56 protein-coding genes and 2 pseudogenes (2 of these 58 running past the window's edge) are annotated in these 57,671 nt (G+C 47.5%); 30 read left to right on the forward strand and 28 right to left on the reverse strand.

Annotated elements, in window-relative coordinates:
* From LN341_RS21140 to LN341_RS21160, 5 genes are all read right to left on the reverse strand, one after another.
* A protein-coding gene (locus LN341_RS21140) for a FlgD immunoglobulin-like domain containing protein (protein WP_234205715.1) crosses the window boundary here: on the reverse strand, window positions 1-1,481 show its 5' portion. It extends 937 nt beyond the left edge of the window; the window shows 1,481 of its 2,418 coding nt (coding positions 1-1,481); the start codon lies at window positions 1,479-1,481; its stop codon lies off the left edge, out of view.
* A gap of 227 nt (window positions 1,482-1,708) precedes the next feature.
* Complete coding sequence (locus LN341_RS21145) at window positions 1,709-2,791, reverse strand: hypothetical protein (protein ID WP_234205718.1); 1,083 nt, start codon at window positions 2,789-2,791, stop codon at window positions 1,709-1,711.
* The gene (locus tag LN341_RS21150) at window positions 2,788-3,642 is read right to left on the reverse strand and encodes a hypothetical protein (RefSeq protein WP_234205720.1); all 855 of its coding nucleotides are present in this window, start codon (window positions 3,640-3,642) and stop codon (window positions 2,788-2,790) included. Before LN341_RS21150 ends, LN341_RS21145 begins: the two co-directional genes overlap by 4 nt.
* The gene (locus LN341_RS21155; RefSeq protein WP_046221419.1) at window positions 3,639-4,286 is read right to left on the reverse strand and encodes a hypothetical protein; all 648 of its coding nucleotides are present in this window, start codon (window positions 4,284-4,286) and stop codon (window positions 3,639-3,641) included. The genes LN341_RS21150 and LN341_RS21155 overlap by 4 nt, the downstream gene beginning before the upstream one ends.
* A gap of 20 nt (window positions 4,287-4,306) precedes the next feature.
* Window positions 4,307-4,774 (reverse strand): rhodanese-like domain-containing protein, encoded by a 468-nt coding sequence (locus LN341_RS21160; protein WP_144409078.1) that lies wholly within the window; start codon window positions 4,772-4,774, stop codon window positions 4,307-4,309.
* A 534-nt stretch (window positions 4,775-5,308) separates the two neighbouring features.
* Here LN341_RS21160 and LN341_RS21165 point away from each other — a divergent pair.
* The 4 genes from LN341_RS21165 (at window position 5,309) to LN341_RS21180 (ending at window position 10,438) form a co-directional block, all read left to right on the forward strand.
* Complete coding sequence (locus tag LN341_RS21165) at window positions 5,309-6,511, forward strand: maltoporin (RefSeq protein WP_046221468.1); 1,203 nt, start codon at window positions 5,309-5,311, stop codon at window positions 6,509-6,511.
* A gap of 82 nt (window positions 6,512-6,593) precedes the next feature.
* On the forward strand, window positions 6,594-8,543 hold the full coding sequence (glgX, locus tag LN341_RS21170) for a glycogen debranching protein GlgX (protein ID WP_234205721.1): 1,950 nt from the start codon (window positions 6,594-6,596) through the stop codon (window positions 8,541-8,543).
* Window positions 8,544-8,662: 119 nt separating this feature from the next.
* On the forward strand, window positions 8,663-9,040 hold the full coding sequence (locus tag LN341_RS21175; RefSeq protein WP_234205723.1) for a hypothetical protein: 378 nt from the start codon (window positions 8,663-8,665) through the stop codon (window positions 9,038-9,040).
* 12 nt (window positions 9,041-9,052) lie between these two features.
* Window positions 9,053-10,438, forward strand: coding sequence for an aspartate ammonia-lyase (locus tag LN341_RS21180; RefSeq protein WP_234205725.1), 1,386 nt, complete (start codon window positions 9,053-9,055; stop codon window positions 10,436-10,438).
* A gap of 65 nt (window positions 10,439-10,503) precedes the next feature.
* Here the strand turns inward: LN341_RS21180 and LN341_RS21185 are convergent, their stop codons facing one another.
* Window positions 10,504-11,298 (reverse strand): EAL domain-containing protein, encoded by a 795-nt coding sequence (locus LN341_RS21185; RefSeq protein ID WP_234205727.1) that lies wholly within the window; start codon window positions 11,296-11,298, stop codon window positions 10,504-10,506.
* Window positions 11,299-11,587: 289 nt separating this feature from the next.
* On the opposite strand from LN341_RS21185, the gene LN341_RS21190 reads away from it, so the two are divergent.
* The 3 genes from LN341_RS21190 to LN341_RS21200 all read left to right on the forward strand — a co-directional run bounded on the left by LN341_RS21190 (window position 11,588) and on the right by LN341_RS21200 (window position 13,579).
* The gene (locus LN341_RS21190; RefSeq protein WP_082095804.1) at window positions 11,588-12,292 is read left to right on the forward strand and encodes an HAD family phosphatase; all 705 of its coding nucleotides are present in this window, start codon (window positions 11,588-11,590) and stop codon (window positions 12,290-12,292) included.
* A gap of 178 nt (window positions 12,293-12,470) precedes the next feature.
* The gene (locus LN341_RS21195; protein WP_046221470.1) at window positions 12,471-13,013 is read left to right on the forward strand and encodes a cytochrome b; all 543 of its coding nucleotides are present in this window, start codon (window positions 12,471-12,473) and stop codon (window positions 13,011-13,013) included.
* Window positions 13,010-13,579, forward strand: coding sequence for a YceI family protein (locus tag LN341_RS21200; protein ID WP_046221425.1), 570 nt, complete (start codon window positions 13,010-13,012; stop codon window positions 13,577-13,579). The genes LN341_RS21195 and LN341_RS21200 overlap by 4 nt, the downstream gene beginning before the upstream one ends.
* Before the next feature lie 70 nt (window positions 13,580-13,649).
* On the opposite strand, the gene trpS is transcribed toward LN341_RS21200, so the two are convergent.
* Both trpS and LN341_RS21210 read right to left on the reverse strand, forming a co-directional pair.
* Window positions 13,650-14,648 carry a tryptophan--tRNA ligase gene (gene trpS / locus LN341_RS21205; protein WP_234205730.1) on the reverse strand — a complete coding sequence of 333 codons (999 nt, stop codon included), beginning with the start codon at window positions 14,646-14,648 and terminating at the stop codon, window positions 13,650-13,652.
* A 352-nt stretch (window positions 14,649-15,000) separates the two neighbouring features.
* Window positions 15,001-15,177, reverse strand: coding sequence for a hypothetical protein (locus LN341_RS21210; protein ID WP_162836568.1), 177 nt, complete (start codon window positions 15,175-15,177; stop codon window positions 15,001-15,003).
* Window positions 15,178-15,480: 303 nt separating this feature from the next.
* On the opposite strand from LN341_RS21210, the gene LN341_RS21215 reads away from it, so the two are divergent.
* The 3 genes from LN341_RS21215 (at window position 15,481) to yjjG (ending at window position 17,588) form a co-directional block, all read left to right on the forward strand.
* Window positions 15,481-16,386: a chemotaxis protein gene (locus LN341_RS21215; RefSeq protein WP_046221427.1), complete on the forward strand. Its 906-nt coding sequence runs from the start codon at window positions 15,481-15,483 to the stop codon at window positions 16,384-16,386.
* A gap of 117 nt (window positions 16,387-16,503) precedes the next feature.
* Entirely contained in the window at window positions 16,504-16,809 is a 306-nt protein-coding gene (locus tag LN341_RS21220) for a hypothetical protein (protein ID WP_046221428.1), read from the forward strand.
* Window positions 16,810-16,913: 104 nt separating this feature from the next.
* A complete protein-coding gene (gene yjjG, locus LN341_RS21225; protein ID WP_046221429.1) occupies window positions 16,914-17,588 on the forward strand; it encodes a pyrimidine 5'-nucleotidase in 675 nt (224 codons plus the stop codon).
* A gap of 138 nt (window positions 17,589-17,726) precedes the next feature.
* Here the strand turns inward: yjjG and LN341_RS21230 are convergent, their stop codons facing one another.
* Both LN341_RS21230 and hdfR read right to left on the reverse strand, forming a co-directional pair.
* Complete coding sequence (locus LN341_RS21230; protein WP_162836569.1) at window positions 17,727-17,891, reverse strand: hypothetical protein; 165 nt, start codon at window positions 17,889-17,891, stop codon at window positions 17,727-17,729.
* A gap of 275 nt (window positions 17,892-18,166) precedes the next feature.
* Window positions 18,167-19,027 (reverse strand): HTH-type transcriptional regulator HdfR, encoded by an 861-nt coding sequence (gene hdfR, locus LN341_RS21235; protein ID WP_046221430.1) that lies wholly within the window; start codon window positions 19,025-19,027, stop codon window positions 18,167-18,169.
* 161 nt (window positions 19,028-19,188) lie between these two features.
* On the opposite strand from hdfR, the gene maoP reads away from it, so the two are divergent.
* From maoP to LN341_RS21250, 3 genes are all read left to right on the forward strand, one after another.
* Entirely contained in the window at window positions 19,189-19,557 is a 369-nt protein-coding gene (gene maoP / locus LN341_RS21240) for a DUF413 domain-containing protein (RefSeq protein ID WP_370643768.1), read from the forward strand.
* Window positions 19,558-19,668: 111 nt separating this feature from the next.
* The gene (gshB, locus tag LN341_RS21245; RefSeq protein ID WP_046221431.1) at window positions 19,669-20,697 is read left to right on the forward strand and encodes a glutathione synthase; all 1,029 of its coding nucleotides are present in this window, start codon (window positions 19,669-19,671) and stop codon (window positions 20,695-20,697) included.
* A complete protein-coding gene (locus LN341_RS21250; protein ID WP_234205732.1) occupies window positions 20,681-22,669 on the forward strand; it encodes a flavohemoglobin expression-modulating QEGLA motif protein in 1,989 nt (662 codons plus the stop codon). The genes gshB and LN341_RS21250 overlap by 17 nt, the downstream gene beginning before the upstream one ends.
* A 70-nt stretch (window positions 22,670-22,739) precedes the next feature.
* On the opposite strand, the gene LN341_RS21255 is transcribed toward LN341_RS21250, so the two are convergent.
* Together LN341_RS21255 and LN341_RS21260 are read right to left on the reverse strand one after the other, a co-directional pair.
* Window positions 22,740-23,258, reverse strand: a complete 519-nt coding sequence (locus LN341_RS21255) for an aminoacyl-tRNA deacylase (protein WP_027251597.1) — start codon at window positions 23,256-23,258, stop codon at window positions 22,740-22,742.
* Window positions 23,259-23,386: 128 nt separating this feature from the next.
* The gene (locus LN341_RS21260) at window positions 23,387-23,935 is read right to left on the reverse strand and encodes an NlpC/P60 family protein (protein ID WP_370643769.1); all 549 of its coding nucleotides are present in this window, start codon (window positions 23,933-23,935) and stop codon (window positions 23,387-23,389) included.
* Window positions 23,936-24,264: 329 nt separating this feature from the next.
* Between LN341_RS21260 and LN341_RS21265 the strand changes: the two genes are divergently transcribed.
* Window positions 24,265-25,020 carry a 1-acylglycerol-3-phosphate O-acyltransferase gene (locus tag LN341_RS21265; RefSeq protein ID WP_046221433.1) on the forward strand — a complete coding sequence of 252 codons (756 nt, stop codon included), beginning with the start codon at window positions 24,265-24,267 and terminating at the stop codon, window positions 25,018-25,020.
* Here the strand turns inward: LN341_RS21265 and LN341_RS21270 are convergent.
* The 3 genes from LN341_RS21270 to LN341_RS21280 all read right to left on the reverse strand — a co-directional run bounded on the left by LN341_RS21270 (window position 25,017) and on the right by LN341_RS21280 (window position 26,993).
* The gene (locus tag LN341_RS21270; RefSeq protein ID WP_370643770.1) at window positions 25,017-25,673 is read right to left on the reverse strand and encodes an alpha/beta hydrolase; all 657 of its coding nucleotides are present in this window, start codon (window positions 25,671-25,673) and stop codon (window positions 25,017-25,019) included. The genes LN341_RS21265 and LN341_RS21270 overlap by 4 nt on opposite strands.
* A gap of 263 nt (window positions 25,674-25,936) precedes the next feature.
* Window positions 25,937-26,542, reverse strand: coding sequence for a TetR/AcrR family transcriptional regulator (locus LN341_RS21275; RefSeq protein ID WP_234205734.1), 606 nt, complete (start codon window positions 26,540-26,542; stop codon window positions 25,937-25,939).
* 202 nt (window positions 26,543-26,744) lie between these two features.
* Complete coding sequence (locus tag LN341_RS21280; RefSeq protein ID WP_046221436.1) at window positions 26,745-26,993, reverse strand: hypothetical protein; 249 nt, start codon at window positions 26,991-26,993, stop codon at window positions 26,745-26,747.
* A gap of 369 nt (window positions 26,994-27,362) precedes the next feature.
* Between LN341_RS21280 and LN341_RS21285 the strand changes: the two genes are divergently transcribed.
* From LN341_RS21285 to LN341_RS21335, 11 genes are all read left to right on the forward strand, one after another.
* The gene (locus LN341_RS21285; RefSeq protein ID WP_234206617.1) at window positions 27,363-28,904 is read left to right on the forward strand and encodes a PAS domain-containing methyl-accepting chemotaxis protein; all 1,542 of its coding nucleotides are present in this window, start codon (window positions 27,363-27,365) and stop codon (window positions 28,902-28,904) included.
* 210 nt (window positions 28,905-29,114) lie between these two features.
* Window positions 29,115-29,414 carry a DUF406 family protein gene (locus tag LN341_RS21290; RefSeq protein WP_234205735.1) on the forward strand — a complete coding sequence of 100 codons (300 nt, stop codon included), beginning with the start codon at window positions 29,115-29,117 and terminating at the stop codon, window positions 29,412-29,414.
* Window positions 29,415-29,548: 134 nt separating this feature from the next.
* Window positions 29,549-30,421, forward strand: coding sequence for an NAD(P)-dependent oxidoreductase (locus tag LN341_RS21295; RefSeq protein WP_046221439.1), 873 nt, complete (start codon window positions 29,549-29,551; stop codon window positions 30,419-30,421).
* Window positions 30,422-30,598: 177 nt separating this feature from the next.
* Window positions 30,599-31,162, forward strand: a complete 564-nt coding sequence (locus LN341_RS21300; RefSeq protein WP_046221440.1) for a hypothetical protein — start codon at window positions 30,599-30,601, stop codon at window positions 31,160-31,162.
* Window positions 31,163-32,065: 903 nt separating this feature from the next.
* Window positions 32,066-32,509 (forward strand): SRPBCC family protein, encoded by a 444-nt coding sequence (locus tag LN341_RS21305; RefSeq protein WP_046221441.1) that lies wholly within the window; start codon window positions 32,066-32,068, stop codon window positions 32,507-32,509.
* Window positions 32,497-33,321, forward strand: a complete 825-nt coding sequence (locus tag LN341_RS21310) for a sterol desaturase family protein (protein WP_234205737.1) — start codon at window positions 32,497-32,499, stop codon at window positions 33,319-33,321. Before LN341_RS21305 ends, LN341_RS21310 begins: the two co-directional genes overlap by 13 nt.
* A gap of 97 nt (window positions 33,322-33,418) precedes the next feature.
* Window positions 33,419-33,961, forward strand: coding sequence for a GNAT family N-acetyltransferase (locus LN341_RS21315; RefSeq protein ID WP_046221443.1), 543 nt, complete (start codon window positions 33,419-33,421; stop codon window positions 33,959-33,961).
* A 363-nt stretch (window positions 33,962-34,324) separates the two neighbouring features.
* A complete protein-coding gene (locus LN341_RS21320) occupies window positions 34,325-34,636 on the forward strand; it encodes a hypothetical protein (protein WP_027251610.1) in 312 nt (103 codons plus the stop codon).
* A 168-nt stretch (window positions 34,637-34,804) separates the two neighbouring features.
* Window positions 34,805-36,919, forward strand: a complete 2,115-nt coding sequence (gene ovoA, locus LN341_RS21325) for a 5-histidylcysteine sulfoxide synthase (protein WP_234205739.1) — start codon at window positions 34,805-34,807, stop codon at window positions 36,917-36,919.
* 89 nt (window positions 36,920-37,008) lie between these two features.
* The gene (locus tag LN341_RS21330) at window positions 37,009-37,314 is read left to right on the forward strand and encodes a cysteine-rich CWC family protein (RefSeq protein ID WP_234205741.1); all 306 of its coding nucleotides are present in this window, start codon (window positions 37,009-37,011) and stop codon (window positions 37,312-37,314) included.
* 57 nt (window positions 37,315-37,371) lie between these two features.
* On the forward strand, window positions 37,372-37,821 hold the full coding sequence (locus LN341_RS21335; protein ID WP_234205743.1) for an META domain-containing protein: 450 nt from the start codon (window positions 37,372-37,374) through the stop codon (window positions 37,819-37,821).
* Between the two features lie 9 nt (window positions 37,822-37,830).
* Here LN341_RS21335 and LN341_RS21340 read toward each other — a convergent pair whose 3' ends face one another.
* Window positions 37,831-39,621, reverse strand: coding sequence for a lysophospholipid acyltransferase family protein (locus LN341_RS21340; protein WP_234205745.1), 1,791 nt, complete (start codon window positions 39,619-39,621; stop codon window positions 37,831-37,833).
* Window positions 39,622-39,669: 48 nt separating this feature from the next.
* Here LN341_RS21340 and LN341_RS21835 point away from each other — a divergent pair, with 48 nt between their 5' ends.
* The 3 genes from LN341_RS21835 to prsR all read left to right on the forward strand — a co-directional run bounded on the left by LN341_RS21835 (window position 39,670) and on the right by prsR (window position 43,653).
* Complete coding sequence (locus LN341_RS21835; protein ID WP_255783141.1) at window positions 39,670-39,792, forward strand: hypothetical protein; 123 nt, start codon at window positions 39,670-39,672, stop codon at window positions 39,790-39,792.
* A 436-nt stretch (window positions 39,793-40,228) separates the two neighbouring features.
* Window positions 40,229-42,268: an XrtA/PEP-CTERM system histidine kinase PrsK gene (gene prsK / locus LN341_RS21345; RefSeq protein WP_046221449.1), complete on the forward strand. Its 2,040-nt coding sequence runs from the start codon at window positions 40,229-40,231 to the stop codon at window positions 42,266-42,268.
* A gap of 38 nt (window positions 42,269-42,306) precedes the next feature.
* The gene (prsR, locus tag LN341_RS21350; RefSeq protein WP_046221450.1) at window positions 42,307-43,653 is read left to right on the forward strand and encodes a PEP-CTERM-box response regulator transcription factor; all 1,347 of its coding nucleotides are present in this window, start codon (window positions 42,307-42,309) and stop codon (window positions 43,651-43,653) included.
* An 881-nt stretch (window positions 43,654-44,534) separates the two neighbouring features.
* Here prsR and LN341_RS21355 read toward each other — a convergent pair.
* The 5 genes from LN341_RS21355 to LN341_RS21375 form a co-directional block, all read right to left on the reverse strand.
* On the reverse strand, window positions 44,535-45,632 hold the full coding sequence (locus LN341_RS21355; RefSeq protein WP_234205747.1) for a Fic family protein: 1,098 nt from the start codon (window positions 45,630-45,632) through the stop codon (window positions 44,535-44,537).
* Between the two features lie 321 nt (window positions 45,633-45,953).
* Window positions 45,954-46,742, reverse strand: coding sequence for a DUF2071 domain-containing protein (locus LN341_RS21360; protein WP_234205749.1), 789 nt, complete (start codon window positions 46,740-46,742; stop codon window positions 45,954-45,956).
* A gap of 718 nt (window positions 46,743-47,460) precedes the next feature.
* Window positions 47,461-47,958: a lipocalin family protein gene (locus LN341_RS21365; RefSeq protein ID WP_370643794.1), complete on the reverse strand. Its 498-nt coding sequence runs from the start codon at window positions 47,956-47,958 to the stop codon at window positions 47,461-47,463.
* Window positions 47,959-48,318: 360 nt separating this feature from the next.
* On the reverse strand, window positions 48,319-48,720 hold the full coding sequence (locus tag LN341_RS21370; protein ID WP_052730038.1) for a hypothetical protein: 402 nt from the start codon (window positions 48,718-48,720) through the stop codon (window positions 48,319-48,321).
* Window positions 48,721-48,945: 225 nt separating this feature from the next.
* A complete protein-coding gene (locus LN341_RS21375) occupies window positions 48,946-49,416 on the reverse strand; it encodes a Dps family protein (RefSeq protein ID WP_234205751.1) in 471 nt (156 codons plus the stop codon).
* Between the two features lie 396 nt (window positions 49,417-49,812).
* On the opposite strand from LN341_RS21375, the pseudogene LN341_RS21380 reads away from it, so the two are divergent.
* Window positions 49,813-50,097, forward strand: a pseudogene (locus tag LN341_RS21380) (transposase); the annotation flags it as partial.
* A 34-nt stretch (window positions 50,098-50,131) separates the two neighbouring features.
* On the opposite strand, the gene LN341_RS21385 reads toward LN341_RS21380, so the two are convergent.
* Window positions 50,132-50,569, reverse strand: coding sequence for a hypothetical protein (locus LN341_RS21385; RefSeq protein WP_234205753.1), 438 nt, complete (start codon window positions 50,567-50,569; stop codon window positions 50,132-50,134).
* Window positions 50,570-50,916: 347 nt separating this feature from the next.
* On the opposite strand from LN341_RS21385, the pseudogene LN341_RS21390 reads away from it, so the two are divergent.
* Window positions 50,917-51,866: pseudogene (locus LN341_RS21390) on the forward strand (IS110 family transposase).
* Window positions 51,867-51,902: 36 nt separating this feature from the next.
* Here LN341_RS21390 and LN341_RS21395 read toward each other — a convergent pair.
* The 6 genes from LN341_RS21395 to LN341_RS21425 all read right to left on the reverse strand — a co-directional run.
* On the reverse strand, window positions 51,903-52,694 hold the full coding sequence (locus tag LN341_RS21395) for a hypothetical protein (protein WP_234205755.1): 792 nt from the start codon (window positions 52,692-52,694) through the stop codon (window positions 51,903-51,905).
* A 159-nt stretch (window positions 52,695-52,853) separates the two neighbouring features.
* Entirely contained in the window at window positions 52,854-53,480 is a 627-nt protein-coding gene (locus tag LN341_RS21400; RefSeq protein WP_234205757.1) for a hypothetical protein, read from the reverse strand.
* A 145-nt stretch (window positions 53,481-53,625) separates the two neighbouring features.
* A complete protein-coding gene (locus LN341_RS21410) occupies window positions 53,626-54,723 on the reverse strand; it encodes a hypothetical protein (protein ID WP_234205759.1) in 1,098 nt (365 codons plus the stop codon).
* A 145-nt stretch (window positions 54,724-54,868) separates the two neighbouring features.
* On the reverse strand, window positions 54,869-55,783 hold the full coding sequence (locus tag LN341_RS21420; RefSeq protein ID WP_234205762.1) for a hypothetical protein: 915 nt from the start codon (window positions 55,781-55,783) through the stop codon (window positions 54,869-54,871).
* A 557-nt stretch (window positions 55,784-56,340) separates the two neighbouring features.
* Complete coding sequence (locus LN341_RS21840; protein WP_255783142.1) at window positions 56,341-56,466, reverse strand: hypothetical protein; 126 nt, start codon at window positions 56,464-56,466, stop codon at window positions 56,341-56,343.
* Window positions 56,467-56,975: 509 nt separating this feature from the next.
* Window positions 56,976-57,671, reverse strand: the 3' portion of a protein-coding gene (locus LN341_RS21425; RefSeq protein ID WP_234205764.1) for an XrtA/PEP-CTERM system-associated ATPase. Its footprint extends 471 nt past the window's final position; only the last 696 of its 1,167 coding nucleotides appear in the window; the start codon falls outside the window, past its right edge; its stop codon occupies window positions 56,976-56,978.

Raw genomic sequence — 57,671 nt, forward strand, 5'->3', positions numbered from 1 at the left:
ACCGTGACCTGCTGAACATCTTTGGCACTGCTGCCGTCACTGAACTGCACCGTCAGTGTGGGAAAAAAGGTGCCGGCACTTTTGTAAACCCACTGAACCGGATCCAGGGTAGAAGTGATTTCATCGGTGAGCCCATCGCCATCGAAATCCCAGAGCAAATCCTGAACAGCCACTGAATCCTTGTGGGTGACCGCCGGTGTCAAAGTCACCGTCAGCGGAGCATCCCCTGCCGGGTTATCTAGTGAAACACGGGCCGTCGGTGAGTCCGGATCCACAGCGCGAATTTCAATATTCGGTAACGCAACCCGGGTTTGTTTGCCCAGCGTGTCGGTCACAGACACGGACGCCTGAAAATTGCCGACTTGCTCAAAAGTAAAGCTCACGGTTCCGGCAGTATCACTGGTCGTATCCACCTGCCCATCACCGTTAAAGTCCCACGCAACGCTCGCGATCCCCTCATTATCTGTTGCACTTGCCGTAAATTGCACAGTCAGGGGCACATGACCATTGGTTTGATTCACTGTGGCACTGACAACAGGCGCTGCATTCTCCACATCAATGTCAATATACCCCGTATCTTTCCGACCAATGGAGTCGGTAATTTCCAATGCTGTCTGATAAGTACCGGGCATATTGAAGGTATAACTCTGGCTTCTGCCAACGGTATCCTGGCGATCGAATACCCCGTCACCATCAAAATCCCAGCGATAATAATTAATCGCTTTATCCGTTGTAATATTCGGACTGAACAAGACTTTCAGCGGCGCTTCACCGGAAGCCGGCATGGCGATAATTTCCGATTGAATCGGCACCGAAATTTCAGCGAGCAAAGAAAACTGTGCTTCTGACTGATTACCCCAGGTATCTTCCGCTTTCACAACCAGAGTAAATTCACCATCTGCCCAGGGAGAAAGCGGCTTGATGATTAAATTATCTTCCAGCCATTCCAACGCAAATTCAGTATTCTTTGTTGATGTAACTGTATAGTCTGCAGGCTCCTGAGACAGATGCGCATCTGTCACCTGTACAATCACTGGCTGATATTCACTTGTCAGCGGCTCATTGACTTCCGGACTGATGAGGGAAATATCCGGTCCGCTCAGATCAGCTTCACCGAGATACACCCATGGTCCCCAGGGCGATAAACTGCCCGGCTCCAACCAAATCGTCCACCAGGCTGCAAGATAGAGCTTCCCATTGAAAAACACCGCATCGCCATGGCGGTAAACCTCATGACGGGACCAGGCAGGCGGCAAACTGTTCATGTAAATCGGCGTCCAGACATGAGGAGAAACGTCCGGTTGTTCACCCCGGTTCCAGAATTTCGCCAGATATAAATGATCGTCATACACGACAAGATCTTTCCCCCGATAAATCTGGGTTTCCTGCCATGGGGGGGCATCAAATAATTCAACGGCTACCGCCTGACAACTTGTCATCAATACAAATGCCAAGACGACATAATGAAAAGCTTTCATCATGCTTCCTTTGAATAAACCTGAGGATAAATGAATAGAAAAAGCCTAGACAACGAGAGCCGCTGTTCGTTTACTTTTTAATGTGGATTATCAGAAAGGTGAGAAGCAGCAATTTGCTATGAAAATGACAACACCATCAGTTTCTTTCAGAGGCGCTTGTTTTGTTTGTGCGCGGTATTACGGTCAGTGAAATATCAAGAAACGCACCAACAAATAGCCCTGAGAAACAATTATTCATTCACAAATTTAACGGACGAAACACCCACCTGTCCGTCGAATCCGGTAATGTTAACTGTCAGATAATGAACGCCCTTCGAATAATTAGAGGGCTTAAATTGCCAGGTAAAAGGTACATAGCCCTGTTCTTCTTCCGAAACGAACTCACCGTCAATGAAAAAGCCGACTTCATATAAACTCTCTTCAACCAGGCCGCGATCCTGTTGGGGAATATCGACTTCGACGGTGGCCAGTTGGCTCTCCGGGTGTTGTTTTAACCTCAATTGTACACGTGGATCCAAAGGCAGGTATTTGGGTTTGAAAAAGACCTTAGAAAGTAATTGCCCGTTTCGCGTTTCCTGAATACTGGCTCGCTGATCCGCAGATTGTTCAGGGTATCCCAAAGACTGACGCCAATGTGTGTAGCTTTTTGCTTCATTCCGCCATGTGATAATACTGTTATCAGGGAGCTGATACGCCGTTGCCATCACAGCGAAATTTTCCAGACCGGTAAACGGAAACACATCTGAAGTATCGCGACCATTCCACTGAATCACATGGGCCCCCGCCGCTTTGGGTTGCCAATTAACAATGGTGCGTAACATTGCCCCTGATTGAATGCCAGCACGCATCAAAACCCGGGCTGGTCTATCCAGGTTAATTTTCAAGCGGTGAGGCGACTCTATGGTGAGTGGCACATGCTCAATCACTTCCCCACCAGAACTGTCTTGAGGGGAAACAGAAATTAATGTTCCGTTTTGCCGGTAACGAATCACAGGAAACCAGGCTTCGTTTGGCACTGGCTGATTCCGCATGTCCGCCCCGTTCCAGGACAACTTGAGTACACCTGCAGCTGTAGATTGCATCGGATATAAAGTCTTCACCAAATCACCATCAGGCGAGACAATATCAACCTGAAGCTCAGTTGCCTCAGCCACACGAATCATGATCGGAAATTGCTGATCGCGTGCAATATCAAACGTATGAGAAGTAAAGGATTCTATTACAAAAGGATGCGAATCAGCCTGAGCAAACCATGGAAACACTGTCATCATGACAAACACTAACCAAGCATAACGACTTTCCATTATTTTCACTGTGTAATCTCCAAATCCCTGATATCGCGAATATGATCCAGCTGGATCTGTTTTTCACCCTCGTCACTCATTTGCATTAACTGGCCGCGACCACCTGTCCGGCGTACGAAAAAAAGCTCGCCAGTGTGTAACAATGATGGCCAGAGATCTGTGCCATCCGTTCGGGTCAGCTGTGTTGATTCTCCGGATTTGTTGGTTTGCCACAGCTGAAAATGCTTTTTCGTTCGTAAGCTATACACAGTCCGTTGCTGATGCGTATCCCAGATCGGATACCTTAATATTCCATTGTGCAGCGTCAGTTGCTTTGCATCGCGAGTCGCCCGATCTTTTACCCAAGCTTCCTGAACAATCCCACCGCAGTCCAGCATGCATGTGACAACACTGAACATGTATTTATCGTCATTTGCGCTTGGGTCAAATATTTTACCAAGCTGTTGATGAATATCTGAAAAATGCTGGCGCTGCGGTTGCCAAACCGACAGTGCTGTATACTCACTTTTTCGTTCAAACAATCGGATGGCAATGAGTTCCTGTCCTTTCCTGCTGAGTCGAATTTGCGTAAAAGCATCCCGAGCGTCATTTAACACTAAGATTTGTGTGGCAGCGTTTTGCCTTTCAGCAATGGTGCCGTCGGCATAAATGAACACCATACGATCCGCTGATGGCGACCAGGTGAATTCTCTGGGCTCAATCAAATCGTAGACCAGCTCAGGCTGGCCACTTTCACCCACAGTAAATGCCCGCCAGCCTTCCGCTGTCAGACCAATAAACGACATTCCGCGGGGTAAATCCTGTGCCAGGCTCAACGACGGTAGCCATAAGGCAACAAGAAAGATGAGCCATGCTTTCATCCTGTACTGACCCTTCGCATTGGTTTCAGACGAAGCAATAATCTTCGGAGAATACCGATACCAATCAGTATCATCAGCACAATCAACACCATCTGTATGATGGGATGACGCGACTCCGTACCGATTGACAAAGCGTGCCAGGCAGCCAGATAAAACGCTGGCATCGCAAACAGGTGCCCCCATTTTTGCAATGTCCCGGACAGCCAGATTCTGGCAAAAACAGCCGACAGGATCAGAATCAGCGCAACCAGCCCTACCGTAATTCGCGCGTGATAATAATCGTCAATATCCGGCAGTAAAAAATGGCCTGTAAAGTGACCGCTTCTGAGTGAAGTTGCCGCAATGAAGCCACTGACATGGAGCAATACCATCAGGAGCACACTTACCCCGACCCAACGATGCACCCTTTGCTTGTTTGCAAAACTGAATTTGACTTGAAATAGCCCGATGAGCGCCTGAACACCAAAAAGGAGCAGAGAAATCAAAGCCGCCAGTTTAGACAGGACGTAAACCCCCTGACCCGCAGGGACGACATCAGTGAAATACAGAAGCGGATTGCCGGTATTTTTGCTCCATACGATCAGCGGCAAAAACACGACAAACAGCGTTACAAATAAACATTGCACCCGATTGATTTTCAACATCACCACTCCCTGGCTCATGGTTATTGTTCAGTTGGGAGTCCGGCGGAACGCCAGCCATTTAAACCCGCCGGTTCCATTAAAACAACATTCTTGAGCCCTTTATTCTGCAGTGCTTTTGCTGTTTCAAAACCGCGGAAGTCTTTCAAACAATACGGGACAACATAGCCATAACCTTCCATATCTGAAACATTAAGCTCATTGATTTCTCGCAGTGGAATATTGATGGCGCCCGGAATGTGCGATTCTGCATATTCATCCGGTTCTCGGGTATCAATGAACAATACAGCCCCTTCACGTTGTGCTTTTGCCAGCACCTCAACCTTTTCCTGAGTCACACCATGCGCATATTCAGCGCTGAACCAGTTTGCCTGCGACTGAAAAGCCAGCAACCCGAATAAACATACAAAAAACCGCATTGCCAATCCTTTGCACAAAATCATTATTGAAGAACATAGAAAAAGATATGCAACTCTGCTGATTTCAAGCAATAAAGTTCGGCCTGGCCGGCACCTGAACAATTAAAGTGTGGGCATCGTCTAAATCATCGATTGATAACAAACAAATCAGTTACAGACTGTGCCCGATCAACGTTCCAGATAGACGGACGATTGCTCTCCTCCCGGACAAAGCGTGATCTCACTATCCGTTTTTAACCTGGATAACATCGCATTGGTGAAATTTTGTGATCAGCTATTCAAAAAATTACGTTTAATCCTATTTTTTTGATTCCCCCCCTACAAAGTGTGATCCATACACTCAGCCCCCCTACTCCTCCATAAATCAACCGCTTCAGGGAGGATGTTACGTCTTTATTGCAGGCGCAGAATAAAAACATCCATTACGGACGCATCCTTATCAAAAAAAGCACTAGGATTAATTTCATACAGTGCAACGTTGACGAAAGGACGCGCTGATCAGGGTGAGCTTTATCTGTACCTGAACACTCTGATTACTGCCTTCGGCGGAGCCGAAGGCAAACAAGATAATAAAAACGCATCCATCAAGGAGTTTAAGCAATGAAACTGAACAAAATCTGCCTGACAGCCGCTGCAGTCTCCGCAGCGCTGATGTCTGCCGCAACCTATGCAGAAGTGGACTTTCACGGCTACATGCGTGCTGGCGTCGGTGTGAGCGGCGAAAACGGTTCAACAGTCGCTTATGAGAAAAACAAAGTCGGCCGTCTGGGCAATGAAAATGACGTGTATGGCGAGCTGGGTCTGGGCAAGGAAGTGTACAACGAGAATGGCAAGTCATTCTATGTAGATTCCATGCTGGCTGTTGCGACAGACGGTTCTAGTGACTGGGAAGGCCTGGGTGTCAACGACGATGGTTCAGATAACATCGCACTGCGCCAGTTCAATGTGGTCGCAAAAGGTTTCATTGCTGGCGATCAGGATGCGGCTTTCTGGGCCGGTAAACGTTACTACCAGCGCCACGACATCCATATTTCTGACTTCTACTACTGGGATACATCCGGTGCGGGTGCTGGTCTGGAAAACCTGAGTGTCGGTCCGGGTAAAATGTCTTTTGCTGTGATTCGTGATGATTCCGGCGATGTGAACGTCAACAACTTAGATGTGCGCTATGCTGGTCTGGGCCTGTGGAGCGATGCCAGCCTGGAACTGGGTGTGAACTATGGCCTGGTCAACGCAACAGACGATCAAGATGCCGCCAATGATTTCAATGACGGTGTGATGCTGACAGCAGAGCTGACTCAGGGCGGATTCCTGAACGGCTTCAACAAAACGACGCTGCAGTTCGGTACCGAAGGTTACGGTGAGCAAATGGCTGGCCTGGGTGCGGGTCACTATTTCAACGCCACCTCAAACGATGGTGCGCAAGGTTACCGTCTGATCAACTGGGGTGTGATTGCACCGTCTTCCACCTGGGAAATTGGCCACCAGCTGGTTTACGCAAACACCAGCTATGACAGCAAAGATGATCACACAATCATCAGTGCCGTTATCCGTCCTGAATACAAGTGGAACGATAACGTGAAGACTATCTTCGAAGCTGGTTACTACGACGAAGACAATTCTGGCGTTGATAAATCTGGCAGCAAGCTGACGATCGCTCAGGCGCTGACAGCAGGTCCAAGCTTCTGGGCGCGTCCGGAACTGCGTTTCTACGCCAGCTACCTGTCTGATTACGATAACGACAATGCCTTTGGTGCCGGTAACGATACCGAGTACAACATTGGTGCCCAGGTTGAAGCCTGGTGGTAATCAAACACTAATCCTGTGTCGTAAAAAACAGCCAGTCCCAGACTGGCTGTTGTTTTTTTAGGGGATCACAAACGTGTCTTTCATGCAGCAAACTGACGTTGGCTTTGGCGCTACGCTCACGAGCGAAGGCTGCCATTTCTGTTTATATGGGCCGGATATTCTTACGCTGGCGGTGGTGCTATTCGATAAGGAAGGCATTGCCACCGCACGTCATCCTCTTCAGCGCCAGGAAAACGATCACTGGACCGTTTTCATCCCGGGTATCGGCGAGAACACTGGCTATGCCTTTTGGGTGACCACGGTAACTGGCCCGTCAGCGCAATGGCTGCTTGACCCCCATGCACACAGAGTACAGCATCATCCGGCACGTCATTCTGGCACAGATCGGGTCGCTGCGCCGGAATGGATAGCCTACACCACTTACCATGATTTCGACTGGCAAGGATGCGAGCGCCCAGCCATCGCTTTGGAGAAAATGGTTCTGTGTGAAGTGCATGTAAAAGGCTACACCAGGGCCAATCCGGATTTGCCCGCTCATCTGCGCGGCACTTATTCAGGGTTGTGCCACCCTGTCACATTGGCCCATTTCAGGCAATCAGGCATCACCAGCCTGCAGCTTATGCCGATTGCGGCAAAAGCAGATGAAACACACCTCGCTGCCAAATCTCTGACCAACTTCTGGGGCTATAATCCGATTGCATGGTCTGCTCCGGACGAACGTTTCGCCTCAGCCGATCCGGTACGCGAGTGTAAAACCATGATTCGTACCCTGCATGCACACGGCATCGAAGTCATTCTCGATGTGGTCTACAACCATACTGCCGAAGAAGGAAATGGCGGCCCGGTATTTCACTTTAAAGCACTGGATAGCCAGAGCTACCTAAAGGACGAGCAGGGACAGTTCAAAAACTATACCGGCTGTGGCAATACTCTGGATCTGAGTCATCCGCCCATGCTGCAGGCCATCTTGCAGTCATTGCGCAGCTGGGTGCTGAATTATCAGGTGGATGGGTTTCGGTTTGATCTTGCGGCAACATTGGGTCGAAACCATGACCACTTTTCGTCAGAGTCTGCTTTCTTTACCGCGATACGCAATGATCCGGTGCTCAGCAGCGTAAAACTGATTGCCGAGCCCTGGGACATCGGCCCGGATGGCTATCAGTCAGGCGCTTTTCCTGCCGGCTGGCATGAATGCAACGATCAATTCCGGGACCATTGGCGCAGTTTCTGGCTGCATGATGCCCCTGATGCTGCTATTGCCCCTCACCTGTTAGGTTCGCAAGCACAGTTTCCTGCCCAGAACTGGCCGCAAAAAAACAGCATCAATTACATCTGTTATCACGACGGGTTCACCTTGCAGGATCTGGTTTCATTTAACGACCGTCACAATCACGCCAATGGCGAGAATAATCGGGACGGTCATCCCGATAACCGCTCCAATAATCAGGGCACGGAAGGTTTAGCTGCAACAGCCGCTATTCAAAAAAGACGGGAAAAACAAAAACGCAACCTGATGACCAGCTTATTGTTCAGCCTGGGGATCCCCCATCTGTTAGGCGCTGACTTGCACTCCCACAGCCAGCAGGGAAACAACAATGCTTATTGTCAGGACAATGACACCAGTTGGGTAAACTGGGTACTATCCAAAGAAGCGCACACCTTCAGGAGCTGGCTCCAGTCACTCATCCAGCTACGTCAGAGTGTTATGCCCGCGATCATGGCGGCAATGGCAGACAAAACGTCTGCGCCGGCCACGATTCACTGGCTGACTCCCGCAGGAAGGCCTATGGATGACCAGAGTTGGGCCGGACGCCAGCCCTTTTCCTGTCTGATTCAGGCCGACGATAATCACGCTCTGTTTTATCTGTTCAACCCTGATGATCATCCGGTACGTTTCCGCTTACCATCGTCAATGCACAACTGGACTTGTCTGGTTGATACAGCAGAGCAGCAACTGACGGTTCGGAACATTCAGCAATCTGATTGCCTAGTCCGGCCCGCTTCCATGGTGATCCTCATTCCGAGGCCATAACACAAGGGTTCGTCGTATCTTCTAAACTTAGGGTCGGTATAAACTTCAGGCACAGACTTGTAACCCCGCCACAACAATGATAATAATTATCATTAAAGTTATCGAGTGTGGAGCGATTGATGAGCAAATCCAGTACGCTGTACCGACAGTTCTTTCTGGCTGAAGAGCGCTTTCTGAATTACCCGCTGATTCCGGGGTTTGAGCAGGATGTCATTGTTGACATGACGCAGGCTGGCATGAATCTGGCAGCGTTCTACGGACAACAGAATGCATGGCGAAACCCGCTGCTCCAGGAGTTATTTCTACGGCGCGTCTTCTTTCATTTGTGCAACAGTGTTGAAGATAAACATCAATCTCGTGTTTTTCGCCGTATTTGCCTGGATTATCTGCATTGCCCGTTGCTGGCTCTGAAAAAATGCTACGGCGACAATCACGTCAGTAAATTCCTGTCTCTGAAACAAAGCCTCCTACAGTTACATCATTCCTCCGGATTATAAGGAACCACGGAAATGACGACATCCTATCGCATTGAAAAAGACAGCATGGGCGAAGTGAACGTCCCGAAAGATGCACTTTATCAGGCGCAAACCCAACGGGCCGTGAACAACTTCCCCATCAGCGGGCTGACAATGCCGATCCAGTTCATCAAAGCCCTGGCATTTGTGAAGCAAGCCGCCGCAAGAAGCAATCTCGACCTTGAATTGCTGGATTCAGACATTGCCCATGCCATTATCGACAGCTGTCAGGAAATCATTGATGGCCACCACCTCGACCAGTTCCCGATCGATGTTTTCCAGACCGGCTCCGGAACCAGCTCCAATATGAATGCCAACGAGGTCATCGCCACGCTCGCGTCAAAGCGTGCGGGGCAAGTAGTCAGCCCAAATGATCATGTCAACATGGGCCAGAGCAGTAACGACGTGATCCCAACGACGATTCAAGTCAGCGCCGCGCTGGCATGCCACGAGCAACTGCTGCCTGCGATGACGCACATCTGCCACACCCTTGATGAGAAAGCATCCGAAGTTGGCCATATCGTCAAAACCGGTCGGACACACCTGATGGATGCCATGCCGGTTACGTTGGCGCAAGAGCTGCTTGGCTGGAAAACACAGATCGAAAAAGCACGCCTGGGCATCCAACATAGCCTGGAGAATGTTTCAGCATTAGCTCAGGGAGGAACCGCGGTCGGCACCGGAATCAACGCAGATCCGAAATTTGCAGCCGTGTTTGCCAACAATCTCTCAGTATCAGCTGAAATTCCGTTTACCAGCAGTGATAACTTTTTCTACAACCTGAGCAGCCAGGACGCGATTGTTGGCCTGTCGGGCCAGTTGAAAACCGCCGCTGTGGCCATGATGAAAATTGCCAATGATCTGCGCTGGATGAATTCAGGTCCTTTGGCTGGCCTGGGGGAAATCGAGCTCGAAGCACTGCAGCCAGGTTCATCCATCATGCCAGGCAAAGTGAACCCGGTTATTCCTGAAGCTGCGGCGATGGTGTCCGCTCAGGTGATCGGTAACGACACTGTCATTACCGTTGCCGGCCAGTCCGGTAATTTTCAGCTCAATGTGATGTTACCTGTCATTGCCTATAACCTGCTGCAAAGTATTGAACTGCTTGCGAATACTTTTACCTTGCTGGCCGATAAAGCCATTGCCAGTTTCAATGTTCGCGAAGATAAACTGCAAGAAGCGCTGGCAAAAAACCCGATTCTGGTAACAGCGCTTAACCCGGTCATCGGCTATCTGAAAGCGGCCGAGATTGCAAAAAAAGCCTATCAAGAGAGCAGAGATATTCTGGATGTCGCGGAAGAGGAAACCGATTTGTCGCGGCAGGAGCTTGAACGTTTGCTTGACCCGCAAAAACTCACCACTGGCGGTGTTGCCCATTAATATGGAGCATGAATGCCTTTTCGTCGTTGCGCAGCATTCAACATCCTCATCATTAAGGGTCAGCCTCAGCTGACCCTTGAAAGTAAAATCTCAGAAAGCAGCTGTGGCCGTCCCAGATAAAAACCCTGGATATAATCGGCATTCAGCATTCTGGCCACTTTCAATCCTGCTGCGTTTTCTACCCCTTCAATCAGCAGCTTTGCGCCAAGCTCCCGGCCAAGCCCGACCACTTTGCGTAAAGGTGACTCCTGACCGGAGAGAAAGTCCGCCAATAGTGAACGATCCACTTTGATGAGATCGGGCTGTAAAAAGCGAGCACGACATTCAGATGAGGCTTTCACGCCATAATCATCCATCGCGAGCTTCATCCCTTGTGCACGCATTTGCTGCAATATACCTAACAGTTCAATATTACTGGAGCAATCGTGTTCCAGTAACTCAAAAAACACCTGCTCAGATTTCAATCCTAATGCAGTCAGGCGCTGATGAAGCAGTGAGGCAGGCACATTTTTGCTGTGAATCAGCAAAGCATCCGGCACCATATTGATAAACAAAGCATAAGATGCGAAAAATTGAGCAAAATTTTTCACATGAATCACTCTGGCCAGCCTGTCCATGTTGACCTGATCGGTTTCATCATAGTATTCAGGTGCGAAAAAAGGTTCCGTGTTCAGCTCATCGCCACATTCATTGAACACCCTGACCAGGGCTTCAAACCCGAAAAGATCGCCATTTACCTGGTGAATGGGCTGGAAAGCCGTCTTCAGATGATAAGCATCATAGACGGCACTGTAACTGCCATCAGCCTCTGTGGTTAAATGCCTGTTTATCTCTTCCAATGTGGCAATAATTTTACTCACACATCATCTCTTCAAACGAAAACAGGAAAGCATACACTTGGTTGCTTACATTCTCCGGCCTGTGTAACACAATAAAAAATGCCGAATATATAGATATGAGCGACCAGAAACTGTCTCAAAATTGAGACATCATAATTTTATGCGATATTGCTCAGGAAAATGTCACAAAAAAGTTAAATTTATGTATTTATCGCTGACTCGTGACTTCAAAACGACACCTGACTGAAACATTAGTGTCATTATTTACACCTAACCTGTGCCCTTAGAACCAATCAAAAGGAACAACACGTTGCTATCCAACACACAACCCATCACGAAATTACCCAACCTTGCCATCTTTGATTTAGATGAAACCCTTATTGCCGCTGATTCTGCTTCACTATGGGTCAGGTTTATTGTCGAGAAAGAACTGGCATCACCGCTTCTCATCGAACAAGAACAACATCTGATGAAAGATTACGCGAAAGGCAGCATGAATATGCAGTCCTACATGACGGCGACATTAGCGCCGATTGCAGGGATGAGCACCAAGGCGTTGGCACCGTTCATTGACGAGTTCATTCAAACCTGGATTCGTCCTGCCCTGTTTCCGGCCGCCCTTGAGCGCATTGAATGGCATAAACGCCGTGGTGATACCGTCATTATTATTTCTGCAACCGGCGAGCATCTGGTCAAACCGATTGCTGAATTGCTGCAGGTTGATGATGCATTAGCTATCAATCTTGAAATCAAGGACGATACTGTAACCGGGAATACAACAGGCACCTTAAGCTACAGGGAAGGCAAAGTCGTTCGGTTAGAAGCCTGGTTGGAAGCACACTCAGAGTCATTTAATGCACTGTATTGTTATACCGATTCCATCAACGATCTGCCTTTGCTTCAGGCAGTTGATCATCCTTTTGCTGTGAATCCTGATCCGGCTCTTGCACTGCATGCCCAAATGCAGGAATGGACTATCATGAACTGGCATCACGAAAACGATATTCAGCGCTAAGCCTCATACAGCATATTTTTGCTTCATCAGCCCTTAATTTCAGAGGGCTGACATATCTTCTTACTCTTTTTCGACCTTGTTCAATTTCTTTGACCAGGATGTTCAGGTTAATGCACTGATTTTTGAAATATTTACCACTAGAATAGGTAAGTAGTTTTTAATCAGGGTACCCATGTTCATGAACAAAGCAGTCAAACATTATGATTGGGTTTCAATTACCCTTCACTGGGCAAGCGCAATTGTCATTATTGGTCTTTTTGCCGTTGGTCTGTGGATGGTGGATCTCAATTACTATTCATCCTGGTACACGGTGGCACCTCACTGGCATAAATCAGTCGGTTTAACTCTTGCCGCTGTGACCCTGTTCCGACTGCTATGGAAAACAGTGAAACAACAACCGGCTATTGAAGGAGCGGCCTGGGAAAAAGCGCTCGCTAAGCTGGCACACCTGGTCATTTATGTTCTGCTGTTCGGGTTATTTGTCAGCGGTTATCTGATTTCAACCTCGGATGGACGCGGCATTGATGTCTTTGACTGGTTAACTGTTCCTTCAATGGGTGAGTTATTTCCGGATCAATCTGATGTAGCAGGAGAGATTCACGAGTACCTTGCTTACGCCCTCATCGGATTGGCTACCCTGCATGCGGTAGCTGCATTGAAACACCACTTTGTTAATAAAGATAACACCTTAAAGAAAATGTTGGGAGTTAAGGAAAAATGAAGAAACATCTTACCGCGTTGAGCCTGGCTGCGGCCCTTGTTTTACCTGGCATCGCAAATGCTGCCGATTATGCCATTGATAACAAAGGTGCACACGCCTCTGTTAACCTGAAAATCAGCCATCTTGGCTACAGCTGGATCAAAGCGCGTTTCAATACCTTTGATGGTACTTTCAGCTATGATCCTGAAAACATTGCCGCATCAAAAGTGACGGTGAACATCGACACCAGCAGCTTCGATTCCAATCATGCGGACCGTGACAAGCACGTTCGCAGCGAAGATTTCCTGGAAGTGAGCAAGTATCCAAAAGCAACCTTTACCAGCACCAAGGTGACTGACAAAGGTAATGGTAAACTGGCTATCGATGGCGACCTGACACTGCACGGTCAGACGAAACCTATCACGATTGATGCTGAATTTGTTGGCGCAGGTAAAGATCCATGGGGTGGTTACCGTGCAGGTTTCATGGGCACAACCCGTGTTGAGCTGGCGGACTTTGGTATCCAGGTGATGGGTACTTCAAGCTACGCAGACATGGAACTGCATGTGGAAGGCGTTCGCCTGTAACCCAGATTTCACTCTGACTTACAAAATCCGGCTTTTATGCCGGATTTTTTATTTCTGCAGACAAGTGACTTCAGAACAAGGCTATCCCTAGCGCTCGTTTCACATCATGCAGCACGTTTTGGCTGGCTATATTCGCTTTCTCAGTGCCTTTTCTCAACACATCCACCAACATGCTTTTGTCTGACAGTAACCGCTCCCTCTCCTGCCTGATCGGCTCCAGCAGCGTTTGTAAGCAATCTTCCAGGATCTGCTTGGTTTTACCGTCACCCAATCCGCCCTGACGGTAGGCTTGTTTTAGTGATTTTACATAAGCAATATCCGGATGAAATGCGTCCAGGTAGGTAAACACCACATTGCCTTCGATTTGTCCGGGATCCTCAACCCTTAAGTGATTTGGATCGGTGTACATGGCTTTCACCGCCGCACGTATTTCCTTTGCACTTGCGCCAAGCGTGATGGCCGTCCCCTGGGATTTTGACATCTTCGCTTTACCGTCCAGCCCTGGCAATCTGGGTACCTTACTGATCAAAGGGCGACATTCCTCCAGAATGCACTGCCCTGCAATATGATTGAAGCGCCGGACGATCTCATTGGTCTGTTCAATCATGGGTAATTGATCATCACCAACCGGAACAAGACCCGCCCGAAATGCTGTAATATCAGCAGCCTGGCTGATGGGATAAGTCAGAAAGCCGGCGGGGATAGCCCTGCCAAATCCTCTGGCATGGATTTCATTCTTTACTGTTGGATTACGCTCCAGGCGTGCAATGGAGACCAGGTTGGCATAATACATTGCGAGCTCAGGAAGAGCCGGTAACGAAGACTGAAGGCAAATAGTAGTTTTATCTGGGTCAATTCCCACGGCCAGATAATCAGCCACGACGTTCAAAATATTGTCTGCGACCTTTGCCGGATGATGACCGTTATCGGTTAACGCCTGTAAGTCAGCGACCAGTATGGTCTGTTGATGGGAATGCTGAAGCATGACGCGCTGCTGAAGCGAGCCGGCAAAGTGCCCTAAATGTAAGGGGCCGGTTGGCCTGTCACCGGTAAGAATTTGTTCTTTCATTTATTTTCCTCAGTGTAGTAAACACCAGTGGCCACTAAGGAAACATTCATTCGGAAGAAACGTAGTGCATTCATTAGCAGCCAGTATGGCGGCAAATGAACGTAAGTATTCAGCGCCGCTCTGTTAAGAGCGCCACCAACGAATGGATAGAATAAGCGTGAAGCCGAATATTTTCATACCCCAAACACTAACTGGCTATCGGTCGCCTTGCAACCATATTCAGTCAGTTTCTCAAAACTTGAGTTTGGCATTCAACAGACAACCGTCATTCTGTTGATAAGGCTGCTGTTTATTCTGAATTCGCTAAGAGATAAATAAAAAGCCAGAGCGAACCACTCTGGCTGACAACCCGTTAGCTGGCAGGATACTCCCCTTCTTTTCTCTGACGAGAACGCTGAATGGTCCAATGCTCATTCGGATCGTAATTTTCATCACACAGGTCGATTGAGAAACCCATATCAACAATTTCTTTCAATGTCAGGTTATCCGCCAAATGGGCGATATCACCAGATCTATTACGTAATTCCATAACCGTACCTATCTCTGTCACCTACATGATAACCCGTCCCTGATGTATCTCCCTTCCCTGAAGCCTCTCTGTGACTTTAACTATAGCTTCATTAGAAGCAGTATGCGGCTTTCAGCCCTGTTACCTTACCTTCAGAGGTAAACAGTAAAAGCTGGATCGGTCTCTAATTTCCAGTACTAAGAATAAAATCAATATGATGAATTCCTTTTGCCTGACGCTCAGGCTACTATAATCGGAATACATTTCTTGTCTTCCTCTGTGCAGACATGAGGCAATCCGGCGAGTGGATTAAGGGAAGCTGCAATGCTCAAAACCGCAACAAATCAATCTCAGGGGATGCTGCTGTTCCGGCTGAATTCCCGGCAACTCTTTGCTATCGGCACATTGAAAGTTAAAGAAATCGTGCCCTTTACGCCATTGACAGCCATTCCGCAGTCCCACCCAACCGTGTTAGGCGCAGCCAGCCTGCGTGGCGATACGCTGCCTGTCATCGACATGGCTAAAGCAATTGGCTACCCGGCGCTGACTCAGGAAGAACTCAAGAAATGCTACATTATTATTACTGACTGCCGCCGCAAACTGGTCGGTTTTCTGGTCCGTGGTATCGATAAAATCACTGAATGTAACTGGCACAATATTGATGCGCCGCCGCCCTCCCTTGGCCGGAACATCTTTGTCACGGGTGTGACGAATATAGAGAATCAACTCGTTCAACTGCTTGATATTGAACTGTTACTTTCTAAAGTCTTTCCTGACTCACCGGAAAGCCTGCATCCGGTATTAACCGATGTTCAGCGAGAAATCCTCAGACCACTCAAAATCCTTTTGGTGGATGATTCGGCCGTTGCACGACGCCAGCTTTGTCAGGCAATGGACAGCGTCAGTATCCCCTACCACATCGCCACCACAGGGACAGACGCGCTGAGAATGCTGAATCAGGCTGCCGATGCCGGTCAGCCATTTGAAATTCTTGTCAGCGACATTGAAATGCCGGGCTTGGATGGCTACGAATTAGCCTTTGAAGTGCAAAATAATTCAAAACTCACAGGCACTTACATCATTCTTCACACGTCGCTTTCCAGTGAGATCAGTGTCTCGCAGGCGCATCAGGTCGGTGCCCATGAAGCACTGACTAAATTTGAAGCCAACGAGTTAATTCATGCCATGTTACGCGGTGCGCACCAGCAGCAAGAAAGCAAGGTTGGCTGAAGTTCAAAAAAATTACATCGTTTAGTCCGTTCTAACAAAAAACTGACATTCAGTGCGGCAGCTATGGCACAGTTGCCGCTATCAGTATTATTCAGCTATCAGTAACGGATTAACACCATGTTCAAGCGCATTGTCTTCAGTGCCATGCTTCTGACTGCCTCCACCACTGCTTTCGCCAATCCAGAATTGCTCTCTCCCGATGAAGCAAACCACGGTCATTTTCAGCTCATTGAAACCATTGAGATCCAAGGGGATATCGATGACAGCATTGCCCAGCTGATCGATAAATCACTCGAAAATAAAAACGGCCAATACTATGCCATTGATACCATCAAAGAAGACACCAGAAAGGAAACACTGACGCTCGTCATCAAGCTCTACAACGAGCCGGCAGGTATGATGACCGATCAACTGGCAGCGTAAACTTTCGTTCAACAATGTGTTTCCACTGGTTTTTCCGATTCCTTTTGTTGGGCAGCCCCTAAAAGAGTAGTATGTGTGCCTCTGCAACTTCAAAGGCTTAATGTATGAAATACCAGTGGATTCTGTTTGATGCTGACGAGACTCTTTTTCACTTTGACGCTTACCGCGGCCTGAAGCTGATGTTTTCACGCTTTGAGGTCGATTTTACGCCTGAGCATTTCTCCGACTACCAGCGCGTCAATCAGCCGCTTTGGGTTGACTACCAAAACGGTGATATCGACGCACAACAGCTGAAGCATCAGCGTTTTGAATTCTGGGCGCAGCGACTGGGTGTGACCACTGCGACCCTCAACAGTGCCTTTCTCGAAGCCATGGCAGATACCTGCTCTTTGTTACCCGGTGCTGCCACATTGCTTGAACGCCTAAGTCCTCACGTGAAAATGGGCATCATCACCAATGGTTTCACTGAGTTGCAGGATATTCGCTTGCAGAGAACCGGTGTCGAACATTATTTTTCTTCTCTGATTATTTCGGAAAAAGTAGGCGCCGCCAAACCCTCCCCGGTCATCTTTGACTATGCCATCAACGCGATTGGCAATCCGGCGCCGAGTAAAGTACTGATGGTGGGAGATAACCCGCATTCCGATATTTTAGGTGGGATCAATGCCGGAATGGACACATGCTGGCTGAATCATCACGATGCACAAACACCTGAAGGTATCAGACCAAGCTACACTGTGCGCCATCTGGATGAGCTGACAAATCTGCTCTTTCGCTAAGTCTTGAGGAGTTGCTCTGGATGGGGGGGAACGATTGATGAAAGATGCAGTACCTTAGATATAACAAAGCGCACCTGTGAGTGCGCTTATCATGTCTGGCTAGCCAAACTGAGGGGCTATGTTGTCAAAAAAGCCTAATTATTCGTAGTCGAAATCGATGTACTCACCGCTGTCCTGACGCTGTCGCGTTGATCGGCGTTTTTTCTTCCGCGCCTGCTGATTGTAATCTAAAAAGTCATCGTTAAAGTCACTCTTAAATTTGGACTTAGACCCTTTGCGGAACTTCTCATCTAACTTTGCCATGCTTGTTTCCTGACACACAACCAGATAAAAACATTGAGTATATTCGGTTGCCATGATTGGCAGACCATCACCACTAAGCATAGGGTAACGATTTAAAAATACACAAATGCTTAGTGTTACAATCAGGCGGTCAATTCGTTCACTGTACATAGCCAAAACAGTGATGAACTAGATGAACCGACCCCTTCAGCAGCGAGACTAATGCAAAGCCCGAATCTCTGTACAACAAGATATTTTAATCAAGACAATAAAATATTCTACTCGCAAAAATAACCTCAGACACGCTCACTAACTTCACTGAATGCGACATCCAGCAAGCTGTTCAGCAGCTCAACTTTTTCATTGTCATCACGCCAGACTAAGTACAAAGACTGCTCCATGACCGGGGCATGATTGACCAGATGCAGCTCACCGGATTCCACACTGTGAGCAATAACCGGAGACGGTAAATAGCCGACGCCACCATTATTCAGCAAATGTTCTAAAGCCATTTTACTGGAATGGGTATGTAGGATAGGTGTTTTCTGCAGTTCATTGATCCGGCTGTGATCAACGGCAAACCGTGTGCCCCAGTCCAGATAAATCAAAGGAAAGTCCTTGATGTCAGCCATACTGCAATCAGACTGATGACAAACCAGCTGTAACTGATAGTCCCTAACTTTATTGACCATCAGATCATCAATCTTAGGTGGCTCACTCGTAATCACCACATCCAGGCTTTTATTGAGTATCTGCTTCGCCTGAGCCTGACGGGGAACCGTTTCCAGGCGCAAGGCTAGTTCGGGAATCGCACCATAAATACGGCTGATCCAGTCTGACAGGCCGTCAAACTCCCACACCAGAGCGGAAGCCCCCAAGGTGATCTGATTATTCCGTGAGTCCGACAGTGCCACATCCTGACGCGCCCTGCTCCAGGTCTGCAAGATCGCCTCCGCATACGGCTGAAGACGTTCACCCGCCGCAGTCAGGTGGACATTGCCGCGCTGACGTGAAAATAACGCATTTCCGAGCTGAGATTCCAGCTGGCGTATCCGGAAACTGACTGCAGACTGAGTCAGGTATAAGTTATCGGCGGCACGGCCAAAATGCCGTGTTTTCGTCACTTCTAGAAATGTTCTGAGTAGTTCGGTGTCCACAAGTAAACCTACATAATGAAGAGTGGGACTCTGGGCATAAACACCCTTAGCGATAGTACACTGCCCCTCCCCCTCTGATCATCAAAAAGTTTTATCGTTACGACGAAAAAGCTTTGATTTACAACTCGACAAACCTGAAAGAATATCTGCGAAAATCTCACATGGCAGGTGATCAGATGAGAAATGTAGGTAAATTTTACGACGATAAAAATTTCCCGCGCGGCTTTAACCGCTCTGGTGTTTTCACTGTTGGTGAAGCCAGCATTTTGGAAAGTTACGGAAAAACCATGCGTGGCATCCACGAAGGTCTGCTCCAACCAGAAACACCGGAAGAAGAGCAGTTTTTTGCTGAAATCACAGGACAGCAGGAAATCTCTTCAGACTTTGCTAAGTGTTGGGTTAAGTACCTGAAACAAACTTCGACCAAAACACGTAGCTATACCCTGTGTAACTCACCTCGCAAATCATCAGCAAACAGTTTTGAAGATGATAGCGATGATGGCGGTAGCGATGACGACATGGATTTTTAATTAATCCGTCATTTATCGCCATAGCAAGATGCTTTACCGAGCCATTCGCTAACCGCGCATGGCTCTTTTCTTTTTTGCCCGATAAACCGGGCAATCAATTGGTTAATTGAAATGAAAATTTGCTTCGTAATGTACCCATGGAGCAGAGTCGAGCCTGAAACAGACTCGACGCTGCGTTTGATCCATGAAGTTGCCAGTCGCGGCCATACTGTCGCTCTGACTACCCCGAGTAACCTGACCATGCGTGACAGCATGGCTATTGCTTTTTGCCGGGTGCTTAAAAAGTCGACAGTGTCTAACAATGTGCCAAGCTTTTACCGCAAAGCGGAGTTTCGCAAAGCAGAGCTGCCACTGGCCGGATTTGACGCCATTATCATGCGTGCAAACCCGCCGCTCGATACCATGGCGCTGAACTTTCTGGATTCAGTACGTGACGATACTTTCATTTTCAATGACATCGATGGTCTGCGTGTTGCGAACAACAAGCTCTATACCGCTTCTTTACCGGATCCCAACCGCGAGTTCATTCCGGTAACACACGTGTCGAAAAACCGGGAATACCTGGAACGAGTTCTGGAAGAAAACCCCAATGATCGCATGATCATGAAGCCGCTGAACGGTTACGGCGGCAAAGGCGTAATTCTGGTTGAAAAAAGCGCGAAATCCAGCGTGCGCTCCTTGCTGGATTTTTATATCGGCGACGACCACAACTATGTGATTTTACAAGACTACATTGAAGGTGCAGAAAAAGGCGACGTTCGTATCATGATGCTGAACGGCGAGCCGATTGGCGCCATGAAACGTGTGCCGGCCAAAGATGATGTGCGCTCTAACATTCATGCCGGTGGTCAGGAAGTCAAGCACACCCTGACGAAGCAGGAAATGCGACTGTGTCGCCATATCGGGCCCAAACTGGTTCGTGACGGTCTTTACTTTGTCGGCCTGGATGTCATCAATGGCAAACTGGTTGAAGTGAATGTCCTCAGCCCTGGTGGTATTACCCGTATCAATCGCCTGAATCGCACCAAGCTTCAGCGTGAGGTGATTGATTTCGTTGAAAGCGTTGTCAAAGCCAAAGACATCAGTATTGCACGCAAGAATAAATTCCGTCAGGTTATCGAAGATGCGTCAACTAACTGAGCAAGATGTGCTGGCATTGATCCAGCAGCACATTCCTTTTGAAGGACAGTTGGCTGACGGCAGTGTCACCATTCGTATCACCGAGTATCAGCCGATTGTCGCCACTGCGATTCACAACGGCAGTCGGTTACGCCCTGAACTGGTGGCTAAATGCCACCTTTCAGAAGCGGAAAGGTACTATGAGGAAGATCCGTACACAGGCGATTTCATCACCTCCCTGCCCATTGTGCTGCAAGGCGAAGACTCCCGATACGAGTACGACCTGAACCGCAGTCCGGAAACCTGTATTTATCAGCAGGCCTGGGGGAAAGATGTCTGGCACGCTAAACTGACCGAATCAGAAAAGCAGACTTCTTTAGCAAAACATGCCTGTTATTACCGCATTTTTCGTGCACTGATCACGTCTCTAGAGCGCAAGTTCGGCTACTGTGTTATCTATGACATGCATTCATATAATCATGAGCGCATAACGCAGCCTTGTCCGACATTTAATTTAGGGACAGCACAGATTGATCGTAAAGCCTGGCAAGCCGAGGTCAATGACCTGCTTACCCGGCTAGGACAAATCCAACTCCCCAATCAGACGGTCACAGCTGGTGAAAATCTTGTTTTTCAGGGTATGGGATATCAGGCAACCTTTGTTCGTGATAATTTCTCCCGCACCCTGATCTTACCCATTGAGATCAAGAAGGTGTATATGAATGAAACAGGTGGTGAAAGTTATCCGTTAGTTATTGAGCAGTTGAAAACCGAATTAAAAGACACCTTGACCGGTCATGCTGCCTTTGTGATGCAAAACAGGACAAAGCAACCTGCACGCCGACGTCAAAATGCCCATGTGCTGGACTCAAAACTGCCAAAGGAAGTTGTCCTGCTGGACCGCCAGCTGTACAAATTTGCCCGTGGCCTGAATACGCTCAGTTACATCAATCCAATTAACCTTAAACAGGAAAAACGCCGGTTTCTACATAACCGCGATGTCTATCATCCGCAGTTTACCTACCGTCAGTTAGATCTGGATCCTTATAAATTTCGCGAACAGTTGTACCGGTTACCGGTAGAAGATATTCGTGATGCCGGGATTCAGTCGATGTACCGTAAAGTCATCGACCAGTTGGCCGTTCGGATTGACTTGTTGACCAGTCTGGGCCATGAAGAGTTTTTGTACAACTCATTGCGCTATTACGGCCGGCCAGATGAGAGCGATATCGCTAATGCCAACTTCATTTTGCATGCCAGAGAATATGCTGAGCCCGAAAACGCCACCATCAGTGCAGAAGAAGCGGTGGTTGCGTTCAACGAAGCTGCCGACGATTACGGTTTCAGCTGTAAAATTCAGGGCACAACCAAGCTGATTGCACGCGCTATGGTGAGTGGCCGTACCGTGAAGATCAACCTGAACAGCCGATTCACGCAATCGGATCTATATGCGTTGATCCACCATGAGATGGGTGTCCATATGGTCACCAGCGTGAATGCCGAAGCCCAGCCGCTCAAAGTGTTGCAGCTTGGCTTACCGGGGAATACGCATACGCAGGAAGGTCTGGCGATTCTGTGCGAACACTTGTCGGGCAACTTCCCGTTACACAGGCTGAAAACCCTGGCGTTGCGTGTGGTTGCAGTTGATATGATGGTTAATAAACGCAGCTTTAATGAAACCTTCAATACGCTGAAGTTTGATTACGGCCTGTCCAATGACACTGCGTTTACCATTACAACCCGTGCATACCGTGGTGGTGGTTTTACTAAAGACTACCTGTATCTCCGTGGTTTGAAAGACGCACTCAGACTCCATAAAGAAACAGACCTGACCTCGCTTTTCATTGGTAAAACAGGCTTTGAGTTCAAACCATTGCTTGATGAACTGATTGAACGCGAGATTTTACAGCCACCTCAGTACCTGCCTAAGGCACTGAAGATGAAGACGGACACCGATCCCATCATTAACTTCATGCTGAACTGCATCAACTAACAGGCACAAAAAAGATGCGCTTCCGTCATTGGTAAGCGCATCTTTATTTACAGGCTTTTGATTGCCGTGTTTATTCCCATTCCCAATGACGGCCGTCATGTTCCTGAGTAAACAACATCCGATAGCCTGAGATGTTTCTGTGTGGCACATCTCGCATCACTTTATGGAACTGCTTGTTATCCAGGTGGATCAGATTTTCATGATCACCGGATTCAATATACAGTTCATCCTGTTCAAGCAGCAGATCATCCACCAGCATGTTGATTTTATAAGCTTGCCCCAGTGAAGGGATCGCACCGGGTTCGCAGTCCTGAAAGATCTGGGTTAACTCATGCTCACCCACTAAAAAGAACTGCTTGCCCATGATGCGATTAATTTTATCAATCATGACCCGGCGGTTAGACGGCACAACGGCCATCAGATAATCACCCTGCTGATCCTTAAGCAATACGGCTTTCGCCACTTGGGAAGTCGGAACATGTGCAGAGACCGCCGAACTGAATGATGTATCGGTATGCCTATGGTGCGTCAGACTGAAATCCACATTATGGCTGTTGAGGAATTGCCCAACTGTCATCGCCATCGCCATAAATCACCTCCTGGAAATCCAGCGCTCGGGCTGAACGCCCTACAGCCAAAGTATGAAAGGGGTGCGGCAATTTTGCGAACTTCACACCGATAAATTTCATGGGTAATTGTAAAGGAAGGCGAACAAACTTACTGAATACGACGGATCTGCCAGAATGCCTTTTGCCAGTACGGGGTGTCTAAACTGGACACAACGACCCCCTGAGACGTCGAGGCATGCAGGAACTCATTGTTCCCCATATAAATACCGACATGGCGCATCCGGCGTCCTGTTCTGAAAAACACTAAATCCCCTTTTTTCGCCATGTTGCGGGGAATCGCCTTACCCAGTTGCGACTGCTCTGCGGTGGTGCGGGGCAGCATTTGGCGATACACCTCAGAATAGGTCAGCTGAACAAAGGCGGAGCAGTCAATGCCACGCCTGGAACTGCCTCCTAAACGATAAGGCGTGCCTTTCCAGCTTTGATAAACATCAAGAAAGGTAGGAGTCGGCGGTTTGATGGCAATAGAAAGCGGGGGCTGAGGGGGCGGATTCACCGCAGCATGAATTTCCCGGGTTTCCGCTGGCACTTGCGTTGTGGTGCTGCAGCCAGTCAGAACACTCAGGCCAGCCATCGCGGAGAGCATCAAGATCAGGCGTTGCTGGCGGTAACCCACATGCCTCCTTGTTCCTGCCATATCAACCTCTGCACAAAAAAATACCACAAAGAAATGATTATGCATGAAGCCATGGCCTGATGCACTGCCTGACGTGCCGCCTGATTAATCTTAAAGCAACTCTGAATCGTGCCCAACGTGCGGATTCATCATTGATGACGACACAAGGCTATCAAGCTCTGAAAGCAGCCTGATTCCCGGCACCAGTGCGTTCACTTTTAATAGACTACTTTTCAACGGGTTAACTTCCTATTTTGTGAGCTGTTGCATATCAAAGTCTCAGGGACTTTTGCTAAATTTCTCAGCTGAATTAATCTAAAAATGTAGTTTGTGTTTTTTAAGGAGTTGCTGTGCTCGCTTTCGTCCGTCTGTTCCTGGCTGCCCTTTTTATTATCTTCACCTGCTTGTTTGCGCTGGTGTACTGCCTTTTCAGCCCCAGAGATCCAAAGCATGTCTATTTTTTCAGTCGCTGGTTCAAGATACTGCGGAAAATTGTCAATGTGCATATTATTGAACGGGGACAAGAGCGGATCCAAGGGATTGAGCGCGCCGTTTATATCTCTAATCACCAAAATGTGTTCGATTTTGTGACCTCGCCCGGCATGGTCCGGCCGCGAACCGTCTCAATCGGTAAAAAAAGCCTGCTGTGGATTCCCTTCTTTGGTCCCTTGTACTGGATCACCGGCAATATACTGATAGACAGAGAAAATAAGGCCAAAGCCCGCGATACCATCAAACAAGTGGCTGATACCATTCACGAACGTAATCTGTCGGTATGGATGTATCCCGAAGGCACCCGAAGCAAAGGGCGCGGCCTGCTGCCTTTTAAAACCGGTGCATTCAGAATGGCCATTGAGGCCGGTGTGCCCATCGTGCCTATGGTTGTCAGCAGTACCCATCACAAAATCGACCTGAATCAGCGGGATAACGGCACTGTGATTGCTGAATACCTCGACCCGATTGATACGTCTGAATTGACGATGCATGATGCCCGGGAATTAGCTGAACATTGCCGAGACATGATGCTGAATCACATCGCGAAACTGGATGCTGAAGTGGCAACACGCAACACCCAGTCAGCGACAGTTGTAGCAAAAACAAGTTAATGGGTTTCTGGCGTCTGTTGATTGCTCAACGCGTCAAATGCCCTGAGCAATGGCTCACTTTTCAGAATCCGGTTATGCCCCAGACCACTGGTTTCAATCAGACTGACACCTGGCAGGGCATTTGCTTTCTTTGATTGTTCAAACAACGCAAAACGATCGCCCGTATCGTGAACAATTACGATATGTCCCTGGTGGCCAGCCAGACGTTGGTGGCTGTCCACACGATCAATCGGATACTGATACTGCTGCTCAACGGCTCGAATCACATCCTGAAACAAACGCAGTGAGAAGCCCGAGCCCTCAACAACCCGGTACAAGTTATCTTTGTAGTTCAGGATCGGAGCGACCAGCAGCATGGGCACACCGGCCAGTTTCGCGTGCTTACTCTCAAGCATCATGGTGCAGCCCATACTGTGCGCAACAACACCAGCAAGATCTTCGACGGCTTGCTCTAGTACGGCATCCAGACCTTTGACAAAACCGGGCAAATGCCCGTGCCGCCCCTCACTCGCCCCATGCGCAGGATTATCAAATGCCAGCGCAGTAAAGCCTGAAGCCGCAATCCGTTCCATCAGGGTATAAAACTGACTGGCCGAACCGGACCAGCCATGCCCAAGCAGCCACGTTGGTCCGCTCCCCAGAGAATAGGTCATGATGCTACCTTCAGAGCTCTCGATCACTTTTTGTTGCAACCCCTCAGGAGCCTGCGTGTTTGCCGAGTATCGTTCAGGTGTTAACAACAAGTTCCGTGCAGTTTTACGAGCGTGTGACGGCGCAATGCGATGATAAGCACGGGTTGCCACGTTGATTGCACGGCGCCTGAGATTCACGCGCCCCTTGGTGTTGAAGTATATTTTGCTGCTCATCATTTGGCCTCTGAAAAAAGTACGTACGTGCTTTTTTTGATATCTAAAAATTAGTCTGACGCTCTGTCTGACCGCCAACTGGCAAGTATCAGGTCCACATCCGTCCAGAATCTCGGGTTATCATCCGCTTCCAGACCTAAAGAATGAAAGAGCTGACTGCTGAGATAAACCCCATACAACCGGAACACAGACTGCCAGGTATCTAAATCTTGATGGAACTCCCCGCTTGCCTTCCCCTGCTCAACCTGGCGGCATAAATAGTCCATCCAGCGACGGGTAATCCTGTCCAGCTCCTGCTGAACAGGATCATCGCTGCAGCGCCCCTCTTTCCAGGCATCGATAAACATGCAGCTGCCCTGAAAAGAATGATTCCAGGCTAGCCAGTTCTGCAGTAATAACCTGATTTTTTCTTCTATCGACTCCCACCCGGCAAGCCGGGCTGGCTGGATAACATGCTGAGCAAAGTACTCCCCCGCAAACTGCAAAACGGAGACCTGTAGATTCTCTTTCGAGTTGAAATGCGCAAACAGTCCGCTTTTTGACATCCCTGATGCCTTCGCCAGTTGCCCGACAGTCAGGCTGTCCAACCCATCCCGGCTGGCCAGATCAAATGCCGTTCTCAGTATGTGTTCCCGGGTTAACCGACCTTTGCTCATTGCACTTCCTTTCGTTACCTGCATGCGATTAAAGCACGATCGTTCTTTTTCATGCAAGAGGAGTCAGGTCCAACCAGACGCCCCTTAATCACCAGAAACGGTCATGCTGACGGTTTCTGGCGCTGATGACCCGTCACAGAATGACAAGAACAGGTACGACAGAATAGCTGAAGCAACCATCGCGTGCTTTCAGACTCAGCTTTTAACGCTCTGAAAAATGAAAAAGACTGTCAACTTTAATAGGACAGTCGCCAGCTTCATGAACCGCATCCTGCGCCTGCTTCAGCGAATCGTAACTGCAGGGTATCCCGTAAACATCCGTCAGCGGATAATCATTCCCGGCTTCATCTTTAAAATTCACACTCCAGCCAGCACTGAGAAAATCGTGGACCAGCCGCGCTTCCACCAAAGTGTGCTGCATCAACATTTCCCGGCATTCAGACAGAACCATAATCAAACCCTCTCAACGTCTTTAAGAGAACGGATCTATTGAACAAGTGGATTTCCTTGCACCACTCGTCAAGATTCTTATCACTATAAATATAGTTAATTCTGCATCAAAGGAACCTTAAACGAATGAGCCCTTCCCAATCAGCCTGGAGCTCCTTAAAGCCTGTTTCTGCCTGAAACAAAGCAGCACCATGACGAACCCCTGCATTGAGCTGCTTATTGTTAAAATTATTATTCATTATTTTTTGTGCGGTTATAGCGTATTTCGCTATCCAAGTATTGATAAATCCAATGCATCTATGCTCTCATTCGCAGATAAAAAATCTTAATAAAACAAGGGTTATACGTGTCCGCTATATCCATTCACACCATGAAGGACGGTGAAGTCACCTTCCCAGCAGGCGAGCAACTCGTTTCAGCGACGGATCTCAAAGGCAATATCATCTATTGCAATCCCTGCTTCTGCCAAGTGGCCGGTTATACCGAAAAGGAATTACTGGGAAAACCACATAACATCATTCGTCATGCCGATATGCCCAAAGCTGCATTTGGCGATATGTGGATGCACCTGAAAAAAGGAAACGCCTGGCGGGGTATCGTCAAGAACAAAACCAAAAATGGCGGTTATTACTGGGTCGACGCATACGTCACACCTATCTACCAGGACAGTAAAATCGTGGGTTACCAGTCGGTACGCGTGAAACCCACTTCCGAGATGATCAAAACCGCCAGTCAGGCTTACAAAACCCTACGCCAGAGTGAAGGCAAAACCAGTGTGTCTCTGTCGCTACCGGTGTCTCTGCGTTACGGCTTACTGGCTGCCGCGATTTTGCTGCCTGTGATGAGCAGCCTGATGCAAGGAGGATTCTCGCTGACTGCGCTTTTGCCGCTGCTTCCGATGCTTGTATTACTGCTGTTCTTCCGCCAGGAGCTGTTCCAGACACCACAGCAACTGAATGCGCTCAAGCAAAGTTATGACAGTATCAGCCGGCTGATTTTTTCCGGCAACAGTGCATTTTCCGTGGCGGATTATCACCTCAAGATGGCCTCAGCAAGAATTCGTACCGTGTTGGGCCGAATGAAAGATGCAGCCCACCCGCTTCAGGAACTGGCAGAGGATCTGAGTGAAACGGCCACCCGTGTCAATCAGGCAATCAGACATCAGAACGACAACATTCATCGTGTTGCCAACGCACTGGATGACATGACTGACTCCGCACAAACGGTCAACCAGCATGCTGATCACTCAGAACAATTACTGCTCAATACCCAAAATTACAGCGATCAAACCCGGGTGCAATTAGATACCACTCAGCAAAATTTACAGGCTCTGTCGGCGCAGGCTGAGCAGGCAACGGCCACAACACTGCAATTAAGTAACGAAGCGGCAAAAGTGAGCTCAGTCATGGATGAAATTCGCGGCATTGCCGATCAGACAAACCTGCTGGCCTTAAATGCTGCCATTGAGGCTGCTCGTGCTGGTGAGCATGGGCGTGGTTTTGCTGTGGTTGCTGATGAAGTTCGGGCTTTGTCGTCGCGAACCCAGACAGCGACAGAGCAGATCCAGAACAGCATTGAACACATGCTGAATACCATCAATGAGTGGCGTTCTGTGATTGAATGTAACCGCGATCAGACCAATCAGTGTGTGGCAACAGCCGCAGAAGGTTCCGGCAGCCTGAAAACCATGGAAGCCAATATGGCTGAAATGAGCCTGCTGATACGGAAAATGGCCCAGGCGGCTGAAGGCCAGGTTCAACTGACCGATCAGACCCGCCAGCACATTCACTCCATCGCAGCAGCGTCAGAGCAAAACTTTAAAGAATTGCTGCTGGTTGAGGAATCGAGCGCCGGGCTCAGGGCTAAAGTCGACGACTTTGAAGCACTGGCAAAACGTTTCGAGGAAAGATAACCCTTCCCTTTGTCTGACTGGCCTGGCTGGCCAGTCAGACGCGCCCCTCTGCTGACACCATCCCACCTTTTATCCGTCGCCATCTGGTATGTGACGCATTACTTTCGCTTACCTTGATCTGTGACAAGTGTTCACCACCGAGTTCGATGGCGAATCCTGCTGGGCAGAGATACACTCATTCACAGTATCTTTTTTAGTCAAGGAAACACGATGGCTGATTTACAACAGACTGAAGCGCCTTGTGAAGCTTGTGGTGTCGCGGCTGAAATTGGCTTTCTCATCCGCGAAGGGGATGATGTCTCAGAGCTTTCATTTCATGGCCCGGACAAGAATGCAATCGAAGCTGAATTTGCACCTTTTCTGGCATTAGCGAAAAGTGTGAATACCAAAGTACAGTATCAGACCCTCTACAGCGACGACGGCACAGCAATGACAGCGAGCCTGCAGTTTGAATGCAGTGCTGAAAAACTGATCTTCGACCTCAAGTCGCGCTCCCTGCCTTCACAATAAGCTGCAATCGGAAGTCATATCGGGCAAAAATTCTGTCCCGATATGGCTATTTGCTGCCATCCCTCCCACTCCTCTGTGATATGATTCCCGCCAGAGAACTATGCCAAGATAACAATGCAATAGGATGCGCAGGAATGACCAACAAAACTATCGCTTTCATCGGGTTAGGCACTATGGGTTTCCCTATGGCCGGGCACTTAGCCACTGCAGGCTTTCATGTCGTGGTGTACAACCGCACGACAGCCACAGCAGAGAGATGGCTCAACACTTACCCGGGCAAGCTTGCACTGACTCCGGCAGAGGCCGCACAAGAGGCCGATGTCGTCCTGACCTGTGTCGGTAATGATAACGATGTCCGTGAAGTCTACTGCGGAGAACAGGGAATCCTGTCAACCATTCGTCCAGGCACATTATTGATTGATCACACAACAGCATCAGCCGATGTCGCCCGTGAAATCGCAGAAGCCGCCAGCAAAGCGTCAGCCACATTCATTGACGCGCCAGTCTCTGGCGGTGAAGCTGGCGCTGTGAATGGCTGTCTGACCATCATGGTCGGCGGTAGCGAAACAGCATTTCAGACAGCCCAGCCTATTTTCAACACTTATGCGAAAGCCTCGACCCTGATGGGTGATGTCGGGTTCGGCCAAATTACAAAAATGGCGAACCAAATCTGCATTACCGGTATTCTCCAGGGCTTATCTGAGGCCATTACGCTTGCTAAGGCAGCAGGATTAGATATCGAGAAAATGACCGATGTGCTGAAACACGGTGCGGCCGGCTCATGGCAAATGGAAAACCGTGCTGTCACTATGGCGGAAGATAAATTTGATTTCGGTTTTGCCATCGACTGGATGCGAAAAGATCTGTCTATCTGTTTCGAAGCCGCCGATAAACTGTCTGTCCCACTTCCTCTTGCCCGTCAGGTTGATGCGGAATACGCGAAACTTCAGGACAGAGGTTTTAATCGCGCAGACACATCGGTATTAATCAAACAATTTGATCAATAACGCCGACCTGGGTTCATGGTAGGGTTGAAATATGCGTTGATAGTAATATCAGCGCATATTTTTATCCAAGCCTTTGGTGACACTACTCCCAATTCACCAGCTAATGCTGTCTTTTCTTCTGGTACTGATTACAATTTGTCAGGAATAGACTGAATACAGACCTGTGTCGTGATAAATATGACAAAGCAACGCCAGCCATTTTTCCTGTTCGCCGTCCTGGGCTTTGTTCTGATAAACAGCCAGACCGTTGCCGCGAATCAATTCATTTCAGAAATAAAGCTGCTTAACTACACAGATAGCTACGGTAACGTGTCGCTGCGGCATTCAAAAACCATTACCCTGCCTAACCCGCTTCATGTGAAAGGCAATCTGAATCTCGAAAATAGTGATATTCGTTATTTACCGGGTGTCGTTCGCGTCGATGGAAATCTCAACCTGGCCTATAGCAACATTGTTTCATTGCCTAAAAAGCTGGAAGTTTCGGGATATCTCAATCTGGCCCACACCCGAATTACCAGACTGAGCCCGTACCTTAAGATACCCGGGGATTTAAGTTTGATCGGCATGCCCATTACACGGTTACCCCCTTACCTGTTTGTCGGTGGCGATCTCTATCTGGCTCATACCAAAATTACTGAACTTCCTCCCAATATCACAATAAAAGGTGATATTTATTTAGGAGGCGTTCAATTGAAATCCATTCCGGAAAATCTACGTATCGGCGGGAATATCTATCAATAAAATTGATGTCCCCGATCAATCCCGGACATCAATACTTTTTACACCGTCCAAAAACACTAAAGCCAGAAACACATCATGAGTGTCTCTGGCTAACTTTACTTACTTTTTTACATAACCAATCTGATTTTTATCTTTTTCGTCGCTTTCGCATCAAGTGCGTTCATTTACTTTTCAGTTTCGACTTAGAAGACTGTGACTGGTAATAGAACCATTGTCTACGGCTTTTATTTGTCATAATTCACCTCTCGATAAAACATAGATAACAAGCCAAGTTTTTCTAAAAATCTTTGCTACCTAATCCGTTCACTTTACTCAAAGATTCATTACAGTTGAATGACATTGAAGTATCGTTAACGTTACTCTCTCCAATTGCGAATACTGATCAGCATAATCAACAAAACTGTTGTGTCCTTTATGCTCAGATTCTGGAGAAGAATAAACATGAAGCGAGAAGGATTGATACTGAGTGTTCTGATCCGACACTGAACTTTATGACGTTTGGGGAACGTCATCCTTCAATTCAGTTACCTCACCTGAGGTTCGGTTTTCCAACGCTTTTTCAGAGTTATCACCATCTAGTTCACATCAACAAAAATCAATATAAGAGTGTCCGGCACATTTTTCAATACCATTTTTGACCTTTTTTGTGAGTTTATGCTCACATTTTTCTCATACGTTACACATCTGAGTTACAAAGTGTTGTGAATCAAGCCCTTAACAATTCACTACAATTTCACAACATCAAATCGTATGATTTTGCACCATACTTGAGCAGTATTACAGTCGACTCAGGCTAAAATTGCTTGGAACACATTGAAAAATAAGCTTTCTATCAATATTTTCCCATTTGACAGATACTCATTCACTGTTAACATAATGTTACTAAATTAACAGAGGCGTATCATGGCAGCGCACACAATCACAATTGAGCAATCTGCTCAGGCACCGAGAAAAGTCCTGTTTGAGTTATTAACAGATCATCAGAATCTGGGACGCTTTTTTGATGGGTCTTATCACCTGATCCGACGCGGAAAGCCAAAACCCAACGGTATTGGCGCAGTACGCAGGGTTTCAGCCGGCCCCTTTACCTTTGATGAAAAGATCATTGACTATAAAGAAAATGAACATCTGCACTATCGCATTATCAACGGCGGCCCTGTTGTTGAGCATGGCGGGTGGATTCAGGTTCACAGTCTGAATGCTGATACAAGTAACATTCAGTATCGCATCAGCTTTTCCCCAAAAATTAAAGGCACGGGATGGCTGATCAAGCTCATTCTGGAGAAGAGTATCCGTAAAGCGCTTGCCAATCTTGCCCAACATGGTGAAAGCAAATGGAAATGCTGATACTGCTGGCGATCAGCCCGCTGTTTTTTATCTCAATGCTATGGGAGTACAAACGTTTACGCCGGGAAGGCAACCCGGATTACAACTGGAAAGAACTGGCGTGTAACCTCACCCTGGCCGGTCTTCACCAGAGTGCAGACCTCATCGCCACTTTATTGCTGATGCCTTTTTTCCTCTGGCTTTATCAGTACCGCCTGTTCGATATCGAGATGTCTCTGGTCACCATTGCGCTGGCATTTCTGCTGCAAGATTTCTGCTATTACTGGTTTCACCGTGCCTCGCACCATATCAATTGGTTATGGGCCTCGCACATCGTCCATCATTCATCTCAGCACATGAACTTCACCACAGCGTTCAGACAAAGCCTGACTTACCCTGTATCGGGGATGTGGATCTTCTGGCTGCCTTTAATCGTCATCGGATATCCGCCGGCGACCGTTGTGTTGGTTGTCTCGGTCAATCTTGGCTTCCAGTTCTTTGTGCATACCCGGGTGATTCAGCGCCTTGGGTGGCTGGAGCACATTTTCAATACCCCATCCCACCACCGTGTGCACCATGCCAGGAACCCTGAATACATCGATAAGAACTTCGCTGGCGTGCTGATTCTCTGGGATAAGCTTTTTGGCACTTTCGTACCTGAAAATGACAGTACGGTCATACGCTATGGGGTGCGTGAAGACTTTAGTGGCTGGCGCCCTATCCAGGCAACCTTCCATCACTGGCAGCATATTTTCAGCTGCGCTCTGGCCCCCAACCTGACGGTAAAATCACGTTTACTCTGTCTGTTCGGCCCTCCTCGCCACACCCGATGACCGGATAACTGACATTTGTTTGATCCAGATAAAATATATGGTCATGAAACAGAATTAATATGACCTCTCTTTCGATCATCATATTGGAGGGGTTCAGGTGAGACAGCCAACTTTAACAACCGAACGTTTGTTGCTTCGTCCATTACAACTTGCCGATGCAACCTTGATTCAAAAACTGGCAGGTGCGCCTGAAATTGCTCTGGGAACCACGAATGTACCTTACCCGTATGATTCTGGTATGGCCGGACAATGGATCGGCCGCTCATTAGCCGGTTGGGACAATGGCACGCTAGCTATTTTTGCGATTGCATTGAAAGACACGGAACAACTTATCGGATGCATCGGGCTGCATAATATCAAACAGCGCCAGGCACAATTAGGCTTCTGGTTAGGTATCCCATTCTGGGGCCATGGCTATTGCGCAGAAGCTGCCCGCCGGTTAGTCGATTTTGGTTTTTTTGATCTGAAACTCAGCAGAATATTTGCCCAGCACAGGCGTCTCGATCCCAGACCGGGAAAAGTTCTTGAACACGCAGGCCTTTCCTTTGTCCGCGTCAAACCCGACGCCATGCGCGTCAACAGAATCACCGAAGATCTCTCCTATTACGAAGTCACGAACCCCAACCTTGTTGAAACTTAAGCCCTTATGTCCGCTGTAAAAATTCTGCTGAACAGCAAAAAAACACCACAGAATAATCGCCTTCGTTAACGGCTTGTAATGAAATTATCACCCGTAAAATACATTGATTACTATAATAATGGTGACGGTTAAGTAACGATTAAGTTATGAATCACTATATTCATAAGGGTAATAAGTGGGGCAGGCATACTATCCAATCTGAAAACAGGAAGTTGTAACCTAAATGGGGTTTACTTATCACAGGAGTGAAATTTTTTGGAAACAAGTAGGTCTAAAAATGAGAGCCCTGTAACTAATGTACCCCTAAGATACTTAGGCACAACCTAATCGATGGCTTTGCCACTGATAGATGAGGTGAATAATATGACTAGCTTTAAAGTACTCACTGCAACCGCTGTACTGCTAATGTCGACGTCAGCTCTTGCTGATATTCGGGTAACGGATGCGAATAACGGTGCTTGGGTCACAGTGACCGAAAATGGTCAACCTGCTGCCAATGCATCTGTCTCTGTTGCTAACGTACCTCAACAACGCAAAACATACACCACTGATGAACGTGGTCGTGTATTCATTCCACTGCAGCTGAACTCTTCCCGCTCAGTGAAATTCGAGGCCACTACTGAAAATGGCCAGAAATCATCTCGTTATGCATTTACTGGGTCACGCAAAAACTAAGTACAGTCGCTAAGATGAAGGCTCCCAAATGGGAGCCTTCTGGTTTTAAGCGTTCAAAAAACAGAGACTTGAACTTGCTCTTATCTCACTGCACCATAAGCGAGACACTTTGAATATAAAATCAAACACAATAATTAAAAAATCACTGTTACAGGAGAGTAAACAGTCATGGTTGATTTTTCGACAGCAGCGACCCGAAGCGTATTACTGACAGGATCATCAGAACACAGCAAGCGGCAAGAACTCAAACACGCCTTCAATGAAACCTGGGCACTCTACGAATCCCTCTTTTCCCTGATCAACAACCACGCAGCCTATTTCAAGAAAGCCGAACCCCTCCGGCATCCGCTGATTTTTTATTACGGCCACACAGCGGTCTTTTATATCAATAAGTTAAAACTCGGCAAATACATAGAAAACCGGATTGATCCTCACTTCGAGTCGATGTTTGCGATTGGTGTTGATGAAATGTCCTGGGATGATCTCAATGACGCCCACTACGACTGGCCAAGTGTTGATGCGGTACAAGCCTATCGGCAGCAGGTAAAAGACACAGTCAACCAGGTGATCGATAACATGCCCCTGACCCTGCCCATTACCGACCAGGATCCTGCCTGGATCATTCTGATGGGCATCGAACATGAACGCATCCACCTTGAAACCTCTTCTGTGATTATGCGCCAGCTCCCGCTGTCTGATCTGACCCCATCTTCAGACTGGGAAGCCTGTCCGGAAGCAGGACCCGCACCTTCTAATCAACTGATCGCTATGGCCGGCCGTTCGATCTCGCTGGGTAAACCCGAAGATGCCGAGACCTATGGTTGGGACAATGAATACGGTATCCAGCCCTATAAAGTGCATGACTTCAAAACCAGTAAATACCTGGTGTCGAATCAGGAGTACCTGGATTTCGTGAAGGATGGCGGATATCAGCAACAAAGATACTGGACAGAAGAAGGCCTGGCCTGGCTGGCCTACACAAAAGCTACCATGCCGCGGTTCTGGCTTGAGCGCGACGGCAACTTGTTACAGCGTAACCTGACACAGGAAATCCCGCTGCCGCTGAACTGGCCGGTAGAAGTCAATCAACTTGAAGCCAAGGCATTTTGTAACTGGAAAGCCGACAAAACCCAGCAATCCATTCGGCTGCCCACAGAAGCGGAATGGTACATTCTGAGACAATGTCTTGAAATGGCTTCCCCTTCCTGGCTGGAAGCGCCCGGTAATACCGAGCTGGCCTATTATGCCTCGTCATGCCCGGTTGACCGCTTTGAGCATAACGGCCTTTGCGATATTGTGGGGAATGTCTGGCAATGGACAGAATCCGCTATTGATGGCTTCCAGGGATTTAAAGTCCATCCGTTATACGATGACTTCTCCACCCCTACTTTTGACGGCCAACATAATCTGATGAAAGGCGGCTCATGGATTTCAACCGGTAATGAGACAATTCCGGAATCTCGCTACGCTTTTCGTCGCCATTTTTATCAACATGCGGGATTCCGCTATGTCGCTTCTGAGCAGGATCCAGCCAGTATGGAAAATCTGAATATCTATGAAACCAATGAGTTAATCGCGCAATATCTGGAATTTCACTATGGGAATGAGTATTTCTCTGTCCCGAATTTTTGTGTCAACGGGGTGAAGCAGTGCCTGCAGGAAATTTCATTACATAGCACGCAACGGGCGCTGGATATCGGCTGCTCCGTCGGCAGAGCCAGCTTTGAACTGGCAAAACGGTTTGATCACGTAGACGGTATCGACTTTTCCGCCCGCTTTATTCAGCAGGCCTATGCCCTGCTTGAGCAAGGGGAGAAGCGCTACACCATTCCAACCGAAGGCGATCTGGTTGAGTTCAAAAGTATCACCCTTGACGAATTAGGCTATCAGAACCTGAAAGGCAGCATTCACTTCAGCCAGGGTGATGCCTGTAATCTTAAACCCCAGTTTACCGACTACGATCTCGTCTACGCTTCTAATCTCATTGACCGGCTGGCAGATCCCAAGGCATTTCTGAACAGTATTGCCGAACGGATTGTACCGGGTGGGTATCTGGTCATTACGTCGCCCTACACCTGGCTGGAAGACTATACGGCCAAAGACATGTGGCTGGGGGGCATCAAGGTGAATGGCGAGAATTTCACCACTTTAGACGGGCTCACGGAAACGCTGATCCCGCATTTCGAACTGATTGCTGTGAAAGAAATTCCGTTTGTGATCCGCGAGACGAAACGAAAATTCCAGCATACTGTGTCAGAAATGACCATCTGGCGGAAACGTTAACCGCCCGCAGGAATCACGGCTCGCCCCAGGCCAATACATTTGTTTTGGTCTGGGGTAAACTAGCCGCTTTTTGAAATGAGTACTGGCAAGTGAAAACACCGTGCGTGGCGAAGTGTAAAAATCAGGAAGGGATCTGCAGTGGTTGCCTGCGAACCATGAAAGAAATCGGAGAATGGCGGCTCATGAACGATGATGCGCACACCCAGACTATCGCCCAGATCCAGGGCGTTGAAACCACACACAACTGTGAACGTTGTGGGCAACCGGCTTATTGCGCGATTGAGGATGGCAACAGCCAGTGCTGGTGCTTTGAACTGGACAGACGTGATACCAGCAGCCTGCCGAAAGGTCAGTGTGTTTGTCGTGCCTGTCTCGCGAGTCTGCCATTGCTGTAATCGGTAAACTGCTACTATTAGAGGTGACATTGCCGTACACCTGAGAGTGAAGCTCGCATGAAAAAGTGGCTGCTGTTTATGGTCTTATTGAGCCTTCTGGGCTGTAATCCTCCGCCCAAAGCAGGATTTACTGCCAGCGATTTGCAGCAAGACTGGGTATTATCCAAAATTGATGGCAGAGAGATCACCCAGATAGAAACACGGCCCCCCATCAGCCTGAGCCTGGACAGCCAGTTCAAAGCCACAGGATTCAGTGGCTGCAATCAGTTCATGGGCCTGGCGGAGCTAAAAAATGGTAACCAGTTCCGCATTACCTCACTCGTGTCCACCAAGATGGCTTGTATCCAGAATGAAGTGGCAACCGTTGAAGCGGTTATCGTCAGCTCACTGCAGCAATGGAATACGACGGCACTTGAAAGTGATACCTTATCTCTGACGACAGAACAGCACGTACTGACCTTCGTTCCCAAAGATCTGTCCGTGCCACTCGACTCAACCAATCCCTGACAGCCCGGTTCAGCACTCCGTCTTACCGTGCCAGGCCAGATACGCTGCGGCTTTCTCCGGCGTCATATACTTACCTAAGGTCTTTTCCGGGACCTGAGTTAAATCCACAACGATCAAGCCATCCAGCGCATCGTTGAACTCAGGATCAACGTTAAAGCACACCAGCTTTCCGTTTAAACCCAGATACTGCCGCAATAAGACCGGCACACTCTTTCCTGCATCCATCCGAGAAATGACCCGGGAAAGTAATTGGACGTCGGCCAGTGCGGATAACATCTCAGGCTGCCAGAACACCCGGTGATTACTGGATAAAGGATGTGTCGGCGCCACCAGACGTGCACTGTTTTCATCGGCATGATGTACAGACATACAAGCCGTGAGCAGTTGTCTGGCTTCCTGGCTGTACTCATCACTGATACTGACCGGACCAAACAGATGCGTATATTTCGGATGCCGGCAGACAAAAGCTGAGATGCCTTTCCACAATAACAACAAAGCACTCAGACTGCGCTGATACTCTTCTGCCACCACAGAACGCCCCAGTTCAATCGACGCGCCATACTGGCGGATAAATCGCTCGTCGTAACGGAACAGGGTGCGGGAATACAGACCCTGCAGGCCTTGCTTGGCCATCAGCTCATCGGTGAGTCCCAACCGGTATGCGCCGACAATTTTCTCAGCCTGGCGATCCCAGACAAACAGATGCAGATAGCTTTCATCGAATCTGTCCAGGTCAGTCGCTTTGCCTGTGCCCTCTCCCACCGCTCTGAAATTGATCTCACGAATCCGTCCCAGCTCTTTCAGGATGGCCGGGATCTGCGCGGCACGGGCACAGTAAACGTCAAACTCACCGCTGCTCAGCAGCTTCTCATTGTCGCCGAGGTTGGCGATATCCTTTTTCAGTAAGGATAAAGGGACAGGCGCAGCAATGGCTTCATTTGAAGAGACCATTTTGGGCACATCTGCGAGTGAAACCGATGCACTTGCGGGGATCAAACCGGCCTGGCTGCCCAGCAAATAGGTATTGAACTTCAGGTAATTCACTAAATGCTGGTCGTCACGGATATTTTTCACTTCACTGAACCGAATGCTGTCTCCGATAGCAATCGGAATCGGCGATTGCTGCTTATTCAGCATTTCTCTACCCAGCATCAGGGTGCGCAGCATAGGATGAATTTTCCCCGCCATGTAAAAATGACGGCTGTTGCGCCCGCCGATAAACACAGGGACTGTGGTGGCTTTATGTTTGTGGATCAAACGGCTGACCGATTTACTCCACTCTTTGTCGCGAAGCTGCTTTGATTGCCGGTCATAGGCCGATACTTCACCGGCCGGAAAGACCAACAGCAATCCACCTTCGCTTAAATGACGGTTAGCCTCACGCAAGGCTTTCACATTGGCCCGAACCGCATTGTCCCCGTCAAAGACATCCACCCCAATAAAGAGCGAATCCAGTTCAGGGACAGTTTTGAGGTAATGATTGGCCAGAATCTTCACATCCGGCCTGATCCCGCTCAGGATTTGAGCCAGAATGATACCCTCGGCACAGCCAAGGGGGTGGTTCGCCACCACAACAACCGCATCCTGAGCGGGAATATTCTGGTAGCTCCCTTTTACAACATGAAAATCTATCCCCAGCACGTCAAGGGAATAGCGAAGAAACGACTCGGTATCTTGTCCAACAGGCCTGTCAGCATAAAAGCGACTCAGTCTGTGCAACCCCGTCGCCCACTCTGTCAGTTTCTCACCGACCCCAAACGGGGTTTTCCGTGGTAAACGAAAAGGACTTACGGTTTCCATACTGTCTCCATCCGAAGTTGGTGTTCGGTACGAGTATGAAAAAAATGTATGACTCAACCATGTCAGTTCTGCGGCAGAATGATGAGAGAAATACGTCAGTTTGATGAACCGGCACCGACTTCACATCTGCAGTATCTGCAGGGCAAAAAACTGAAAGACAGTCGTTCTTAACATTAAGCCATAGCAGAGGGAGTAAAAACGCTATCTTTCTCTGTATAACTCAAACGATCATATAACCCCCAAAGGATGGAGGTGGCTGGGAAAGAGGATGAGCTGTTGTGAAAAAACTCATGCTGATACTGGTACTGAACCTTGTGCCACTATTCCTTCTGCTGTTGGCCTTCATGCCGGTGCACTGTTCAGTCAGCATAACGGACTGGCTCAACTGGCTGCATCAAGCTCCGCAAGTTTCCCTTCATACCCTTTGCTATTCGCCGCAACCCAGCCACAGTCACGTTAACAGGCTCTGACCTCCTCCTCTTTGCACAATTCTGAACTATTCTCTCAGTAGGAATCGCAAAAATGTCCGACTGAGCGAAACACTGTGCACCTGCGACTCACACATGACTCAGTCCCTTGATTCCTCGTTGAATAAAGGAATGTATATTTGGATACTTTGCTGGGAAACATTGGCTACTTGTCAGCCGCCACAGGTTTTCTGTTCATTTTTTTGCTGCTGCTGACAACCAGAGAAAAAAGCCTGCCTAAAAGGCTGCTCCAGCTGAACTGTCTCCTTGGCACAGTCTGGGCCATCATGTCCTTTATTCAAATCCGCGACCAGCTTTCCATTTTGCCTGTGCTGCTGACCGAGAGCTTACTGACGTTGGGCTGGTGCCTGCTGGTATCCAGCAGCTTAACCAATGCCGGGCAGGTGAAAGACATCTTCCGGGAAAAAGCCCCCCGCTGGCTTTGCCTGTTCATCGCCGCGACCCTACTGCTTGAACTGGCACGCTTTGCCTGGCCAGTATTTGGCCAGCGTACTTTCCTTTTTCTGCACTTATGTCAGGCGATCATCGGCCTGTGGTTTGTCGAACTGCGTTTTCGCCGGACCCAAAAAGACGATCGCTGGGCCGTCAAGCCGATTTGTCTGGGGCTGGGGGTCTATTTTGCTTACCACTTTGCTTTGTATGCGGATGCCTTTCTCACCAACATTCTGGCTTCCGGTTTCTGGCTCGGCAGAGGCTGGATAGCCCTGATGTCCCTGCCCTTCATCCTGCTGACAGCGCGGCGGATCAAGCACTGGCAAAGCCGGGTGTATGTCTCACGGGATATTATCTATCACAGCACGCTGTTACTCGTGGCGGCAGGGTATCTGCTGGTGATGGCGCTCGCCGGTTACTATATCAAATCTATGGGTGAAAGCTGGAGCGATACCGTTCAGATCCTGTTTTTTGCTTTAAGCGCGCTGGTACTGGCCAGCCTTTTTCTGTCAGATACCTTTCGCAAAAACATCATGGTCTTTATCACCAAACATTTCTTCGCCAATAAATACGAATACCGTGAAGAATGGATGCGTTTTGCCACGGCACTTGAACACCCGGAAGGCACACAATACGACACAGCGCTGCGTGCCATGCTGCATCCGTTTGGCTGTCACAGCGGTGTGTTAGCCACCCGGCAAGGCCCGCACATGAAAGTCCGGGCCTGCCACAATATTGACAGCCAGCATCCGGATATTCAGAGATTACTCAGCACAGCATCACTACCGGCCATTGAGCATCAGTGGATTGTGGATGTCGACGCAACCCGGCAAGGAAAGGAGCCCGCACCATTCCGGCTAGATATATCCGCGCTGTCCGCTGTGCAAGAGTTGTCTTATATCGTGCCATTGTCGAGCAGCAGTGGCACCCTGGGCGTGTGTCTGCTCTCCAGGCCCACCTCGACAGAAAAAGTGAACTGGGAAGATCGTGATTTAATGAAGGCGATCAGCCGCCAGTTGTCTGTGTATCTCAATGTGTTTGAAACCAATCAGAAACTCGCGGAAAGCCAGCAGTTCGATACCTTCAACCGCATGTCTGCTTTTCTGGTTCATGACCTGAAAAACGTGTTAGCGCAATTGCAATTGCTCAGTAAGAATGCAACCAAGCACAGGGATAACCCGGATTTTATCAGTGATGCCTTTGACACGGTCGATTCTGCCGCGCAACGGCTGACCAAAGTGCTGAACCAGCTCAACAACAAGCGGGTGGAAAGCCAGTCTGAACAAGACACCGACATTGAAGATCTGATCCGACAAGTCTGCGATACCCGCGCCGTCCGAATGCCTGCACCGCAATTCATCAGGCAGGCCAGCCTGCCGTTTACCCTGAAAACAGACAGAGAACGCTTCAGCAACATACTGTCTCATCTGGTTCAGAATGCACAGGAATCCACCGGTGAACACGGTTATGTGCATGTATCGACAGCACGGCAAGATGGCTATTACCAGATCATCATCGCTGATAACGGCAGCGGCATGAGCAGCGATTTTATCGAGCACAGATTATTCAAGCCCTTTGATACCACCAAAGGCAACGCAGGCATGGGGATTGGTGCCTATGACGCAAAAAACCTGATTGAGCAATTAGGCGGCTACATAGAGGTGGCATCAGCGCCAGGCAAAGGGACGACCTTCACGATTCATCTGCCTGTCACTGTGACAGCCTGATCCCCCGGGACAAAGCATTCGCCAGAAAGGAACGAAATATGGATACATTACTTGTCATTGAAGATGATCCGGGTATTCAAAAACAACTGAAATGGTGCTTCCCTCAGTACGAGGTCGTCATGGCTGATGACAGAAAATCTGCCATTACCGCGTTACGACGGTACGAGCCTAAAGTCGTGACATTAGATCTCGGTCTTCCACCTGATGAAGCCAATGCATCAGAAGGGCTGGCGATATTACAGGAAATTCTGGCGCTGGCACCTTACACAAAAATCATCGTGATCACCGGCAATGATGACAAAGCCAATGCGCTCAAAGCCATCGAACTGGGCGCGCACGATTTCTATCACAAACCAATTGATGATGACATTCTGGCCGTGATTATCGACCGGGCATTTGTGGTCGCCAAGCTGGAGTCGGAAAACCTCAATCTGCGCCAGTCCTCACTGGAAGCCAATGGTTTCATCGGAAACAGTCCGCAAATACAGCAAGTTTGCCGGATGATAGAACGCATCGCACCGACGGAGATCACCACCCTGATCCTGGGGGAAAGCGGTACAGGCAAAGAAGTGATCGCCCGTGCCATTCACGCCAAAGGGCCAAGAGCGGATAAACCTTTCATCGCCATCAACTGTGCCTCTATTCCGGAGCATCTGCTTGAAAGTGAGCTGTTTGGCTTTGAAAAAGGTGCGTTTACCGGCGCGCATAAAACCACGGCCGGCAAAATCGAATGTGCAGACGGTGGCACGCTGTTTCTTGATGAAATCGGCGACATGCCCTATCCGTTGCAAGCCAAAATACTCCGCTTCCTGCAAGAGAAAGTGATCGAACGTGTCGGTGGCCGCCATGAAATTCCGGTGGATGTCAAAATCATCTGCGCCACCCACCAGAATCTCGAACAAATGATGACAGATAAAACATTCCGGGAAGATTTGTTCTACCGCATCAGTGAAATTACCATTCATAACCCGCCACTGCGCGATCGTGATCAGGATATCCTCATCCTGGCCCGCTACTTTTTGCAGCAGGCCAATCAGCAATCACCGCGGAAAATCAGCGGCTTCACCGATGACGCTATACGCGCAATGCTGCAGCACAACTGGCCGGGGAATATCCGTGAACTGCAAAACAAGGTGAAATCGGCGGTGATCATGTCGGATAACAAATTCATCAGCTCGCTTGATTTAGCGCTTCAACCGATCGAAGACGACCTCGAACCCATGGCGTTCAATCTGCGTCAGGTCAGAGAAGCGGCTGAAAAACAGGCCATCGCAAAAGCGCTGTCACTCAGTAACGGGAATATGTCTCACACCGCCAATATCCTGGGGATCACGCGGCCAACCCTGTACTCGCTGATGGATAAGTATACGGTGAAGAATGAGTGAATGGGTTTGATGGGATGTCTGGGTATCGTGGTATATCTGGGTATCGTGGTATATCTGGGTATCGTGGTATATCTGGGTATCGTGGTATGTCGCGCTTGAGTTCAGTGACTCTCTCGCCATTGTCGGATGCGCGCCAGTGACTCTTTGCTGGCACAAATAGTCACCAGAAATGCCTTTTTGTTCTCTGGTGTGGGCCGGGTCGGTTGTAGGCGCTCCCGGCGCCGACAACCTAAAAATTCGTCCTGAATTTTTACCCTGGGGTTGTGTCTCCAATCTGCATTCTCAAGCCGTCATTTCCGCGACAGGCGGGAATCCACATAACGAGTGCAATTCTTAAGGCTGAGTAAGTATGTCGCGCTTGAGTTCGGTGACTCTCTCGCCATTGTCGGATGCGCGCCAGTGACTCTTTGCTGGCACAAACAGTCACCAGAAATGCCTTTTTGTTCTTTGGTGTGGGCCGGGTCGGTTGTAGGTGCTCCCGGGGCCAACAACCTAAAAATTCGTCCTGAATTTTTACCCTGGGTTGTGTCTCCAATCTGCATTCTCAAGCCGTCATTTCCGCGACAGGCGGGAATCCACATAACGAGTGCAATTTTTAAGGCTGAGTAAGTATGTCGCGCTTGAGTTCAGTGACTCTCTCGCCATTGTCGGACGCGCGCCAGTGACTCTTTGCTGGCACAAATAGTCACCAGAAATGCCTTTTTGTTCTTTGGTGTGGGCCGGGTCGGTTGTAGGCGCTCCCGGCGCCGACAACCTAAAAATACATCCCTGTATTTTTACCCTGGGGTTGTGTCTCCAATCTGCATTCTCAAGCCGTCATTCCCGGGACAGGCGGGAATCCATAAATTGAGCTGACACTATGTATGGTCCACCGATGCTGCTTATGGCAGGTGGTAGCGAGTACTTCGACCACCTGACTCTGACTTAACCAGACACCTCAGTTCAACCAATGTGGCTAAGTGCCGGGTGGCTGTTGGTTTGCTCACTTTCGCCACTTTATGGTACTGGCCAGCGCTGATTCCCTGCTCAAAGTCGCCATCCAGCATGCGGTTAAGTACTTTAACCTGCTCTGATGTGAGACTGGTCTGGTCAACTTTCCGCCAGAAATTTGTCTTATATATGGTTTGATCGATTTCTTTGAGCACCAGTGAGAAGGTTTCATCCAGGATATTGAAAAACCACTGTAACCAGGGGGTAATGTCCAGTTCACCTTTCTGGGTTTGCTCTAATATTTCGTAATAACTGCCTCGATGAGCAAGAATTGCCACAGACATCGCATAAAAACGCACTGACTGCTGTTCCGCCTGAGCCAGTGCTAAATCTGTCAGTAATCGGGTGATACGACCATTCCCGTCATCTAGCGGGTGCAGTGTAACAAACCATAAATGCGTAATTGCCGCTCTTAATAAGGGATCAAGGGAAGGATCGGCTTTGGACACATTGAACCACTCAATAAACTGAGCAAGCTCCCCTTCCAGTACTTCCCTGCCGGGCGCTTCAAAGTGAACCACCGGGCGATCAATCCTGCCGGAAACAACCTGCATCGGCGCCTCTCCCCTGAGCCGGCCACCAATCACAGGGTTGAACATCGTATAACCTTCGGGAAACAGTCTGTCGTGCCAATGTAAGATGCGCGCCAGCGTGAGCGGAGCGTCTGCATTCTCGACGGCATCGAGCATGATTTCAGCAAATCCGTCAGACTGCTCTGTGGTCGGAAATGGCCTTTCCTCACGAATACCCAGCCTATTAGCTAACGATGAGCGAACAGAGAACGCATTGAGTTTCTCCCCTTCTATCGCGCTGGAATGAAGGATATTGGCTAACAGCGTATCAAGCAGAGTTTGAGTGCTGTCTTGCGACTGACTCATCATCTTGCCCAATAAAATCCCCTGATTCAGGCGAACTTCTCTGAGACGCGGTTCGATAACGCTTTTATCCCACGTAAAATTCGGCCAGCCGGGTTGTTGCCATATCCACATCTGTCGCTCCATGATGCAATAAAACACCTTATTCGAATCAAATTATGATTCATTAAAGAGGGTTAATCAAATCACAGAGTGATTCGAATGAGATGTGTAATCACGTCATTGTGCTTGGTGGTTATGTATGGGTTTCGTAATATGTCTGAGTTTAATGGTATGTCGCGCTTGAGTTCAGTGGCTAACTTGGCACCGTCTGATGCGCGCCAGTGACTCTTTGCTGGCACAAACAGTCACCAGAAATGCCTTTGTTTCTCTGGTGATGTCCGTCAGGTTGTAGGCGCTCCCGGCGCGGACAACCTAAAAACTCGTCCTGAATTTTTACCCTACAACTGTTGGGGGCAAGTAAATCGTAAATTCATTTATCGGTTCAATTAAAACACTGTACGGAGCCTGTTGCTCTGATTCGTGAACGATACCGAGATCAGACAGAAGCTTAAATTTTGCTGACAGTAACTTAGCTGGTTTAACGTCCAACTGTTTATGCCATACGCGATATGTACCTGGTTTCTTGTCTCTTCGATAATAAAACCCTGCCAGAGGGTGCGTCAGATAAACTAATGCAGATTCGGTATCCGGGAATCCCGGAAAGTCAAATGAATCAGATTCTGATTGAACTAAATCAACAGATGCTTCGGCCCAACTCGACTGTGTATCCATATGGTATTTATCGTACAAACCAGTCGCTTCATTGAAAGTGCAATCGAAGCTAATTTTTCCTGAATGCCAGGGAAGACTCCATAAATATTTTGGCACAGTTAGTGTCCAGGAATCTAAAACTGTACCCAGGAACCAGACGCAACGTTCACCCGTTTTGCTATCGATGATGTATATTCGATAGTTTGTTTGCCCCATGGTAAATTTTGGAAACGGGAAAACAGCCGAAGTAAAATCAACATCAATAAATGGAACGACTGATATTAACCCCATTTTTTTACCGTTAATGTCGACAGTATCCAATTGGAACCTTTCAGGTAAAATCCCTTGGAAACGCTCAGCCGGAACAGCATAAGTAATAATCGCAAAATGCTTCAAGCCACAATGTATATCTATACCCTTTGGCTTTGGTCTATCGGTTAAGTAATCTTTTAGCTTTCGCTTTTCTTGCACGATAATTCCTTGAAATTTATAGAATAATATGGAACCCCATATCAGGCTTTTCCACACTTGATACCAGCACCAGAGTTAAATTACCGGAGTTTACCATGCCACAATTTCACTATGTCATTGATGTAGCCAAACATAGTTACAGTATCTACGGTGAGGATCATCAAGGCAAGATGGATAACTGTCATGAATCTTGGAACCACTTTTAAAATATCATCTCAGGCGAATGTATGTCGCGCTTGAGTTCGGTGTTTGTCTCGCACGACTTGATACGCGCCGGACACCGGCTTGGTGATGCTGGCGAATTTTTAAGAGCAAAAAATGACAGCTTTGATGTCCGATAACTTTAACTTGTTACGTAGTGAAATAAAAAGCTCAATTTCGATAGCTTTTCATATATTATGACCTCTGCGTGCGATGTTAAAAATAAAAAAATTAAGCTCATCAACGCACCACCAATTATACCTACCGAAACAAACCAACTCGCCCACAGAATAAATAGAGCAAACCAATCCACAGAACCATCACAGTGAAACTCACAATGAGGATTGTGTTGCCAACCTAAGTAGCACATTGTAAAGCCAATCAATAATCCAATAACTGCGCTAATTTTAAAACTCGTTACCATCATCTTCCTGTTGCCCTGATGCATAACGCCACCAGCAATGACCAAGTCAAAGCGCGGTGCTTTATGTCTCCACCTTAATCGCTTACAGGGTAGTTATTTCTGCTGAACATAAATCAGTTGTTTTGTGTCAAATCCCCGCTCAGACGACATTTGAATGAATTTTTCCATCACCGCCGGTTCAACTGATGGCGTTCGAGAAAGTAGCCATAGATAGTCAGTATTCGGGCCAGACACAAAGGCGTAACTGTAATTTTTACGATCCAATTCAAACACAACGTAAGAACCGTAAAATGGACCAAAAAATGAGACTTTGAGATAACCATCTGTTGGGCTGTTCACAAAGTAAGCTTTGCCTTCCGCCTCTTTCCACTCGTTATCAGCTTCAGAGTAACCCCGATTGATCACCGAAACACCGCCATCTTCACGCATACTGTACTCAGCCGTGACCTGACTCAGGCCTCTTTCGAACGAATGGTCAAGGCGGGCCACCTCATACCATTTACCCAGATAATTATTCAGTTCAAACCCCGACACAGGTTTTACTGATTCAGGCATACCCATGCAGCCACTAAGCAAGGCTGCACATATCATCAACAAGGTTACTCTCAAAATGCCTCCGAATACTTAGATGAATGACAAAGGGCTTGTCTTCAGGCTTTACCACATTGGGTCATGTTTGATCCCGTAATAACCGCAGGCTGCCCCACATTCTGATTTATGTATTCATTTAGTCAAACACAGCTTCAGTATCTACGGAGAGGATCATCAAGGCAAGGTAGAGATCCACAGAACCACTTGAAAAGGGCATCAATTCAGGCGGATATATGTCGCGCTTGAGTCCGGTATTTTCACCGGCACAGTTTGAGGCGCGCCAGTGACTCTTTGCTGGCATAAACAGTCACCAGAAATGCCTTTTGTTCTTTGGTGTTGTCCAGGTCGGTTGTAGGCGCATTACACCCATCCTCTCAGCCAGGCAGCGATGAATGGCGCAAAGAAGGTTGTTGCAAGAACAACAGGCCAGATATTGCCATCCTTGAATGTGTAGGCCTTGAGCAACTCGGACAACGATTTGCCTTGCCAAAGCCCGAACGAAAACTCAAAAACGAGTGTAAGAACAAGCCAGCCCGCTCCGACAGCACAGAGCACGAGAGGCCGGCTGATATGCAGCCATGGCAGAGAAAAGTACGCCACGCCGATGATGAAAGCTGAGAGCAGTATACCGCTAAGCACGAGCGCGACTGGCGTGCCGAACCTGGGTACAAGTACCGATTCACGCAGCACGCCATTGGCAACAGCCAGAACGAGGATAACAATCCAAATAACCAGCGCCTTGAAAGCGACTAACATCAGCATTGCCTGCTCCCATCGTGCCTAACAAATGACATGGCGCCCTTCAGACTTCACCAATTTTGTATGTCTGATTTCATGCTAACCAGAGGCCACCATGCCACAAATTGTCTATGGCATCGATTTAGCCAAACACGCGTAATACTTTTTATGGCCATGATGTCAGCAATACTGTGCAGCCTGATGCTATCGCCATGGAACATCTAAATCCCGAACAGAATCCGGATGTACTCACTTCCTTAAGGCCCGTAACATCCATGATGTTTTTTCATGTATCCGCATGCGGTCTGAAACTAACGCTGCCGTTGATTCATCGTCTGCAGACTGCGCCAACTTTAAGACCTCTCGAGAGGTTTTCACAACCTGTTCATGTCCTTTGGTTAACAGGTCCACCATTTCTTCTGAACTCGGCACGCCTTCCACTTCCTTGATTGAGCTGAGTCTCGAAAACTCTTTGTAAGTGCCCGGAGCAGGTACATCCAAGGTTCGAATACGCTCTGCGATATCATCTACAGCAGTTGCCAATTCGGTGTAATGTTCTTCAAACATCAGATGTAATTCGCGGAACTGAGGTCCGGTCACATTCCAGTGAAAATTATGTGTCTGTAAATACAAGGTATATGAGTCAGCCAAAAGGTGTTTTAGTCCTTCCGCGATTTTCTGTCTATCTTCAGTCTTGATTCCAATATCAATGCTAGTCATCCAGTTTTCCTCGCTTGATGTCAAAATTCGTCTATGACATTGATTTAGCCAAACATAACTTTAGTACCCACGGCGAGGATCACCAAGGTGAGGGGGTGATCTACAGGACCACTTTGAAGGACATCATCTCTTTCGGGTCGGTTGCAGGCGCTCCCGGCGCCGACAAACGGGAATCCATACAACGAGTGCGATTTTTAATGGCTGGGTCAGTATGTCGCGCTTGAGTTCGGTGTTTTTCTCAGCACCGTAGGATGCGCGCCAGTGACTCTTTGCTGGCACAAACAGTAACCAGAAATGCCTTTTGTCCTCTGGTGTTGTCCGGGCCGGTCGTAGGCGCTCCCGGCGCCGACAACCTAAAAATACATCCATGTATTTTTACCCTGGGATTGTGAATATAAACAAGCAGCTGCGTTGGTCGGCGTATCGCCTATGAACTGGGAAAGTGGACGATATTAAGGACATCGAAAAATACAGGGCGTCCGGGCTCAAGTCAGAACTGTTCTGTACATGGCTATGATGTCCGCTATGCAGTGTAACCCTGTTTTTAAACGCACCTATCAACGACTTCTGGCAGAAGGAAAACCCAAAAAAGTGGCGATTATCGCCTGTGTCAGGAAGATGGTTATCATCCTCAATTCTATGTTACGCGATGGCGTCTTATGGAATAAAAAATCAGCATGATTTTAACGATTGACGACATAGTCGTTTGTTATGTTTACTGAATACGATGTACTTTTGTAGATGTGCCAGCTACCTGCATCACGTAACCTGAACCCGAATTGAAAATGACGACACTTGGCATGTGTGAATATTTGTACGTGTATTTATACGCAGATTGTTGCCAAACTTGCCCGTTTGTAAGTTGATAAGATGTTTCACCTTCCCAACCATTAAAATCACCATTAATCCGGCTTTCAATCACATCTGAAATTTGAGCAACGGGAACAATTTCATTTTGTCCGACGACTTGAAGATAATAGACACCATGTCGGCGTAAAATCTGAACTTCAGGACAAAATGCATAGTAATACCAATATTTATACTGACTTTGAACCCAGTACGTTCCATTGTTTAACTTAAACAAAACCTCATCGTCAAAACCTTCAAAATCACCATCAATTTTCGCTCTACAAACAACTTCAAAATCATTCATTGATCATCTCCTTATGAAACATAACGCCGCGTTAAGTAGTGAGCAACGCCAACCACCTAGCCTAAACATTTACACCGTAAACACTTAACCCAACTTAGAATGCAAAACGCCAAGCGTTGGGAATCTGCCTTAAACGTCTTGTATGGATAATAAACCCGGCTTAAGGGTAAAGTGAGACCCAGGCTTTCGCTGCAACGAAAGCTTTCTATGTGGTAGTTCGGTTGAACGCTGGCTCCTCTATTGAGAGACCGATAACAAACATGAACACCACATAGGACTCCAAGCACCACACTCGAATAGCCGACTGGGTCTCGAACCCGCATTTCGCAATGCAGAGTTAGCTTATTATGAATACGTCAACACTTCAAAATGTAAATATCGGCGTCGATACCGGAAAATCTCAACTCGATATCTACGTACGACCACTCGGTATCTTTTTCTCCGTTTCTAACGACGAGAAAGGCATCAAACAAGCCATCAAAACCATTCAACAACATTCGCCACAACGCATCGCTGTAGAGGCCACCGGTCGCTTAGAAATGCCTTTTATTTTGGCCTGCGTCGAGGCCGGTCTGCCTTACGTGATTGCCAATCCCATTCACGTAAAACGCTTTGCCGGGGCCATTGGACAACGCGCCAAAACAGACAAGCTCGATGCCAAACTCATCGCCCACTATGCTGAAGCAATCAAACCCACACTAACCCAACTCAAGCCAGAGAGTATGCGGCTGATGGCGGACTTAGTCATACGCAGGAATCAGTTACTTTCCATGCAAACCATTGAAAAGAACCGGCGCCAAATCATGCCCAAACAGCTGACGATGACCATCAAGCCCATCTTGACAGCATTCAAAAATCAGATCGAGAAAATAGAAAAAAAGCTTATTCAACTGATCGAAAGCTGCCCTGAATATCAAGCTAAAAATAACATTTTACAAAGCATGCCGGGGATCGGAAAAATCGCCGCAGCTTCTATTATCAGTAACCTTCCCGAACTTGGTTATATCACCAATAAACAGGCAGCTGCGCTCGTAGGTGTTGCCCCCATGAACCGTGAAAGTGGACGTATAAAGGACTTCGAAAAAAACAGGGCGGCCGGGCTCAAGTCAGAACTGTTCTGTACATGGCTATGATGTCCGCTATGCAGTGTAACCCTGCTTTTAAACGCACCTATCAACGACTTCTGGCTGAAGGAAAACCCAAAAAAGTGGCGATTATCGCCTGTGTCAGGAAGATGGTTATCATCCTCAATTCTATGTTACGCGATGGCGTCTTCTGGAATGAAAAATCAGCATGATTTTAACGATTGACGCCATAGTCGTTTGTTAGGCGATTACTCACCCTCAGATGAAAACTGAATAAATACCAATGATTCAGAGAGATACTCAAACCTTTTCTCTTTGGCATTTTCTTCCACAGGTTCATTGAGCCAGTCAATCAATTTTTCCTGATTATCTCGAAACCCTTCTGAACCAAGCTTTTGTTTAACGTCAGTAATTAGTTCATCGACACTAATACTTTTTCCTTCTACCGGTTCACTACACCAAATAGGGGTAGAGTTTTGCTGGTCAAAATATATAAAGTGTCGATCATTATCAGTGTACATTGACGGACAACTCTTTAGATCAGCAAGCCTTAATGTTTTTAAGTCAGGAGCAGCATACAGTTCATGTTGTTCAAACAACATAGGACAGGCATAGTAAACGAAGGAGCCTGCATTATTTTGATTGAGACTGTATAAAAGCTCATGCTGTGAAAAGCCTGTATTCATGTTTTTTTGAGTATCAAGTTTTACTCTGTAGTGAGGTGAGGATTTAACCGTAGATGGCGTCCACTTAGATTTCCTTCTACACTCCTGAACCACCTTAAACTGAAAAAACATCCCGAGGAAGAAATTGTTTAGGCTATATCCGTTATTCAGTGCACTATCCTTTAGCTGTTTAAACAAGCTATCCGGAGATAAACTTGATTGTACAAATGCCTGATCAAAACCGACAAAACACTCACGTGAAGTGGAGTACTTATAGAAGTTAAACTTACCTTTCCCTAGTCCTAGATTTGATTTAAATTGCTCCAAGATTGCATTGTGATAATGCATCTCTAGGACCGTTTCCGTAATACTCATTTCGCTCCTCATAAATTAATGATATCAACTATCGCCTAACGCCCTGTTAAGGTGTGAACAACGCAATGCCGAAGCTCCCGTATACCACCTTAATCACTTAAACCAACGCATAGTAAAAATGCTACGCGTTGCGAATCACTCTTAAACAGATTGTTATAACTAAGTCAGCGCGTGTAGATACTTGGTAGCATTACGAGTAATCCTATAAGACATACCACCATAATGTTCTTTCTTAGATGATATCAGACCTAACGATAACAACTGCTCTATATCATCTTTAATAAACATTATGTCTAAATTCTCAATCCACCTAAGTTCGGATTGAGTAAAACCTGAACCAGGTAAACGAGTTAAAAATATTGAATACATTTCATCATCTGATAAACCATATCGAGTTTGACCAAAACAAGGTACCTCAGCGAGTATGTATGATGATTGGTTATTCATCGATTTCAGTAAAGAAACGGCTTGGTCAGAAAGTTCTTCATTTTTTCTTAGAGCTTGACCAAGTTCTTTAAAACCGGTCATTCTAGATGTTAGCTTAGATAAAGCATCATCGATCGATGAAAGCTTCAACATTAATTCGTCATGATTTTGTCCCAATAAAGATTTAATGCTCAGACTTAATAGATGGTTTTCTTCTAGTTCAGTTCGAATATCTTTATGCCTCTTATCTTCTAACCACTGAATAAAATCTCTATATTCGTCATCAGTTGTAGCTCTTCGTTCGGACTTAAAGTTACAAATTAAGCCGATAATAGTCGCTAACGACCCAAAAATTTCCACTATAAACTCCTTAGTTATAACGCCCTGTTAAGGTGTGAGCAACGCAATACCGAAGCTCCTGCATACCACCTTAAACACCAAACGCAACGCATAGTGAAAATATCAAGCGTTGCGAATCACTCTTAAACAGATTGTTAGGTTTGTTCTACAAATATTCCATTGCTTGCTGCTTAAATGTATCGATGATCACATTATGAAGAGCCAACGTGCTGCGTTTTTGTTGTTCATAAAATTTTAGGTCATCCCCCTCAATACCATCAAAAGTTACATGTTCGTTGTAAAGATCCCTTTGGAGATCAGCAATACAACATGATATTTCAGCGGATAGGTAATTATTACTAAACACTCTATTTGGAGAGAAGAACCGTTGATAGTTAGGGCTAAATTCAGAAAATGACTCGAATTGTGAAGAAAGAAAGGCAGGACCTTTATACTGTTCATGGTTAAACAACTTCCTGCAATACTCACTAGAAAACTCGTTATCGCTACTCTCAGGCGCACGAACCTCTACACGCATTATTGGTTGGTATACACCTGTAGAAGTTTGAGGAAAATACTTCGTCATTAGGTCAGGCTCTATAATTCGTTCTGACCCGCGCTCAAAATTTATGAAGTGACCGTCTTTACCCACAACAGCAGTCTTATTCTTAATTACAGGTAAGCCGAACGCCTTATGAAGTAACATATCTGTAGATATGCTAATAAAGAACATCCCCTCTATACGAAGACCAAACACCGATGGCATAGAATCAAATAACGGAGTATCAACACCAAGAATGGTTAAACCCGGAATGGGATCAGCACTTTTATAGAGGAAAAGGCAACGGTCTTTTTGTCCTACTCTTTGATTTATGTAGAAAGACGGCTCTATGCCTCTCCAGTTTTTATTCAGGTAAAATGATGCCAGCCATAGCCCCGTTCGCACTTTATCGAACCAGTCTAAAAGTAAGTCCGTTTCTGATAAGTTAATAGGAAAACCAGCTTCTATTCTTTGAATAATAGGTTTAACTTCACGCTCCATAACTCCATATTGGTCGTTACACGATTTACACGCAGGAAACGTGTAAGAAGAGAAGTTGTACTTACGAACTTCGAGCTCTTTTGAATTCCAATTACGCCCAAGAGATACCTCACGATTTGGATCTCCGGTCATTGAAAGTAGCCACTTGGGTAGAATGTGTTCTTTGTTCTTATTTGATGGTTTTTGACCACAAAAGATACAAAACTTGTTATTTTTGCTCAATTTACCTTTTACCTCTAAAAACCTAACGCCCTGTTAAGGTGTGAGCAACGCAATACCGATGCAGCCGCATACCACCTTAAACACAAAACGAAACACATAGCAAAAATGCCAAGCGTTGCGAATCACTCTTAAACAGATTGTTATATCACCAAGCCTCAGGGTTCTCACAACGAGGGCAAACGTTGACTAAATTTTCATCCCAATACGACATCTCTTCATTAGCCCAAGGTAAGCCACAAACGTCACAGTCTACTTCAATTTGCCCTGACTCTTGATTCCCGCAGAATGTACATTTATAACCTGTAGGCGATTCACTATCAGGGATAATTGTTTCATTATGACACTCTTCACAATAGTACTCATTCCACTCAATAAACATTTGATGCTTAGGTCGAGTGCCTCTGAATAATGCATCCTTTGCTTCATGCACATCCATATGCGCTTCTGCTAAGGCGTGCTCATATTCGTCAGCCAATACCTTAAAAGTGTCGTAACAATGCTTTCCGACTTCCTTTTCTAAGTTGAATAACGAAAACACGTCTGCAAATTCATCTAACCCTCGAACTAATCGACCAATGCACAAGCGAACTTCCTTTACCGTGAATTCAAACTGAAAGTGTTCAATGGCATTACGAATCCCTTTCATCCAGTCAATATCATCAATAAAGTTTTGATCAACAAAATGGTTACCGGTGATTGAACAAGTTTCGTGTTTGGCGATAGCCAACACATCACTTACGTTAACAGTAAATGGATTGTCGTGACCAGCCACTACAGCTTCGAAATCAAAGTCTTCTTTTTCTAACTCATAGTACGCTGCCAAAAGATCTATTTTCTTTTCTGATGCTCGTTGTTTTACTTTTTTATAGCACTTAGAAAAAACCAAGTTTTCATCAAGGCTTTGTAAATACATTTTTAAAACAAGTTCAATCGCATGGGACAAGTGCAGGATTGTAAATTTATAACCCTTGTCATCACCATTTTGAGCACTCTCTAGCTTAGCCAGTGCTTCGTTAAAACTATCTATTGCGTTCGATTTTATATCTAATTTTATTCTCATTATTGCCCCTAACCTGCTGAGTTCCCTGGTGATATAACATTTTATTCAACGACATGGTGTCACATAACTCTGTCGTGTAACTAATTCAGGAAAAACCTAACTAATCACTTGATTTCATTCAATTAAACACACGTATCATATAAATCCGTCAGTAAGATATACGACACCATGTCGTGTATCTTACTCAATCGCCTGATGCTACCCAATTGATATTATTTGCTTTTTTGTATTTCATGACTTAACGCAAAAATCAGCGACACATAAGCTAATGAGAGAAGCGACATCGATCACTTACCGAACACAAAGAAGTCACAGAACCCAATGCTCGACAAACCCACCCAGCCAGCCAACAAGAACGAACGCGCTTTATGGATTCCCGCCTGTCGCGGGAATGACGGTTTGGTAATGTGTATTGATGGTACAAAATCAGGGAAAAATTCAGGAAGAATTTTTAGGTTGTCGGCGCCGGGAGCGCCTACAACCGTCCCGGCCCACACCAAAGAACAAAAAGGCATTTCTGGGTACTCTTTTTGCCTCAAAAGAGTACCTGGCGCGTATCAACCCATGTCAAATAAGCCACAGAACCCAATGCGCGACATACCCACCAAGCCACAAGTGACACTAGCGATTAGCATCAGCATCAGCATCAGCATCAGCATCAGCATCAGCAGAAATGCTGGCAAGCACCACCTCAGGGGAAAAATTCAGGACGAATTTTAGGTTGTCGGCGCCGGGAGCGCCTACAACCGCCCCGGACCACACCAAAGAACAACAAGGCATTTCTGGGTACTCTTTTTGCCTCAAAAGAGTACCTGGCGCGCATCAACCAATGTCAAATGAGTCACGAAACCCAATGCGCGACATACTCACCCAGCCACCAAAAACGCACTCGCTGTCTGGATTCCCGCCTGCGCGGGAATGACGGATGGTTACATTTGCAGAATAAAAAGGAATCACTCCCTCAGGGAAAAATTCAGGACGAATTTTTAGGTTGTCGGCGCCGGGAGCGCCTACAACCGTCCCGAACCACACCAAAGAACAACAAGGCATTTCTGGGTACTCTTTTTGCCTTAAAAGAGTACCTGCCGCGCATCAACCCATGTCAAATGAACCACAGAACCCAATGCGCGACATACCTCAGCTGCACCAGAATCCCCAGCCACAAAAATGACACCCGCTGAATGAAATCCCCTTAGTCAGAAGACTCCATCAACTTCCTCACCCAATACTTCTCCCGCAACCCTGGCGGATAATCCTCATTCAGGATCAGCTCATCATCAATGCCTTCTTCGCCCGACTGCAACAGCATTTTCCGCTTGTTGATTAATAACTGGTCCAGCTTACGGATGGTGGCAATTTTTCGTTCAATCACATTATCCAGCACTTTCTCAATATCATTGAGTGCCTGAAAGGCGTGCGCAGTTTCAGACTGTCTGTCTGCCTCTAAATTATTTTTATATGGCGCGGAATACCCGCGTGACGGATCGGGCTGAATGGGCGGATGATCACCGTCCACATTCGCTGAAGTTTTGCTTCTGGGTGTTTCTCCGGGAAGCTCTTCGCTCATCTCCGCAATCACATGTTCGACATTGACGGTATTGATGGCCGTCAGGCCTTCCATGCATGCATAAAGAAAAATCCTGTCGGCAAGAATATTGATTTTTCTCGGTACGCCTTTGGTGTATCGGGTAATGGCTTCAAAGACGCCGTCGCTCAGGGTTGGGTTTCCCCGCCAGTTCACGCACTGTAAGCGATGCAGCATGTAGCTTTTCACCTGATCGGCGGTCAGCGGCTGTAAATGGCAGGAGGCGATGATACGCTGCCGCAGTTGTTCCATTTCAGGCAGGCGGATAATGCCTTTCAGCTCTTCCTGGCCTAACAGAAAGCT

The sequence above is a fragment of the Photobacterium sp. TLY01 genome (assembly GCF_021432065.1).
Taxonomy (GTDB): domain Bacteria; phylum Pseudomonadota; class Gammaproteobacteria; order Enterobacterales; family Vibrionaceae; genus Photobacterium; species Photobacterium halotolerans_A.

Coding starts and splice junctions, on each gene's coding strand:
- LN341_RS21420 (WP_234205762.1), bottom strand. CDS start 55,783: ATGAGAATAAAATTAGATATAAAATCGAACGCAATAGATAGTTTTAAC.
- LN341_RS21310 (WP_234205737.1), top strand. CDS start 32,497: ATGGAAATGCTGATACTGCTGGCGATCAGCCCGCTGTTTTTTATCTCA.
- LN341_RS21220 (WP_046221428.1), top strand. CDS start 16,504: ATGTTCAAGCGCATTGTCTTCAGTGCCATGCTTCTGACTGCCTCCACC.
- LN341_RS21335 (WP_234205743.1), top strand. CDS start 37,372: ATGAAAAAGTGGCTGCTGTTTATGGTCTTATTGAGCCTTCTGGGCTGT.
- prsR (WP_046221450.1), top strand. CDS start 42,307: ATGGATACATTACTTGTCATTGAAGATGATCCGGGTATTCAAAAACAA.
- LN341_RS21215 (WP_046221427.1), top strand. CDS start 15,481: ATGCTCAAAACCGCAACAAATCAATCTCAGGGGATGCTGCTGTTCCGG.
- LN341_RS21305 (WP_046221441.1), top strand. CDS start 32,066: ATGGCAGCGCACACAATCACAATTGAGCAATCTGCTCAGGCACCGAGA.
- LN341_RS21365 (WP_370643794.1), bottom strand. CDS start 47,958: ATGATATGTGCAGCCTTGCTTAGTGGCTGCATGGGTATGCCTGAATCA.
- LN341_RS21290 (WP_234205735.1), top strand. CDS start 29,115: ATGGCTGATTTACAACAGACTGAAGCGCCTTGTGAAGCTTGTGGTGTC.
- LN341_RS21270 (WP_370643770.1), bottom strand. CDS start 25,673: ATGACCTATTCTCTGGGGAGCGGACCAACGTGGCTGCTTGGGCATGGC.
- LN341_RS21155 (WP_046221419.1), bottom strand. CDS start 4,286: ATGTTGAAAATCAATCGGGTGCAATGTTTATTTGTAACGCTGTTTGTC.
- LN341_RS21295 (WP_046221439.1), top strand. CDS start 29,549: ATGACCAACAAAACTATCGCTTTCATCGGGTTAGGCACTATGGGTTTC.
- LN341_RS21320 (WP_027251610.1), top strand. CDS start 34,325: ATGACTAGCTTTAAAGTACTCACTGCAACCGCTGTACTGCTAATGTCG.
- LN341_RS21300 (WP_046221440.1), top strand. CDS start 30,599: ATGACAAAGCAACGCCAGCCATTTTTCCTGTTCGCCGTCCTGGGCTTT.
- LN341_RS21355 (WP_234205747.1), bottom strand. CDS start 45,632: ATGTGGATATGGCAACAACCCGGCTGGCCGAATTTTACGTGGGATAAA.
- LN341_RS21250 (WP_234205732.1), top strand. CDS start 20,681: ATGCGTCAACTAACTGAGCAAGATGTGCTGGCATTGATCCAGCAGCAC.
- LN341_RS21200 (WP_046221425.1), top strand. CDS start 13,010: ATGAAGAAACATCTTACCGCGTTGAGCCTGGCTGCGGCCCTTGTTTTA.
- yjjG (WP_046221429.1), top strand. CDS start 16,914: ATGAAATACCAGTGGATTCTGTTTGATGCTGACGAGACTCTTTTTCAC.
- LN341_RS21285 (WP_234206617.1), top strand. CDS start 27,363: ATGAAGGACGGTGAAGTCACCTTCCCAGCAGGCGAGCAACTCGTTTCA.
- LN341_RS21275 (WP_234205734.1), bottom strand. CDS start 26,542: ATGAGCAAAGGTCGGTTAACCCGGGAACACATACTGAGAACGGCATTT.
- LN341_RS21385 (WP_234205753.1), bottom strand. CDS start 50,569: ATGAATGATTTTGAAGTTGTTTGTAGAGCGAAAATTGATGGTGATTTT.
- maoP (WP_370643768.1), top strand. CDS start 19,189: ATGGCAGGTGATCAGATGAGAAATGTAGGTAAATTTTACGACGATAAA.
- LN341_RS21210 (WP_162836568.1), bottom strand. CDS start 15,177: ATGGAATTACGTAATAGATCTGGTGATATCGCCCATTTGGCGGATAAC.
- LN341_RS21255 (WP_027251597.1), bottom strand. CDS start 23,258: ATGGCGATGGCGATGACAGTTGGGCAATTCCTCAACAGCCATAATGTG.
- LN341_RS21835 (WP_255783141.1), top strand. CDS start 39,670: ATGACTCAACCATGTCAGTTCTGCGGCAGAATGATGAGAGAAATACGT.
- gshB (WP_046221431.1), top strand. CDS start 19,669: ATGAAAATTTGCTTCGTAATGTACCCATGGAGCAGAGTCGAGCCTGAA.
- LN341_RS21375 (WP_234205751.1), bottom strand. CDS start 49,416: ATGACTAGCATTGATATTGGAATCAAGACTGAAGATAGACAGAAAATC.
- ovoA (WP_234205739.1), top strand. CDS start 34,805: ATGGTTGATTTTTCGACAGCAGCGACCCGAAGCGTATTACTGACAGGA.
- LN341_RS21280 (WP_046221436.1), bottom strand. CDS start 26,993: ATGGTTCTGTCTGAATGCCGGGAAATGTTGATGCAGCACACTTTGGTG.
- glgX (WP_234205721.1), top strand. CDS start 6,594: ATGCAGCAAACTGACGTTGGCTTTGGCGCTACGCTCACGAGCGAAGGC.
- LN341_RS21175 (WP_234205723.1), top strand. CDS start 8,663: ATGAGCAAATCCAGTACGCTGTACCGACAGTTCTTTCTGGCTGAAGAG.
- LN341_RS21150 (WP_234205720.1), bottom strand. CDS start 3,642: ATGAAAGCATGGCTCATCTTTCTTGTTGCCTTATGGCTACCGTCGTTG.
- LN341_RS21195 (WP_046221470.1), top strand. CDS start 12,471: ATGAACAAAGCAGTCAAACATTATGATTGGGTTTCAATTACCCTTCAC.
- LN341_RS21180 (WP_234205725.1), top strand. CDS start 9,053: ATGACGACATCCTATCGCATTGAAAAAGACAGCATGGGCGAAGTGAAC.
- LN341_RS21395 (WP_234205755.1), bottom strand. CDS start 52,694: ATGAGTATTACGGAAACGGTCCTAGAGATGCATTATCACAATGCAATC.
- LN341_RS21230 (WP_162836569.1), bottom strand. CDS start 17,891: ATGGCAAAGTTAGATGAGAAGTTCCGCAAAGGGTCTAAGTCCAAATTT.
- LN341_RS21340 (WP_234205745.1), bottom strand. CDS start 39,621: ATGGAAACCGTAAGTCCTTTTCGTTTACCACGGAAAACCCCGTTTGGG.
- trpS (WP_234205730.1), bottom strand. CDS start 14,648: ATGAAAGAACAAATTCTTACCGGTGACAGGCCAACCGGCCCCTTACAT.
- LN341_RS21260 (WP_370643769.1), bottom strand. CDS start 23,935: ATGGCAGGAACAAGGAGGCATGTGGGTTACCGCCAGCAACGCCTGATC.
- LN341_RS21370 (WP_052730038.1), bottom strand. CDS start 48,720: ATGCTGATGTTAGTCGCTTTCAAGGCGCTGGTTATTTGGATTGTTATC.